63 protein-coding genes and 9 tRNA genes (2 of these 72 running past the window's edge) are annotated in these 54,115 nt (G+C 61.3%); 22 read left to right on the top strand and 50 right to left on the bottom strand.

Annotated elements, in window-relative coordinates; translation table 11 throughout:
* The 4 genes from AC3IR3_RS08125 to aceE form a co-directional block, all read right to left on the bottom strand.
* On the bottom strand, positions 1–396 hold the beginning of the coding sequence (locus AC3IR3_RS08125; protein ID WP_489196405.1) for a DUF2867 domain-containing protein. The gene continues 1,023 nt to the left of window position 1, outside the view; 396 of the gene's 1,419 nt are visible here — the first part of the coding sequence; its start codon is at positions 394–396; the stop codon falls past the left edge of the window.
* Between the two features lie 37 nt (positions 397–433).
* Positions 434–754, bottom strand: a complete 321-nt coding sequence (locus tag AC3IR3_RS08120; protein ID WP_489196404.1) for a metalloregulator ArsR/SmtB family transcription factor — start codon at positions 752–754, stop codon at positions 434–436.
* 531 nt (positions 755–1,285) lie between these two features.
* A complete protein-coding gene (gene aceF / locus AC3IR3_RS08115; protein ID WP_489196403.1) occupies positions 1,286–2,617 on the bottom strand; it encodes a dihydrolipoyllysine-residue acetyltransferase in 1,332 nt (443 codons plus the stop codon).
* 142 nt (positions 2,618–2,759) lie between these two features.
* Positions 2,760–5,429: a pyruvate dehydrogenase (acetyl-transferring), homodimeric type gene (gene aceE / locus AC3IR3_RS08110; protein WP_489196402.1), complete on the bottom strand. Its 2,670-nt coding sequence runs from the start codon at positions 5,427–5,429 to the stop codon at positions 2,760–2,762.
* A 164-nt stretch (positions 5,430–5,593) separates the two neighbouring features.
* On the opposite strand from aceE, the gene AC3IR3_RS08105 reads away from it, so the two are divergent.
* Complete coding sequence (locus tag AC3IR3_RS08105; RefSeq protein WP_489196401.1) at positions 5,594–6,046, top strand: MarR family winged helix-turn-helix transcriptional regulator; 453 nt, start codon at positions 5,594–5,596, stop codon at positions 6,044–6,046.
* Positions 6,047–6,164: 118 nt separating this feature from the next.
* On the top strand, positions 6,165–6,335 hold the full coding sequence (locus AC3IR3_RS08100; RefSeq protein ID WP_489196400.1) for a hypothetical protein: 171 nt from the start codon (positions 6,165–6,167) through the stop codon (positions 6,333–6,335).
* A 10-nt stretch (positions 6,336–6,345) separates the two neighbouring features.
* Here AC3IR3_RS08100 and AC3IR3_RS08095 read toward each other — a convergent pair whose 3' ends face one another.
* On the bottom strand, positions 6,346–6,840 hold the full coding sequence (locus tag AC3IR3_RS08095) for a hypothetical protein (protein ID WP_489196399.1): 495 nt from the start codon (positions 6,838–6,840) through the stop codon (positions 6,346–6,348).
* 144 nt (positions 6,841–6,984) lie between these two features.
* Positions 6,985–7,302 (bottom strand): hypothetical protein, encoded by a 318-nt coding sequence (locus AC3IR3_RS08090; RefSeq protein ID WP_489196398.1) that lies wholly within the window; start codon positions 7,300–7,302, stop codon positions 6,985–6,987.
* A gap of 464 nt (positions 7,303–7,766) precedes the next feature.
* On the opposite strand from AC3IR3_RS08090, the gene AC3IR3_RS08085 reads away from it, so the two are divergent.
* Positions 7,767–8,318, top strand: coding sequence for a hypothetical protein (locus AC3IR3_RS08085; protein ID WP_489196397.1), 552 nt, complete (start codon positions 7,767–7,769; stop codon positions 8,316–8,318).
* Positions 8,319–8,405: 87 nt separating this feature from the next.
* On the opposite strand, the gene AC3IR3_RS08080 is transcribed toward AC3IR3_RS08085, so the two are convergent.
* The gene (locus tag AC3IR3_RS08080) at positions 8,406–8,768 is read right to left on the bottom strand and encodes a hypothetical protein (protein ID WP_489196396.1); all 363 of its coding nucleotides are present in this window, start codon (positions 8,766–8,768) and stop codon (positions 8,406–8,408) included.
* Entirely contained in the window at positions 8,765–9,184 is a 420-nt protein-coding gene (locus tag AC3IR3_RS08075) for a hypothetical protein (RefSeq protein ID WP_489196395.1), read from the bottom strand. The genes AC3IR3_RS08080 and AC3IR3_RS08075 overlap by 4 nt, the downstream gene beginning before the upstream one ends.
* A 231-nt stretch (positions 9,185–9,415) precedes the next feature.
* On the opposite strand from AC3IR3_RS08075, the gene AC3IR3_RS08070 reads away from it, so the two are divergent.
* Both AC3IR3_RS08070 and AC3IR3_RS08065 read left to right on the top strand, forming a co-directional pair.
* On the top strand, positions 9,416–10,321 hold the full coding sequence (locus tag AC3IR3_RS08070; protein WP_489196394.1) for an RHS repeat domain-containing protein: 906 nt from the start codon (positions 9,416–9,418) through the stop codon (positions 10,319–10,321).
* Positions 10,322–10,331: 10 nt separating this feature from the next.
* The gene (locus tag AC3IR3_RS08065) at positions 10,332–11,033 is read left to right on the top strand and encodes a hypothetical protein (RefSeq protein WP_489196393.1); all 702 of its coding nucleotides are present in this window, start codon (positions 10,332–10,334) and stop codon (positions 11,031–11,033) included.
* Positions 11,034–11,134: 101 nt separating this feature from the next.
* Here the strand turns inward: AC3IR3_RS08065 and AC3IR3_RS08060 are convergent, their stop codons facing one another.
* Together AC3IR3_RS08060 and AC3IR3_RS08055 are read right to left on the bottom strand one after the other, a co-directional pair.
* On the bottom strand, positions 11,135–11,635 hold the full coding sequence (locus tag AC3IR3_RS08060) for a hypothetical protein (RefSeq protein WP_489196392.1): 501 nt from the start codon (positions 11,633–11,635) through the stop codon (positions 11,135–11,137).
* Positions 11,632–11,883: a hypothetical protein gene (locus AC3IR3_RS08055; RefSeq protein ID WP_489196391.1), complete on the bottom strand. Its 252-nt coding sequence runs from the start codon at positions 11,881–11,883 to the stop codon at positions 11,632–11,634. Before AC3IR3_RS08055 ends, AC3IR3_RS08060 begins: the two co-directional genes overlap by 4 nt.
* A 565-nt stretch (positions 11,884–12,448) precedes the next feature.
* On the opposite strand from AC3IR3_RS08055, the gene AC3IR3_RS08050 reads away from it, so the two are divergent.
* The gene (locus AC3IR3_RS08050) at positions 12,449–12,667 is read left to right on the top strand and encodes a hypothetical protein (RefSeq protein WP_489196390.1); all 219 of its coding nucleotides are present in this window, start codon (positions 12,449–12,451) and stop codon (positions 12,665–12,667) included.
* A 75-nt stretch (positions 12,668–12,742) separates the two neighbouring features.
* Here the strand turns inward: AC3IR3_RS08050 and AC3IR3_RS08045 are convergent, their stop codons facing one another.
* From AC3IR3_RS08045 to AC3IR3_RS08020, 6 genes are all read right to left on the bottom strand, one after another.
* Positions 12,743–12,970, bottom strand: a complete 228-nt coding sequence (locus tag AC3IR3_RS08045) for a hypothetical protein (protein ID WP_489196389.1) — start codon at positions 12,968–12,970, stop codon at positions 12,743–12,745.
* Between the two features lie 46 nt (positions 12,971–13,016).
* Positions 13,017–13,502, bottom strand: a complete 486-nt coding sequence (locus tag AC3IR3_RS08040) for a hypothetical protein (protein ID WP_489196388.1) — start codon at positions 13,500–13,502, stop codon at positions 13,017–13,019.
* Between the two features lie 252 nt (positions 13,503–13,754).
* Positions 13,755–14,111 (bottom strand): hypothetical protein, encoded by a 357-nt coding sequence (locus AC3IR3_RS08035; protein ID WP_489196387.1) that lies wholly within the window; start codon positions 14,109–14,111, stop codon positions 13,755–13,757.
* Positions 14,112–14,136: 25 nt separating this feature from the next.
* On the bottom strand, positions 14,137–14,778 hold the full coding sequence (locus AC3IR3_RS08030) for an SOS response-associated peptidase (RefSeq protein ID WP_489196386.1): 642 nt from the start codon (positions 14,776–14,778) through the stop codon (positions 14,137–14,139).
* A gap of 414 nt (positions 14,779–15,192) precedes the next feature.
* Complete coding sequence (locus tag AC3IR3_RS08025; RefSeq protein ID WP_489196385.1) at positions 15,193–15,471, bottom strand: hypothetical protein; 279 nt, start codon at positions 15,469–15,471, stop codon at positions 15,193–15,195.
* Entirely contained in the window at positions 15,471–15,704 is a 234-nt protein-coding gene (locus AC3IR3_RS08020; protein ID WP_489196384.1) for a hypothetical protein, read from the bottom strand. The genes AC3IR3_RS08025 and AC3IR3_RS08020 overlap by 1 nt, the downstream gene beginning before the upstream one ends.
* A 447-nt stretch (positions 15,705–16,151) precedes the next feature.
* On the opposite strand from AC3IR3_RS08020, the gene AC3IR3_RS08015 reads away from it, so the two are divergent.
* Genes AC3IR3_RS08015 through AC3IR3_RS07985 form a run of 7 tightly spaced genes read left to right on the top strand, consistent with a single transcriptional unit; the run spans position 16,152 to position 18,920 of the window.
* Positions 16,152–16,532: a hypothetical protein gene (locus AC3IR3_RS08015; protein ID WP_489196383.1), complete on the top strand. Its 381-nt coding sequence runs from the start codon at positions 16,152–16,154 to the stop codon at positions 16,530–16,532.
* Complete coding sequence (locus AC3IR3_RS08010; RefSeq protein WP_489196382.1) at positions 16,529–16,924, top strand: hypothetical protein; 396 nt, start codon at positions 16,529–16,531, stop codon at positions 16,922–16,924. Before AC3IR3_RS08015 ends, AC3IR3_RS08010 begins: the two co-directional genes overlap by 4 nt.
* Positions 16,917–17,078 carry a hypothetical protein gene (locus AC3IR3_RS08005; RefSeq protein ID WP_489196381.1) on the top strand — a complete coding sequence of 54 codons (162 nt, stop codon included), beginning with the start codon at positions 16,917–16,919 and terminating at the stop codon, positions 17,076–17,078. Before AC3IR3_RS08010 ends, AC3IR3_RS08005 begins: the two co-directional genes overlap by 8 nt.
* Entirely contained in the window at positions 17,053–17,307 is a 255-nt protein-coding gene (locus tag AC3IR3_RS08000; protein WP_489196380.1) for a helix-turn-helix domain-containing protein, read from the top strand. Before AC3IR3_RS08005 ends, AC3IR3_RS08000 begins: the two co-directional genes overlap by 26 nt.
* Positions 17,294–17,536 carry a DUF4224 domain-containing protein gene (locus AC3IR3_RS07995; RefSeq protein ID WP_489196379.1) on the top strand — a complete coding sequence of 81 codons (243 nt, stop codon included), beginning with the start codon at positions 17,294–17,296 and terminating at the stop codon, positions 17,534–17,536. Before AC3IR3_RS08000 ends, AC3IR3_RS07995 begins: the two co-directional genes overlap by 14 nt.
* The gene (locus AC3IR3_RS07990; RefSeq protein WP_489196378.1) at positions 17,536–18,648 is read left to right on the top strand and encodes a site-specific integrase; all 1,113 of its coding nucleotides are present in this window, start codon (positions 17,536–17,538) and stop codon (positions 18,646–18,648) included. Before AC3IR3_RS07995 ends, AC3IR3_RS07990 begins: the two co-directional genes overlap by 1 nt.
* Positions 18,648–18,920, top strand: a complete 273-nt coding sequence (locus AC3IR3_RS07985; protein WP_489196377.1) for a hypothetical protein — start codon at positions 18,648–18,650, stop codon at positions 18,918–18,920. Before AC3IR3_RS07990 ends, AC3IR3_RS07985 begins: the two co-directional genes overlap by 1 nt.
* A 64-nt stretch (positions 18,921–18,984) precedes the next feature.
* Here AC3IR3_RS07985 and AC3IR3_RS07980 read toward each other — a convergent pair.
* Positions 18,985–19,074, bottom strand: a tRNA-Ser gene (locus AC3IR3_RS07980).
* A 157-nt stretch (positions 19,075–19,231) separates the two neighbouring features.
* Between AC3IR3_RS07980 and AC3IR3_RS07975 the strand changes: the two genes are divergently transcribed.
* Positions 19,232–19,936 (top strand): PP2C family protein-serine/threonine phosphatase, encoded by a 705-nt coding sequence (locus AC3IR3_RS07975; RefSeq protein ID WP_489196897.1) that lies wholly within the window; start codon positions 19,232–19,234, stop codon positions 19,934–19,936.
* Here AC3IR3_RS07975 and dnaQ read toward each other — a convergent pair whose 3' ends face one another.
* From dnaQ to AC3IR3_RS07960, 3 genes are read right to left on the bottom strand one after another with little or no spacing between them, the layout of a single operon-like run.
* The gene (gene dnaQ / locus AC3IR3_RS07970; RefSeq protein WP_489196376.1) at positions 19,937–20,671 is read right to left on the bottom strand and encodes a DNA polymerase III subunit epsilon; all 735 of its coding nucleotides are present in this window, start codon (positions 20,669–20,671) and stop codon (positions 19,937–19,939) included. It lies immediately after the preceding gene.
* Positions 20,668–21,123 carry a ribonuclease HI gene (rnhA, locus tag AC3IR3_RS07965; RefSeq protein WP_132141438.1) on the bottom strand — a complete coding sequence of 152 codons (456 nt, stop codon included), beginning with the start codon at positions 21,121–21,123 and terminating at the stop codon, positions 20,668–20,670. The genes dnaQ and rnhA overlap by 4 nt, the downstream gene beginning before the upstream one ends.
* 21 nt (positions 21,124–21,144) lie before the next feature.
* The gene (locus tag AC3IR3_RS07960; RefSeq protein ID WP_489196375.1) at positions 21,145–21,825 is read right to left on the bottom strand and encodes a methyltransferase domain-containing protein; all 681 of its coding nucleotides are present in this window, start codon (positions 21,823–21,825) and stop codon (positions 21,145–21,147) included.
* 201 nt (positions 21,826–22,026) lie between these two features.
* Here AC3IR3_RS07960 and gloB point away from each other — a divergent pair, with 201 nt between their 5' ends.
* The 3 genes from gloB to AC3IR3_RS07945 all read left to right on the top strand — a co-directional run bounded on the left by gloB (position 22,027) and on the right by AC3IR3_RS07945 (position 24,885).
* Entirely contained in the window at positions 22,027–22,791 is a 765-nt protein-coding gene (gene gloB, locus AC3IR3_RS07955; RefSeq protein ID WP_489196374.1) for a hydroxyacylglutathione hydrolase, read from the top strand.
* Positions 22,788–23,996, top strand: coding sequence for a transglycosylase SLT domain-containing protein (locus AC3IR3_RS07950; protein WP_489196373.1), 1,209 nt, complete (start codon positions 22,788–22,790; stop codon positions 23,994–23,996). Before gloB ends, AC3IR3_RS07950 begins: the two co-directional genes overlap by 4 nt.
* A 103-nt stretch (positions 23,997–24,099) precedes the next feature.
* A complete protein-coding gene (locus tag AC3IR3_RS07945) occupies positions 24,100–24,885 on the top strand; it encodes an enoyl-ACP reductase FabI (RefSeq protein ID WP_489196372.1) in 786 nt (261 codons plus the stop codon).
* A 97-nt stretch (positions 24,886–24,982) separates the two neighbouring features.
* Here AC3IR3_RS07945 and AC3IR3_RS07940 read toward each other — a convergent pair whose 3' ends face one another.
* The 16 genes from AC3IR3_RS07940 to rlmE all read right to left on the bottom strand — a co-directional run bounded on the left by AC3IR3_RS07940 (position 24,983) and on the right by rlmE (position 37,671).
* Positions 24,983–26,890, bottom strand: a complete 1,908-nt coding sequence (locus AC3IR3_RS07940) for a SurA N-terminal domain-containing protein (protein WP_489196371.1) — start codon at positions 26,888–26,890, stop codon at positions 24,983–24,985.
* Positions 26,891–26,972: 82 nt separating this feature from the next.
* Positions 26,973–27,049 (bottom strand) — tRNA-Asp (locus AC3IR3_RS07935).
* Between the two features lie 9 nt (positions 27,050–27,058).
* A tRNA-Val gene (locus tag AC3IR3_RS07930) sits at positions 27,059–27,133 on the bottom strand.
* Between the two features lie 17 nt (positions 27,134–27,150).
* Positions 27,151–27,423, bottom strand: a complete 273-nt coding sequence (locus tag AC3IR3_RS07925) for an HU family DNA-binding protein (protein WP_489196370.1) — start codon at positions 27,421–27,423, stop codon at positions 27,151–27,153.
* Positions 27,424–27,751: 328 nt separating this feature from the next.
* A complete protein-coding gene (lon, locus tag AC3IR3_RS07920; protein WP_489196369.1) occupies positions 27,752–30,259 on the bottom strand; it encodes an endopeptidase La in 2,508 nt (835 codons plus the stop codon).
* Between the two features lie 189 nt (positions 30,260–30,448).
* A complete protein-coding gene (gene clpX / locus AC3IR3_RS07915) occupies positions 30,449–31,744 on the bottom strand; it encodes an ATP-dependent Clp protease ATP-binding subunit ClpX (protein WP_132141430.1) in 1,296 nt (431 codons plus the stop codon).
* 100 nt (positions 31,745–31,844) lie between these two features.
* A complete protein-coding gene (gene clpP / locus AC3IR3_RS07910) occupies positions 31,845–32,471 on the bottom strand; it encodes an ATP-dependent Clp endopeptidase proteolytic subunit ClpP (RefSeq protein ID WP_132141864.1) in 627 nt (208 codons plus the stop codon).
* Positions 32,472–32,526: 55 nt separating this feature from the next.
* The gene (tig, locus tag AC3IR3_RS07905; RefSeq protein WP_489196368.1) at positions 32,527–33,819 is read right to left on the bottom strand and encodes a trigger factor; all 1,293 of its coding nucleotides are present in this window, start codon (positions 33,817–33,819) and stop codon (positions 32,527–32,529) included.
* Positions 33,820–33,891: 72 nt separating this feature from the next.
* A tRNA-Leu gene (locus tag AC3IR3_RS07900) sits at positions 33,892–33,976 on the bottom strand.
* A 238-nt stretch (positions 33,977–34,214) separates the two neighbouring features.
* Positions 34,215–34,290 (bottom strand) — tRNA-Lys (locus AC3IR3_RS07895).
* A gap of 24 nt (positions 34,291–34,314) precedes the next feature.
* Positions 34,315–34,391: transfer RNA gene (locus AC3IR3_RS07890), tRNA-His, on the bottom strand.
* 14 nt (positions 34,392–34,405) lie between these two features.
* A tRNA-Arg gene (locus tag AC3IR3_RS07885) sits at positions 34,406–34,482 on the bottom strand.
* Positions 34,483–34,507: 25 nt separating this feature from the next.
* Positions 34,508–34,584, bottom strand: a tRNA-Pro gene (locus AC3IR3_RS07880).
* Positions 34,585–34,761: 177 nt separating this feature from the next.
* Positions 34,762–34,838 (bottom strand) — tRNA-Arg (locus AC3IR3_RS07875).
* A gap of 251 nt (positions 34,839–35,089) precedes the next feature.
* On the bottom strand, positions 35,090–37,021 hold the full coding sequence (ftsH, locus tag AC3IR3_RS07870; protein ID WP_489196367.1) for an ATP-dependent zinc metalloprotease FtsH: 1,932 nt from the start codon (positions 37,019–37,021) through the stop codon (positions 35,090–35,092).
* Entirely contained in the window at positions 37,018–37,671 is a 654-nt protein-coding gene (rlmE, locus tag AC3IR3_RS07865) for a 23S rRNA (uridine(2552)-2'-O)-methyltransferase RlmE (RefSeq protein ID WP_489196366.1), read from the bottom strand. Before rlmE ends, ftsH begins: the two co-directional genes overlap by 4 nt.
* 80 nt (positions 37,672–37,751) lie before the next feature.
* On the opposite strand from rlmE, the gene yhbY reads away from it, so the two are divergent.
* Genes yhbY through panE form a run of 3 tightly spaced genes read left to right on the top strand, consistent with a single transcriptional unit; the run spans position 37,752 to position 39,371 of the window.
* Positions 37,752–38,048 carry a ribosome assembly RNA-binding protein YhbY gene (gene yhbY, locus AC3IR3_RS07860; protein WP_489196365.1) on the top strand — a complete coding sequence of 99 codons (297 nt, stop codon included), beginning with the start codon at positions 37,752–37,754 and terminating at the stop codon, positions 38,046–38,048.
* A 7-nt stretch (positions 38,049–38,055) separates the two neighbouring features.
* A complete protein-coding gene (locus AC3IR3_RS07855; protein ID WP_489196364.1) occupies positions 38,056–38,430 on the top strand; it encodes an Mth938-like domain-containing protein in 375 nt (124 codons plus the stop codon).
* Between the two features lie 5 nt (positions 38,431–38,435).
* The gene (gene panE / locus AC3IR3_RS07850; protein ID WP_489196363.1) at positions 38,436–39,371 is read left to right on the top strand and encodes a 2-dehydropantoate 2-reductase; all 936 of its coding nucleotides are present in this window, start codon (positions 38,436–38,438) and stop codon (positions 39,369–39,371) included.
* 20 nt (positions 39,372–39,391) lie between these two features.
* Here the strand turns inward: panE and AC3IR3_RS07845 are convergent, their stop codons facing one another.
* Genes AC3IR3_RS07845 through surE form a run of 4 tightly spaced genes read right to left on the bottom strand, consistent with a single transcriptional unit; the run spans position 39,392 to position 42,548 of the window.
* A complete protein-coding gene (locus AC3IR3_RS07845) occupies positions 39,392–40,417 on the bottom strand; it encodes a peptidoglycan DD-metalloendopeptidase family protein (RefSeq protein WP_489196362.1) in 1,026 nt (341 codons plus the stop codon).
* A 23-nt stretch (positions 40,418–40,440) separates the two neighbouring features.
* Positions 40,441–41,049, bottom strand: coding sequence for a YqaA family protein (locus tag AC3IR3_RS07840; protein WP_489196361.1), 609 nt, complete (start codon positions 41,047–41,049; stop codon positions 40,441–40,443).
* Between the two features lie 28 nt (positions 41,050–41,077).
* On the bottom strand, positions 41,078–41,761 hold the full coding sequence (locus tag AC3IR3_RS07835; protein ID WP_489196360.1) for a protein-L-isoaspartate(D-aspartate) O-methyltransferase: 684 nt from the start codon (positions 41,759–41,761) through the stop codon (positions 41,078–41,080).
* A 1-nt stretch (position 41,762) separates the two neighbouring features.
* Complete coding sequence (gene surE / locus AC3IR3_RS07830) at positions 41,763–42,548, bottom strand: 5'/3'-nucleotidase SurE (protein WP_489196359.1); 786 nt, start codon at positions 42,546–42,548, stop codon at positions 41,763–41,765.
* A gap of 122 nt (positions 42,549–42,670) precedes the next feature.
* On the opposite strand from surE, the gene AC3IR3_RS07825 reads away from it, so the two are divergent.
* Positions 42,671–43,213, top strand: a complete 543-nt coding sequence (locus tag AC3IR3_RS07825; RefSeq protein WP_489196358.1) for a Smr/MutS family protein — start codon at positions 42,671–42,673, stop codon at positions 43,211–43,213.
* A 207-nt stretch (positions 43,214–43,420) separates the two neighbouring features.
* Here AC3IR3_RS07825 and truD read toward each other — a convergent pair whose 3' ends face one another.
* The 10 genes from truD to pyrG form a co-directional block, all read right to left on the bottom strand.
* Positions 43,421–44,437, bottom strand: coding sequence for a tRNA pseudouridine(13) synthase TruD (gene truD, locus AC3IR3_RS07820; protein ID WP_489196357.1), 1,017 nt, complete (start codon positions 44,435–44,437; stop codon positions 43,421–43,423).
* Between the two features lie 16 nt (positions 44,438–44,453).
* Complete coding sequence (gene mgtE, locus AC3IR3_RS07815; RefSeq protein WP_489196356.1) at positions 44,454–45,881, bottom strand: magnesium transporter; 1,428 nt, start codon at positions 45,879–45,881, stop codon at positions 44,454–44,456.
* Positions 45,878–46,351 carry a 2-C-methyl-D-erythritol 2,4-cyclodiphosphate synthase gene (ispF, locus tag AC3IR3_RS07810; RefSeq protein WP_132141417.1) on the bottom strand — a complete coding sequence of 158 codons (474 nt, stop codon included), beginning with the start codon at positions 46,349–46,351 and terminating at the stop codon, positions 45,878–45,880. Before ispF ends, mgtE begins: the two co-directional genes overlap by 4 nt.
* A complete protein-coding gene (gene ispD, locus AC3IR3_RS07805; RefSeq protein WP_489196355.1) occupies positions 46,351–47,040 on the bottom strand; it encodes a 2-C-methyl-D-erythritol 4-phosphate cytidylyltransferase in 690 nt (229 codons plus the stop codon). The genes ispF and ispD overlap by 1 nt, the downstream gene beginning before the upstream one ends.
* A gap of 1 nt (position 47,041) precedes the next feature.
* Positions 47,042–47,365, bottom strand: a complete 324-nt coding sequence (gene ftsB / locus AC3IR3_RS07800; RefSeq protein ID WP_132141862.1) for a cell division protein FtsB — start codon at positions 47,363–47,365, stop codon at positions 47,042–47,044.
* A 25-nt stretch (positions 47,366–47,390) separates the two neighbouring features.
* On the bottom strand, positions 47,391–48,686 hold the full coding sequence (eno, locus tag AC3IR3_RS07795) for a phosphopyruvate hydratase (RefSeq protein WP_489196354.1): 1,296 nt from the start codon (positions 48,684–48,686) through the stop codon (positions 47,391–47,393).
* Positions 48,687–48,709: 23 nt separating this feature from the next.
* The gene (locus AC3IR3_RS07790; protein WP_489196353.1) at positions 48,710–49,081 is read right to left on the bottom strand and encodes a hypothetical protein; all 372 of its coding nucleotides are present in this window, start codon (positions 49,079–49,081) and stop codon (positions 48,710–48,712) included.
* A gap of 120 nt (positions 49,082–49,201) precedes the next feature.
* The gene (locus AC3IR3_RS07785) at positions 49,202–49,693 is read right to left on the bottom strand and encodes a hypothetical protein (RefSeq protein ID WP_489196352.1); all 492 of its coding nucleotides are present in this window, start codon (positions 49,691–49,693) and stop codon (positions 49,202–49,204) included.
* Positions 49,690–50,520 (bottom strand): 3-deoxy-8-phosphooctulonate synthase, encoded by an 831-nt coding sequence (gene kdsA / locus AC3IR3_RS07780; protein ID WP_132141412.1) that lies wholly within the window; start codon positions 50,518–50,520, stop codon positions 49,690–49,692. The genes AC3IR3_RS07785 and kdsA overlap by 4 nt, the downstream gene beginning before the upstream one ends.
* Entirely contained in the window at positions 50,517–52,199 is a 1,683-nt protein-coding gene (pyrG, locus tag AC3IR3_RS07775; RefSeq protein WP_132141411.1) for a CTP synthase, read from the bottom strand. The genes kdsA and pyrG overlap by 4 nt, the downstream gene beginning before the upstream one ends.
* Positions 52,200–52,472: 273 nt before the next feature.
* Here pyrG and AC3IR3_RS07770 point away from each other — a divergent pair, with 273 nt between their 5' ends.
* Positions 52,473–54,115, top strand: partial view of an aminopeptidase P family protein gene (locus tag AC3IR3_RS07770; RefSeq protein WP_489196351.1) — the 5' portion only. 157 nt of this gene lie beyond the right edge of the window; the window shows 1,643 of its 1,800 coding nt (coding positions 1–1,643); its start codon is at positions 52,473–52,475; its stop codon lies off the right edge, out of view.

The following is a 54,115-nucleotide window of genomic DNA, read 5'->3' as shown; positions in this document are numbered from 1 at the left end:
CAGCGCGCGAAGGAAGTTCGCCGGATCCGCTGCCAGCTCGTCGGGCGTCGCCATGGAAAAGCGCAGCTGCGCACCGGCGCTACCGGACACGGCAGTGAAAATCCGATGCCCGGCATGGCGGTGGAACGGATGGCCTTTGGCGCCGACCGCGAAGGTATATAGCGATGTCGCATCGCCCTGTTCGAAGTGCGTACCCGCCAGCTTCGCGGATGGCTCGTCCAGTTCGTCGACGAAGTCGACATGCGCCTGCTGGCGCAGGAGCGCCGCGGCAATCAACTGACTGCCGGCACCGTGGCCGAGCTGGGCGATCAGCGAAACCTCGACCGGCAACCCGCCCGAGGAAGACGGAATGCGCGCGGAGGGAAACGATGCGGTGGCACGAGAACGATGCGACATGGAACTCCCCTTTCCGGTGACGGCCTGGCCGTCGTGCTTATGCGCCCTGCTTCTTCGCCGCCAGCTTGCGCGATTCGCGCTTCAACGGCCCGGCCTTCGGACATATCTCGAAAGCGAAACCGGTCAGCGTGTTGACGAGGCTGTCCCGGTTCAGCCGGTAAACGATGAACTGCCCCTGCCGTTCGCTGGATACGAGGCCCGCCGTCTCCAGCACGGACAGATGTCGCGATATCGACGGCGCGCTCATCGCGAAGCGGCTCGCGATCTCGCCCGCCGTGAGTTCCTGGGCCGAAAGGTAGGCAAGGATCTCGCGGCGGGGCCGGGAGGCAAGTGCTTCGAAGACTTTGTCGGCAGCCATGGCTCTTCGTTAATTAGCTTAGTAGCTAAATGATTAACTGTAACCCGGCGCGTGTCAATAGGCCGAATGAGGTTAGATCGAACATGTGGGGGATTTGATCTCCACTGGAAATCTGGCGATCGTGAAATGGAGAGGACGTGATCCGGGCCGCTACCAGATGACCTTATGAGAGTGTGCATTTTCTGATGGAACCCCGTCGCCTGGGGTGCCCACCGCTAACTTCGGCGTGGGGGTCCACTGCAACAATGAACGACGCGGCTTTGGACGGGGATTTCGACGAGGCGCGGTTCCGGGCCGAACGCGTAGCGTAAATGGCCGTCGCTTTGCAGCTAAACGACCTTACCCTGGCGCGCCGACAGGTGTGAATGCTTGCCGCGAACGCGTAGGGCGCAGTCGCCATAAGCAATCGATAAATCAGTTATTGATTTTTCGCAGCCTTTGACAGATTTAAACCATCGCGTAATGTGGGTAAGAGGAACGATAAGCATCCCGTGAACTGTTTGGACGCTTTTCATGCACCCTGAGCCGAAATCAGAGCAACACTCGCCGCATATCGGCCAGTAATTGGGCAAGATAGGCCGTGAAACGCGCCGCGGCAGCACCATCGATGACGCGATGGTCGTAACTCAACGATAACGGCAACAATAGGCGAGGAACAAAATTCCGGCCATCCCAGACCGGCTGCATGGACGCCTTAGAAACGCCAAGGATAGCAACGTCCGGTGCGTTGACGATGGGTGTAAATGAGAGGCCACCGATGCTTCCCAGCGACGAAACCGTGAAACATCCGCCGCTAATATCGTTCTGCTCGAGCTTACCTTGACCTGCTTTCGAAGCCAGCATCGATATCTCATGGGAAATATCAACGATACCCTTCCTATCGACATGCCGTATCACCGGCACCATAAGGCCATTCTGCGTGTCGGCGGCAAAACCAAGATGAATGTACTTCTTCAGAATCAGCGCTTCGCCACCAGGATCAAGCGATGCGTTAAAACTTGGGAAGCGTGCAAGTGCCGTAGCGCAAGCCTTAAGAATGAAGGTCAGTAACGTGATCTTGTTGCCCGAATCCCGACGTTCCAGGTTCAATGCCTGGCGAAACACTTCCAGCTCGGTGATATCGGCCTGATCATGCTGGGTGACATGAGGTATGCGCGCCCAGTTGCGCGAGAGATTAGCGCCTGAAATTTTCCTAACCCGCGAGAGCGGCACAGTTTCGATATCGCCAAATTTAGCGAAATCAACCGTTGGCCACGCAAGTTGAGTAGGCGCATTATCCCCTGCGACCGCAGCCAACACGGCATCTGGCGCCGGCGACGAACGATCCGCATGCCGAAGCATGTCGTCCTTAGTAATTCGACCCATGCGCCCCGTACCGACGAGATTCGTTAACTCGACCTCCCATTCGCGGGCCATTACCCGAACGACTGGGCTGGCATATGGTACTGAACCTCCTTGTGCGGCGACATTCAGGTGAATCGGTGCTTTTGCAGGCGGCAGTGAATACGGTGCCGACAGCTTTCGTATTGCAGACCCATTCGCGTCGGTCGGGCCTATCGCCGTTGGCTCAAGGTTTTTAGGTATACCTTCTCGCTCATCCGTCGAGCTGTTGTCGTCACTGGCTTCATTTTCTATCAGCGCAACGACGGCACCTTCCGATAGCAAGTCACCAAGTTTTATCGTCAATTCCCTTACGATGCCCTTGTAGGGCGAAGGCACCTCTAAGCTAGTCTTGTCCGACTCTAGTGTAATGAGTGTCTGATCCTGCTCGACGCTATCTCCCACCGCTATCAGAATTTCTATAACAGGAACTTCGTCAAAGTTGCCGATGTTCGGAACGACAACTTGGTTCAATCTCGACATACCAATCTCCAGAGGGCGACCTCTTGCAAAGGGGCAATCGTGCGGACGTAGTAGTCTGGACCACGCGCTTTGCGGCCTACCCATTTGCAGATAAATGGCGACGTCTAATGTCCACCACGTTAATCAGAACCATTCGCCCATGTCAGGTCGCTGGCGGATAGGCCTTCTCGGGGTCGATGCCATAGCGACGAATAGCATCACTGACTTGTTGGTACCCCATTAGTCCATCATCGGCCAGCGCTTTGAGCGAAGCCAACGCGATTGCGTGCCGATCTACCTCAAAGAACGTGCGAAGTGATTCACGCGTGTCGGATCGACCGAAGCCATCGGTGCCCAATGCGACGAAACGGCGATCAGTTACGAAGGGGCGAATCTGGTCGGCTACGATCTTCATGTAGTCGGTGGCCACCACCAAAGGACCTGTGTGGCCTTCCAAGCACTCCTCTACGTACGGTATCTTCGACACATCCTCCGGGTGCAACATATTCCAACGCTCAGCCTGCAATCCATCTCGACGCAACTCGGTCAGGCTAGTTGCGCTCCAGATATCACAAACAACGCCATAGTCACGTTCCAGAAGTTCCGCGGCTGCGATGACTTCACGCAGGATCGCGCCGCTTCCCATCAGTTGCACTCGACCCTGCGCAGGTCCTTCCGGCGCTTCGCGAAGCAAGTAGAGCCCTTTGACAATCCCTACTTCTGCCCCCTCGGGAAGTGCTGGCTGCAGGTAACTTTCGTTAAGAAGGGTAATGTAGTAATAGATATCCTCTTGCTCAACGTACATTCGGCGCATGCCATCCTGGATGATGACTGCAAGTTCGTAAGCGAACGTTGGATCGTAAGACACGCAGCAGGGAATGACTGAAGACAGCACATGGCTGTGCCCATCATCATGCTGCAGACCCTCGCCCATAAGCGTTGTGCGTCCCGACGTAGCGCCCAACAAAAAACCACGCGTACGTGCGTCGCCGGCGGCCCAAGCCAGATCACCAACGCGTTGCAGACCAAACATCGAGTAGAAAATGTAGAACGGAATGGTAGTCAGGCCATGAACACTGTAAGCCGTACCCGCAGCTATCCATGATGAAATGGCGCCGGACTCATTGATACCTTCCTGCAGAATCTGCCCGTCTTTAGCCTCTTTGTAATAGCTGAGCTGACCTGCATCCTGCGGTGTGTAGAGCTGACCGACATGCGAATGTATGCCAATCTGACGAAACAGGCCCTCCATACCGAAAGTGCGCGACTCATCGGGAACAATGGGCACCACGAGCTTTCCAATGGCCGGATCTTTAAGAAGCGTTCCCAGAATGCGAACGAAAGCCATGGTGGTCGAGTGGCCACGTTCGCCACTGTCCTTTAGTTGGGTGGCGAATGTTGAGAGAGGAGGAATCACCAGTGCCGGCGAGTTGCGGACGCGTGCGGGCACGTACCCACCCAGACTGGCGCGTCTCGCAGCGAAGTAACGCGCCTCTTCAGAGTCGGGCACAGGTTTCAGATAAGTCATTCGCTCCAATTGATCGTCCGAGAGGGGCAACTCGAATCGATCGCGGTAGGCACGCACGGCATCCGTGCTCATCTTTTTTAGCTGATGATTAATGTTCTGCCCTTCGCCTGCCTCACCCATACCAAAGCCTTTGACGGTCTTGGCCAGAATCACCGTCGGCTGCCCCGCGTGGCTCACCGCCTGGGCGTATGCTGCATGGACTTTTTCCGGATCGTGGCCGCCGCGCGACAGTTGCCAGATCTCATCATCGGACATATGGGCGACCAGTTCGAGCAGCTCGGGATACTTGCCAAAAAAATGTTCGCGGACGTAAGCACCGTTTTGTGACTTGAATGTCTGGTAATCACCATCGACGCACTCCATCATTCGCCGGTGCAACAGGCCCGTGTTATCGCGAGCCAATAGCGCGTCCCAACTACTTCCCCAGATCACCTTGATTACGTTCCAGCCGGCTGCGCGAAATGCGCCTTCGAGCTCCTGAATGATCTTTCCGTTGCCCCGCACCGGCCCATCGAGTCGCTGCAAATTGCAGTTAATCACGAAGATGAGGTTGTCCAGTTGCTCACGGCCGCCCAGGGAGATAGCTGCCAGCGACTCAGGCTGGTCCATCTCTCCATCGCCTAGAAAAGCCCACACCTTCCGCCCCTGGGGCTCTTTCAAGCCCCGGTTTTCCAGGTAGCGCATGAAACGGGCCTGATACGCTGCCGTTAGTGGCCCGAGCCCCATGGAAACCGTCGGAAACTGCCAGAAATCCGGCATCAATCGCGGATGCGGGTACGATGAGAGGCCATCGCGTCCCGCTTCACGTCGGAAGTTCTCCAGCTGATCGTCGCTGATTCGACCTTCTAGATACGCGCGTGCATAGATGCCTGGCGCCGAATGACCTTGGATGTAGACAATATCCCCATCAAAACTTTCAGTACGGCCCCGGAAGAAATGATCGAAGCCCACATCGTAGAGTACGGCGGCCGAGGCATAAGTCGCGATATGCCCCCCGACATTCGAAAGACGGCCGGCACGTAGAACCATCGCCATAGCATTCCATCGAATGTACGTACTAAGGCGTCGCTCGATGCTCAGGTCACCTGGATAGTCCGGCTGCCGATCGAGTGAAATGGTGTTGACATAGGGTGTCGTGACACGACCGTGCAGGTTGCCGTGTTGTGCCACGTCCAAGTCTAATAGCTGATCAATGAGATAGAGGGAGCGAGGTCGACCATCCATGGAGATGACCGCTTGCATCGCTTCAAGCCACTCGCGGGTTTCCTGCGGATCGATATCCAGACCCGTGGATGGGTGGTTCATGACAGATCTCCAGTGTAAGTTTACCGGCAGGTTTCGGCAGGTGTGGCGCGCCAAACCACGCTATGCAAGCACCGTGCGACTCGTAGGCAGTCAATGTCGTTGCAATTGCAATTATATGGAACGGTCAGAGAATTGCAATTGCAACTATAAAAGGAGATCGACTGATGTCTTCCAGCGAACCTGACTTGTGGTTCTCGTTCGTCCGGGCTCACAGGCTCATGATTCGCGAGATCGAACGTCGCCTGGCCGAAGCAGGATTACCTTCATACGCGTGGTACGACACCCTTTGGGGTCTGGAGAGCGGCCCCAACGGCATGCGTCGGATGCACGAACTGGCCGATGTGCTCGCTATTGAACGCTACAACCTGACCCGCCTTGTCGATCGACTGGAGAAAGAAGGTCTCGTTACGCGATCGCGGTCTGCCGAAGATGGTCGTGCCGCCTATGCTCAGATCACCAAGGACGGGCGCGTGCTGCGCAGGAAGATGTGGAAGATCTATGAATCGACAGTGGCTGAGTTGTTTCTTTCGCAGTTCAGTAACGTCCAGCGAGCCAGTTTCACGGACGCGCTGAACGAAGCCTCAGGGGCTGTGCGCAAATGCATCAACAATATATGACGAAGGGTTGCGTCGGTCGGGGCAGAGCCTCGAGTACGACCCTCGTCCGTTGCCCAGATGCCGCGATTCGCCTCGTGCATCGGCTGCTCAGAACGCGCTCCGCCTTGTCCTCACGACGATGTCCGCCAACGTAGTCGACGACGCATCGGTCGCGGTCGATCTTCTCTCAAAAGGCATGCATGCCGAGGCGATTGCCGACGATCCGGCGATGTCGTCGCTCATCGTCAACGCGCTGGACTCGCTCGTGGCTGCTATCGCGGAGAATCCAGCCCATCAAGGCATCCGTTGAGCCAGAACGCTTAAACGTTCTGACCGGTTTCCGGCGCGACCGGATCCTTGGGCACATGCCGACTGATCCATTCGAGCATGAAGGCCTCCAGACCCTTGCGGGGAGGCACATTGATGCCCGCTGCTCGCACGAACCCCACCTCTGCCTGAAGCAACGCCTGCTTGGCCCGACTGGAAGCCAATCGGGCGACCGCTTGTTTTTGCCGCAACTGGATAATGCTTGCCGAGGGTTGGCCGGGACGCGCGAACCGTTGGTAACGACGCAATTCGTCAGCCACAAGTTCGGTGTCGAACGCTGCCTGTAGCGTCGTGTCATACGCCTTGAGCACCTGCACCAGGGATGTTCCTGTTTCGGTGGGTTCCCACTGGTCAGCCCCATCCGTCGCAGAAACATGGCGAGCAAGCAACGGGGGCAGCGAGGGATCAACGAGCGTAGACACCACCTCGCAGAAGGCTTCAAGGCGACGCAGGAAACCTGCCTCGGGAAAAGGCGCTTTTGTTGCCATGCAGGTAGGTCCATACGCTGAGTTAAGTGCGGCTTGCGGAGTCTATACCGCTGCTCGACGAATCCAATCCTTTTATTGCCGGGCGACCTTCGGCAACCCTTGTGGGAGCGCGCAGGCGCGCCCCCACACAAAAGCGCCGCTCGATTACGACCCCGGCATTCCACACCTTTGACTGATATCCAGACTCAACACCCGATACATCTCGACCACCTCATCGATCAACCCTCGCAGGACATACGCCGCCTGCGCCACCGACCCTTGCTCGGCATCGATCAGGGGTACGTCGATAAGAAGATCGGCGACGCCACGCATACCCGACAAACGGTCGGTATTCGCTTCATGGATATCGCCCAGCTTCAGCGCGCGTGCGCCTTTGCATAGTGGGCAGGGAATGGACAAGTCGTGGCCCGATGTCAGGACATACGACGCGGACACGAACGGTCCGTCTTCCTTGCTGCTCATAGCGGCATCCTCTCCGTGGATGTCCGCCACCCGCAGGATGCGGGTGGCGGACGTGCCAGGATGGAAACCGGTGCAGTTGAATCCCGGCCGGACCGAAGTCCGCCCGGCACGCCCACCGTAAGAGGCAAGCACAACGTAGCGCAACGCATGAAGACGTCGTTTGAGACGGCGTCTTCAGCGCAACTGCGAAACACGGGTTTCCATGCCCGATCGCCGATGTGCGGCGACACGGTGAGGATCGCGGCGATGACGCGAAGCGTCAACCCGTTTGGATAAAAGAGACCGAATTTTCAGACTAGTCTGAGTGGCTATCGCGGGAGCGCATACGCTCTTTGGAAGCTGTCGCTTCGACAACACACGATCCAAAAAAAGAGACGACGTCACAATCCAAAGACTCTGCTATCTTTTTGACTCGCCAACACGTCCGAGCGCAGACTGCCAACTGAAAAATCAAGGGAAACCTTATGGATATTGGCCGTATATATTTCCCTGGAAACCCATGGCCTGAGGGGCACAAGGTTAAAGACTTTCGCTGGACTGCTGAGACCAAGAGCGACGATCTCTGGTTTCATTTCCATCTGGAGACTGATAACTACCAAGCCGAGCGATATATCGAGGACGATGAGAGCGTCGAGTACCCATCGGATTGGGAGGCGCCCATTGTTTGGGGGAACTACCACTCCTGCATCATCTCTTCAAATCTCTGGCATTTTGGCGGATTTAAAGTCTGTTCTGCGAAAGAGTATTCATTGGAGAAATTGGACGGCCTGCTGTTGCACGTAGATCCGCTACCGTGCGACCTGGAAGATCCCGCCGCCAGGGCATTTCATGCCTATTTGCTAGGTCATGACACCGTTGTCGACCATCACATCGAATTTTCTCGCATCAAAGATACGAACTCGTTCGCTATCACCTGGCGCGGAAAAATAGCATTGACGTATGCTGGCTATTACGATCCAACATATGAGTTCGCTGCAAAAATTCGCTCAGCGGAAGCTCCCCCACTGGCCCGGTGATCGTCGCAGACAGGCAGAAAAGGAAAAAAAGGGGCCGTATAATTTATCGATGATCGATAAATTATACGGCCCCTTTTTTGCAGTGCATCACTTGGACCTGAGAAAGCCCAGGTAGGCAAACATGCCGGACGAGATAGCACCGATGAACAAAAAACCGGCATCCAGCGGGACTTGAGGATGGCTCTGGAAAATGGACGGAAAAATCAACACCATGAAGGCGCTGACGAACAGAAGCCACTTCGCAGGAACAAAAATTATTTCCAGAAGATAAACCACAACAAACCCGGAAAAAACGTAAATTAGCCGCCACCCGTCATAGATCGATGTGTACCACATGTAGCGAAAATCATAGATAAGAAAATGAACAAAGAGAGCTACAACAGAGCCTACCAAGAGGACGACGACATCCTTGAATCGCCGCTTATTCAACGCCATCGACGATGCGCTCACAATTCGCTTCCATGTGACGCCTTGGCATCCTTTCCACCGCGTGGTTCCATCGCAGGCAACCCGTCCAAATCCATTTCAAATGCTGAAATGATTTCTCGACACGCACGCCGGATATCGTCGGATGCCGAATCAAGGTAATCAGTCGCTTCGGCATCCTTCTGCCGAAGAAATGTCTCGCCAAACCTTGATCGAATGTCACCCATGGGCACTTCATCCGTGTCCGACTCGACCACTCTCACCGTGAAAAATACAGGATTGTCCGGATTGTCGATCTGAAAACGCAGACCATTCAATCGGCGAACGCCATCAATCAATCCCAGCGTCCCATCGAGCATAGCCCGCGCCGTCGATACCAACTCGATCTTCCTCTCGCATACGTATGATTCGTGAATTGAATGCTCCCGACGTCGCTCCATCAGCCTTCCTCCATCAATGATTTTTTTGAGTTCTTCAGGCTATCCCACCCCGAGACTTTCAACACAAAGTGTCAGGGACATTATTGATGTCCACGGAACCGTGAGTAGCACTGGTTGCCCCCTTTATTGCACAGACCAATAGCAGATACCCTTCTCAATAGGCCCGGAGCATGTAATTCTCTGCGCTCTCGGCCTACGAATATTGGGGAACGTATGCGAAGAGCACAACGCATGGGTTGGCGAATCGCCAGTTTGTTGATCCTCGTGAGCGGCCTGGCGCAAGCGGCTCCACAGAAGGAGACGGTCACCTACTACCACACGGACCCGCAAGGGACGATCCTGGCTACCACCGACGCGCAGGGCAATATCCTGACGACGGCCGATCGTAAGCCGTATGGCGAACAAGTCATGGGTAGTCCGCAGCCGGGCCCGAGCTACACGGGGCACGTGGCCGATCCAGATACGGGCTTGGTCTACATGCAGGCGCGCTATTACGACCCGTCCGTCGGACGCTTTGTCAACGTAGACCCGAAACCGACCTCTCCGGGGGAGCCCGGGCAATTCGCTAGATTCAGCTATGCCAACAACAACCCGATTGCAAACATCGACCCGGATGGTCGCGCGTGCGTAACAACAGGAGGAGCGAATGGCAACGGAGGATGCTTCGTCACTGCCGAGGAAAAGAGGTTGGCCGATAGCGGCGACTGGAAAGGATATTATGACGCTGCAGGGGGCAAGGGAGGAGATCCCTATGCTAAGCGTGCCGGTGAGGTCGCCGGCCAATCCGGTTCAACAGCGTTCCTCAGTGTCTTAACGACCATCACAACACTTCGACTGGAGCGTTCGATCGAAATAAACACGGCCGATACACCAGTGAAGCCGATCATCGTCGACACAAAGATGGAGCTTATCAAGCAACAATTGGCGCAAGCGCACGTCCAAGCGCTCGTTAACGCAGGAGCAAGTCCCGATCATCCAGTACAACTTGATAGAAACACCGTATCTGAGTTCCATAAGCAAGTTTTCGAGGACAACGGCGCCGGCAACGTGTTTGGAGGGAAAACATGGGACAATTTACCTATTCCCGGATTACGTGCGCTTTACAACTGGTGTCCGCCTCCCAGTTGCCGCGACTGAGGCATATCGCATGAAACGACCGATTCAATGCGCCGTTTCACGATGTACCGCAAGCGCATGGCTGTTATCGGGCGTCATCACGCTGTCGGCGTGTTCAGACTCCAAACAGTTTACTTTCGATGGCTTTGAAGGCGCGCTCTGCGTACCGAAACCCTACATCGTCGATGCACCTTTCTGGCTGGATGACACCATGGCCGTGGACGATGGAGGCTTTGCCTTCCGAGGATGTGGCGATACCTCGACAACTAATTGCGCTATTCCCGATGGAGTCACCACCGGCACAGTCAGCCCGCTCGGCAGCTTTGCTAGACAGACATGGAAGAATTTCCCCTCCGGCACGCACTACAGTGATGTCGTCATTGCATCACTCGCTAACCATACCTACACGATATACAGCGACCCCTCACAACCTCTCGAACGAATTCTTGCGGTCCCGTCGACGGGATATAGAGCGGGAGTGATTTACTGGCGCATCGCAGTTGGGGGAGAGCCACACATGTCGCCAGATGACGAGCTTCTCGCGACATGCGCTGGTGTCAATCCAATGCAGCAAAATGAAACTCGCGAGGTAGCCTACATGTGCTCACGTTCAACGCGGCTAGCTAACCTGGCTATCAGCTATAACTTTCAGCACGGGGTGATCACTACCCAGTTCGTCAATGACCTGGACCATCGGGTTGAGGTGGGCGTCCAGAGCTGGCACTGTCATTGAGACCGAGGCCAACGAGGCAACCTGGAAAAAAAGGGGTCAACATAATTTATCGATGATCGATAAATTATGTTGACCCCTTTTGGTGCCGCTGGCTAAGTCCTTTAACGACCCCGACCCTTTGAGTCTTTCCACGGCAAAAGATACGAATCTTCTATGTGCATGTCGTCGACTGCAAAGCGAAGTACGCCCGTGGATCTAACCAGACGCCCACAGACCCTGACATCTTGCCGGTAGTATTTGATCTTACTCATATCCGGCTTGTATTTCGCCCCTTCTATGACGCGAAGTTTGTCGAACAGATCGTCGACCACATTCTCGCGCGTGTCGGCCGAAAGATTATGCCGCTTACTGTAAGCAGCGGACTGATCATCCGCCGTTGTCAAGATCGAAAAATCTGAATCTTCATCAAATGAGATTCGCGTGTATTCTTTCGCATCCGTACTCAAGATTGCATACGTTTGAATCTGTTTATTGAGAAATTCATTTGGGCTCGAGAGAACGTGATCCAAGGTGGCGAATTTTGAGCCATCACAAAAGTCAGCCCCAATTACTTGCGTCGAGAGAACACACAGAAACAACATGCAGATGAATCTGGTTTTCATGGGCATTTGCCGTTTCGGCAGTACATATTGGTTGAAGTCTCAGCTTCGTTATACACCGCCTTCATACTTAACCCGCCTCTAGCCGTCCAGGTCCCCCAAGGATCATTTTCACCCATTCCTTCCCAGATGGGTGTTTCGGCACGAACATCGCGGACTTCATGCCAGAATTCGTTCGTCACGTCGTGCGGTTTATCGCTCGCGACCATGTCATCCATTACATGCTCAAGCGCATGACGTCCCATTTTCATCGGATACCCCCTATAGCTTGCGCGTCATGCTCACCCGTCACGCTACGGGATCGCAAGTGGCGCTGCCCCCCTTGAACTTGGGCCACCGGAATGGGGACGCGTCATACGCATTGAGCACGTGTACTAGGAATGTTCCTGCTTCAGTGGGTTCCCAGTGGTTGGCACCGTCGGCGGCGGAAACGTAGCGAGCGAGTACAGACGACAGTAAGGGACCGGCAGGTGCAGGTGCCGTCTTGCAGAAGACTTCGAGCCGATGCAGAAAGCCACTTCGGGGAAAGGTTTCCTGGAAACTATAGGAAGAGGGATGCTTTGGCGCCAGGGTGGTATGGCTGCGGGAGTTTATATCTGCGCTCTCATTCGCGAGTTGTATGCATCGGGCACGTTCTCGCCGAAGCCCCCTACAAGAAAGCCCGGCGCGAGGCCGGGCTTTCTACAACGGATATCAGCTACAAACCGTTTCCGGATACGGCGTATAGATCATCGAGCACGTGGGCGGTTCCGGCGCTTCACCGCCACCGCCGCCATTCGGATTCGCCATCAGCTCGTTGCCGCAGGAGGCGAAACAATGTCGCGATATAACCGACCCCAATCCAGTGCGCAGATCCGCGCTTCGACCGACCGCAAGCTGCTCGAAGAATCCCGGTCCTGCCTGAAGCACAACCTCTACTACCAGACGCATCGGCGTATGGGCGGTCGCATCGTACCGACCATCGGCTGCCACAAATGCCGTGAGGAGCGCCTGGCCGAGTGGAGTGCACGCGACGCGGCAGAAGGAAATCTATGATCGGTCTTCACTCCCTTTCGGCTTCCGGGGCGGCAAGACGTCTCCTTCGTGCGGAAAGGGCTTTCGGCCGACCCACTAACTCGTGTCCGGAGCGTGGTGCTTGAGCCACCGCTCGACGAACTGCTTGGCCCGGGCCTCGTAGCCTGCGTAGCAGGTCTTATCGAACGTGGCCGGCCCCTTCGGAAGGACCTCGGCGAGCCAACTGCCCTCGGCGAACGCGGTCTGCGTGACGTATCCAATGATCGCCCCGTCGATGAGTGCAAACGAGGGGGCGCCTTCGAGGGCAGGGGCGGACCAGGTCACAGACAGCCTAAGCTTACCGAGTCCGGCCAGCGTCAGTCCGAACCGTTCAGCCGAGGACGTGTAGCGAGGCGGCCGTGATCTCGGGAGTCCCTGCCTTCTCGATATTGATCGAGCAGAACACGTGCGGCACGTTCAGTGCCCGGTTCGCGTACCAATCGATTCCCCGATTCGGCGTGGCTTCGAATACCTCGACTCCGTGCGGACCTTTGGTTCCCCCGTTCGCAAACCGGACGAGCAGCGAAACGACGTCGTGGCTCACCAGATTCATGAGCTTGTGGATGATCGCCTCATCGAGGGTAACGTCGATCGCCGCCTCTTTTGACCCGATGTCCTCGACGGATATGCCGGCTGCGTGCTGTACGGCGTCCCGACTTGGCGGGTGGATGGTCACGAGGAACTTCTCAAGCCCTGCCGCAGTGCGGATCTCGCCTTTCAGCAGGGTGCCATCGAAAATGACGTGGTACGTGGTCCGCCCATGGTCAAAAGTGCCTTCGACGACGGGGTTCGTAAGCTTGAACTCGAGCTCGTGCATTGTGTTCTCCCTGATCGGCACCCCCTTGGCACCGGCGCGGCGAGCATAGAACCGCCCGTGACGCCCGGCAATCTCTGCCGAACGAGTCGCTCGTCGACGGCTGCCCACCGCAAGAAGATGCAGGCGACGAGCTTCTGCGCCAAGCACGACCACTATTTCCCGACCTACCGAAAGATGGGTGTCCGGATCGTCCTAGACACGTGCCAGATATGCCGGCAGGAGCGCTATGAGGCGGAGAGCCGGAAGTAACGATCATTTTCGCGGGCGACGTGGGCGACGCTTCGGCGCCACGTAGGTCTCACTGAATTTGCGGTATCGCGCCTCCTCCGCATCGTGCCACGCCTTCAATTCCGGAGTGGTTTCGACGACTACGCGCGGGACCGCTCGCGGGGTCGATGCCGCACGAGCGAGCGCGTAGAGATGCTTGCGGCAGAATCGCTCCACCCAGGCAATACCTTTTTCGCGGGAAGGCGCCGGATAAATCCCCTTCGGTCCATCGTCGAACCTCACGACCCACTGCCCTTCGAGTTTGTAGACAGCCGCGAAATGATCGCCCTGTGCACCAGAGCGAGCACGCAGCTCCCCTCGTATTTCTTCCCAGATCACCATTAGCGGAAGGTACTCACACGTGGTCTCAGGCAATGGGATCGGCAATCGGCTCGATCAGCTTTGGACCCTGGTTGCGCACGTTCCCAACGGCTCTCGAGACGGGGTAATAGACAAGAGGTGCCACTGGCACGATTTCGAGTACTGCCTCGGCGTCGCTAGGGACCGCCTCAACCCAGACATCCCATAAGTCCCAAGGCAGGATGACTGGCTGGCGGTCGTGGATGTCGCCGCTTACCTTTCCGGGCTCTCCGGTCAGGATGGTGAACGTGCGTGTCCACTCATCTCCCTCTGCCGCGCGCCATGCCTCCCAGAGGCCGGCAAACATCAGCAGGTGGCCAGCAGGATCATGGATGAAGTAGGGCTGCTTGGCGCCAACCTCCCCTCTCCACTCAAAGTAGCCGGATGCGGGCACCAGGCATCTGCGCTTTTTGAACGCGTTCCGGAACGCCGGCTTGGTCGCAATGCCCTCTGCGCGGGCATTGATGGTTCGGGCGCCTAGCTTGTCGTCCTCCGACCATGAAGGAATGAGGCCCCAACGCAGCGGTTTGGCCTCGTAGCCTCGTTCCCCTCGGGCAACCACCAACGCCTTCTGGGTCGGCGCGATGTTGTACCGCGGATCGCGCTTGTTTATCTCGTCGAGAATGTCGATCTCAAGGCGCCGGATCATCTCCTTCGCCTCGCGAGGGATATGGACGGGTCCGAAGGTGGCGTAGCGACCGCACATGGCATTACGCTAACTGAGGGGACAGCAACTACAAGTGAAGGGGAACCGTATGCAGCTCGGACCAATCCCGACTTCGGCGCTGCTCTATGCGGCATATTTGTCGAAAAAATGATGGGATACAAGACAGCAGCGTTGATGGATGTGAGTACAGGGAAGCACGTCGACTCACCGGGAGGCCCGGAGTCTTGGCTGTGGTTTAGACACTGGACGATCTTCGCCGTGAACCAAAACGGTGATCGCTATCAGGTCGCGACCCGACAGTCCGACGTGGCCTAGTTTCCTTCCAAATACCGATCAATCGTCCATCGCGCCAGCAAGGCATTGAGCTGGCGCAGTTATTCGCTGGATGAAAATGGCCTAGTTTGCCGCCATTGGCCCGACCTCCTCCCGAACGCGGCTCGCCAGCTTCCGATTGAGCATGATCCCGTTCTCTGCCTGCGCCGATCGCTGCGCTCGCGTCCGTAGCGAAGCGTGCAGGTTGGCCATACCGACCGCGATCTCGGGAAACTTCCGATTGAATTCACGAATCTTGGTCAGGGCATCTGCCCGATCCTCACCGTCGCCGCTCTGCGTGGCCATCGCGAAGGCATTCACGAGCGACTGTCGACGCTCCTGGATCGACTGCTGGTAGTTCATTAGGGCGCTGTTGACTCGCTGCTGCTCCGCGATTCGCGTCGGCTGGCCTCGGCATGTGTCTGCTTCGCGGCGGCTACCGCCTCCTGCGCATACGGGAAGATGCCCGCGGGGAGTGGCACCTTGTCTCCGGCAGGATTTACCAGACGGTGCTGCAACTTGTCGCCGAAACGCTGGCTCTCGATCGCGTTGAACCCCGCGGCAACCTGCGCGTCGATGAATCGTTTGCCACTCATCTCGCCATCCGGCGTATTTACGCGCCGTCGGTCGGCAGATGCAGCCGCGGGCGTCGGCTCCGGGGTGATCGCACGTGTGCTCGACGACGTGATGGCTTCGGCCCGCTCGGTATTGGCTGGCCCCCTTCCCTTAGGACCCGCGCGCGAGACCGATGGGTTTGCATTCGGCGCTGCAGCGTCGCCGCTTAGGACCTTCGCACCCGGGACTGGATCCAAGGCTAACGTGCCGGGGCTCGAAGGCGGTACCGGCGCGTCGCCCGGAGCGATCGTAGCGCCCACGGCAGACGGTCTTGTTGGCATATCCGCGGCGGCTGGCGCTTCAACAGTTGGCGCGCCAACAGGAGCCGATGTAGGTTCGGCGGACGTGTCAATCGCACCGGGTTGTGCATCCTCCGCCGCAGTTTCCGGTGCAGTCGGTGCACTGTCCGCTGCGGCAGGCGCCGCTTCTTGGATACCTGGCGCATTCTCCGATGCCCGTGCCGTCTCGCCCGCTGGAGACCTCTGGTCCAGGCCTTGCTGGGCCGGCTCCGCACGTTCGTTCGAATCGGCTGCCACTTCGGCCAGCCGTGCCTGTGCCGCGTCGTACGTATCGGTGATATCTCGACCGATGTCGTCGAACGATCGCGCGGTGTCGGGCGCTTGGCTGCTCTCGCCGATCGCTGCCGGCGCGTTGGCATTGTCATCCGACATGGCCGCGCGCTCGGTCGCCGCGATCTGATCCGCGGCAAGCTTGGCGCCCTTATTCCTTGCGCGGTTGCGGCGACCATAGCAACCATGGCGCCAGCCTACCGGGCCATGATCGCTGCCGCGCCGGAGGTGCCGGCGTGAACACGGTCAACGGAACAGAAGTGTCGGCGGGAATCTGGAAGATCGCGAGGATGAAGCATCCGACCAATGGCGATCTGATGACTGGATACGCGCAGGGTTTCGCCGACGCGGCTCAAGCTTTCGAAGCTTCAATCGCTTCCAAAGTGGCCGCGTCCGAGATCATTGCCTGGCAGTCGATCGAGACGGCTCCGGAGTTCGGCGAGGAGTTTATGGCGTGGGTCGTCAGCGAACGGGAGCAGCCTGGATTCTGGCATCCAAGGGTCTTTCAGGACTGCAACGGGTGCTTCCAATACTTCGACCATGATGCAAGAGACCACTGGGCTGAGCAGCCACGCTGGACGCCCACGCACTGGATGCCGCAGCCGAATGCGCCGGAGGCACCCCATGGCTGATTCCTTCGTCAAGACCAAGGCTCTGGAAAATCCGGCCTATAACCCGTACTGCCTCCGCCACGCCGCGTGCGGTCGCATGGAGAAGGTCGAGCACCTCTTCTGGCGCTGCCCGCGCTGCGGGGCTGAACATGACGAGCGAGAAGATCATGCATGACGCCAACGTCGCTGACGCAACCGCCTTCGTTCGGCACTTCATGGTCGTCGAGTACGCACGTTCGTTCCGCCGGCAGGTGACGACCCACGACCTAATCGCCCGGTTTGGGTGCTCCCGCGCCTCGGCCTATCGCTACATCCACGCCCTGCGCGACCTGGGCGTGCTCGGCCAGGACAATTGGCCCGTCCGCCCCACCCCCGCCAGATCCCAGACCCTTGAGCATTGCTGAGCATTTCCTCCCAGTGATAAATGGCTGCCTCACAACCGAAGAACTGCAGTCCTGGAGCGGCTACGACCGCCCCGCGGACCTGCGCCACTGGCTTGAACAGCAGGGCATTCGGTACTTCCGTGGGAAAGGAGGCAAGCCGTGCACGACGATGGCGCTGGTAAACGCGGCCGCAGGCCTGGCACTGACCGTGGGCGAGCAGCCGACGATGCTCGGCGCGGACGACCTCTAGTGGGTCGGGGACGGCCGCGCCAGCGGGATCTGACGATCCCTGCCCATATCGACCAGCTCAGCATCCCCCGCGGGGTGTACTGGAAGGCCAAGGACCGGGTTTGGTACACGCTCGTTAGCCAGGGCGAGGGCAAGCAGTCCTGGAAGCGGCTCGGCGGCCCGGAGGCGACCCTCGCGGATCTGCAGGCGAGCCTCGAGGCTACGCGGGGCGTCGATCGCGCTAGCCTCGGCTGGTTGTGCGACGAGTTCCACGGCAGTGACCAGTTTAAGCGCCTGGCCGAGAAGACGCGCGAGGATTACGACGCCCAGCGGAAGATCATCGCTACGTACCAGACGAAGCGGGGCATGCTTCAGGACCTCGCTTATGCGTCGCTCACCCCAGTCTTCGTTCAAAAGCTGATCGACACCATCGGCTCGAAATACCCGTCGAAAGCGAACCATGTCCTGCGATACGTGCGCCGGGTCTACTCCTGGGGCCGGACGCGACGTGGATGCAAGACGAACCCGGCTAAGGGCGTCGAGCAGGCGGTCGAGCGTAAGCAACAGCGGCTGCCAAAGGAGCACGCCTACATGGCGCTGCTCAACCATGCGAAGGCGAATTACCCGGCGTACCTGTGGATTGCGACGGAGCTCGCCTTCCTAATGCGACTGCGCGGTATCGAGACGGTCACGCTCGACGACACGTACGTCCTCGAGGAGGGCATGCTCACTAACCGCAGGAAGGGATCGGCAGACAGCGTGATCGAGTGGTCGCCCCGGCTTCGCGAGGCGGTGCGCGCCGCCGGCGCCGAGCGCTCGCGGATATGGTCTAAGAAGAAGATGCCGACACCGCTGGATCCGCGCCAGCGCCCGATCCTCGTCAACATCCATGGAAAGCCGGTGAGCCGGCACACGCTCAGCACTCTGTGGCAGACGTGCATCAAGGACGCGATCGAGAAAGGGCTGATCTCCCCGGACGACCGTTTCGCGATCCACGACGCGAAGCGCAAGGGCGTGACGGAAACCGTCGGCGACAAAGCGGCCAAGAAGGCAGGCAGCGGCCACAAGTCCGATTCGATGCTGGGCGTCTACGACAAGAGCATCCCCCGCGTCAGTACCCCAGGGAGCGTCTGATGGAACAGTTCCAGGTGCAGCTACTCGCTCGCGAAGCCGGGTTCGTCGTTGAGCGATCGCCGGCATTACCCCAGCCGTGGATCACCGGTCTGGGCACGACCGATACGAACATTGCCACCATGCTCGTGCGCTTCGCCGAGCTTGTAGCGGAGGCCGAACGCCAGGCGTGCGTACGCGCCTGCAGGAGCGTCATGGCGTACGACGAAGACGATCCCGCGCATGCGTTTATTGCCGCGCTGAGCGACCGAAATGCGCCGGGAATTTTAGGGTGAATTTTAGGGAAGCCCCAAAAACGAAGGCCCCGCATCGCTGCGGGGCCTCGTAACTTACTGTTTTTGGCGGAGAGGGTGGGATTCGAACCCACGGTTGGCTTTCACCAACGCCTGATTTCGAGTCAGGTACATTCGACCACTCTGCCACCTCTCCGTGAACGGTCGTCGGCAGGGCTTGCACCCTGCCGGGCCCGCAATGATACGGGGTGAAATGCTCCGTGACAACAGGTGGCACATGGGGCATTCTCGTGGCCGCGGAGCGGGGGCTTCGCGACAACATTCCTTATATTCCCGGGCATTGCCAGACATTCATGATCGAGTTCGGACACGGCACGCATGCAGGGCTTCGGCGCACGCGCAACGAAGATACGTACTATGCCGACGCCTCGCTCGGGCTGTTCCTCGTCGTGGACGGCATGGGTGGCCATCGGCACGGTGAAGTCGCCTCCGCGACGGCCCGGGATGGCGTGGTCGAACAGGTAAGCGGCGGCCAGTCGCTGGCTGACGCGATCCGGCTGGTGAACGAGCAGTTGATCGAGCGCTCGCAGGGCCTGACCGAGATGCGCCCCATGGGCACGACGATCGCCGCTATCCGCATCGGGCCGACGTCGTTCGAGGCCGCGTGGGTTGGCGACAGTCGCATTTACCGCTGGAATGGTGCGCTGGAGCAGCTTTCGCACGATCACTCATTGGTCGAGGCGCTGGTCGAAGCCGGCGAACTGACTGAGGCGCAGGCACGCACCCATCCCCAGCGCAATGTGCTGACCCAGGCGCTGGGTATCACGGCGCCGGGGCAGTTGCATATCGGACTTGCGCGCGGCGAATTGCAGCCGGGTATGCGGCTTCTGCTGTGCACGGATGGGCTGACCGAGGAAGTGAGCGACGCGCGGCTCGGCGAAATCGTCGCCCGCACGGACCTCGCCGCGCAGGAGTGCGTGGATCACCTGCTGCTGGAGGCCCTGGGTGGCCAGGCGCGGGACAACATCACCGCTATCCTGCTGCGCGCGGCCGACTGATCAGGCCTGCACGGCTTCCTGATTTTCCGATTCCATACGACGCCAGACGCTGGTGCCGCCCGCTGCCTTGTCCAGCGCGTCGAGTCGCGCCTGGTGCGCGGCTTGCTCCTCGTCGCTGGCACGAAGCACGCGCGGACGCGCCCTGATCTCGATATCCGCCAGCGCGGAGACACCGCTGTCGTTTGCGTCCGCGTCGAAAGCCAGGTCGAGGGCGACCTGGCCGGTCGTCATCGCGATGTAGACATCCGCCAGCAGCTGGGCGTCGAGCAGGCCGCCGTGCAGATCGCGATGCGTGTTGTCCACGCCCAGTCGTTTACATAGCGCGTCGAGGCTGTTGCGCTGCCCCGGGAAACGCTCGCGCGCCATCTTCAGGGTATCGAGCACGCTGGCGTGGTCGCGGACGCGGCCATAAGACTCGCCAACGCGCTTCAGTTCGGCATCGAGGAAACCGACGTCGAAGCTGGCGTTGTGAATGATGAGTTCCGCGCCGTCGATGAAGGCGATGAAGTCATCAACGACATCCTTGAAGAACGGCTTGTCGAGGAGGAATTCGTCCTCGATACCCGTGACGGCGCGCGCGCCTTCGTCGATAGCGCGCTCGGGATTGAGATAGGTATGAAACGTGCGGCCGCTCGGCCGGCGTCCGACCATCTCGACCGCGCCGATTTCGATGATGCGATGGCCCAGGTGGGCTTCGAGGCCGGTGGTTTCCGTATCGAGAACGATCTGCCTCATGCCGCCCTGCCCGTCGTCTTGTAAGCGATGGCCTGGTCGCGCGCGGCGACGTCGACGCGCTCGTTTTCCACGTGACCGTTATGGCCCTTGACCCATTCCCACGTGACCGTATGCGCGGCCGCGGCGGCGTCCAGGCGAATCCACAGGTCCTGATTCTTCACCGGCTTTTTGTCGGCGGTTTTCCAGCCGTTCTTGCGCCACTTCGGTACCCATTCCTCCACGCCCTGAATGACGTAGCGCGAATCGGTAAGCAGGTGCACGGCGCAGTGACGGGTAAGCGCTTCGAGCGCCGAAATGGCCGCCATCATTTCCATGCGGTTATTGGTGGTATCGGCTTCGCCACCGGACAGCAGCTTTTCGACGCCCCCCTTGCGCAACAGCGCCGCCCATCCACCGGGACCGGGATTGCCCAGGCATGCGCCATCGGTAAAAGCTTCTACTGCGTCGGTCATGGATCGTGTCTTTCCTGTGGATCAACGCGCGTTGCGACGCGCGCCTGAGGCGAGAGTACCCGGCATGGGCGAAGGCACCGCTGCCGGACGGGGGCGTAAGGGTACCGTCGACGGACGTTTCTTGCGCGCTATGACGACGTATCCGCCACCGAAAGGCGATTCGCCCACGCGCGAAGCGTGGTCGCGCGGCAGGGCGTGGCCGATGCGCCGCTGCGGCGACAGCTCCATGTCTTCGCCCGCCAGCCGCTGACGCCACCACCAGGGCCAGGTCAGATGCGGGCGAGCCGCGCGGGTTTGCCAGACCAGCCAGGGCGACCAGGCGCCCAAGGGATGGATACCGGTGATGGCAAGGGTGCCTCCCGGCTCCAGCACCCGGATGGCCTCGTCGAGCAAGGCCTCCGGCCGGGCGCTGACCTCCAGCGCGTGACGCAGCATGACGACGCCGAATGCGTCGTCCAGGAACGGCAGGGGCTCGAGGCCGCTGCCGGTGACATCGCCGTCCAGACGCCTGCCCTGCACGCGCAACGACGCCCAGTGCCCCAGCAAGGGCAGCGCCGGCGGCTCGGCGGACGTGCCGGGGCTCAGATGCAGGCCGTGCTCGCCCGTACAGCGTGCGAGCACGGGGGCAAGCGCCACCGCTTCGTCGGCCAGCAGGCCCCTCAGGGGCGCGCTGGCGTAGATGTCCTGTTCGAATTGCGGCATGGATGGGTCGGACCGGGCATGCATTGGACCCAGTGTAGTGGCCCCAAGGGCTGCCGTGCACCGTTAACAACTCACTAACGATAGGGATATACCCGGCTGATATAGTCCGGCCACCTCGACGGCCGGCGCCCCGGTCCATGGGCTTCACAGGCTGGCGATAAGCGGATGCTCCTCGCCCACCCGATGCACCGGAGTGCAAGATTGCAACTGCTACCCGTACCGGCCCTGGCCGACAACTACATCTGGCTGGCCGCGGACGACGCAGGTAATGCGCTCGTCGTGGATCCCGGCGAGTCGGCACCCGTGGAAGCGGTGCTCGCGGAACGGGGCTGGACGCTTCGCCATATCCTGCTGACGCACCACCATGACGACCATATCGGCGGCGTCTTCGATCTCGTGCGCGATCACGATGTCGACGTCTTCGCGCCGTTCGACACCCGCATCCCGTACGCATCGAACCGGGTCGAAGACGGCGAGGAGGTCGTGCTGAGCGAACCGTCGGCGCGCTTCCGGGTGATCGCCGTTCCTGGCCATACCTCCAGCCATATCGCTTACGCCGGAGAAGGTTTCCTGTTCTGCGGCGACACGCTTTTCAGTCTGGGCTGCGGCCGCCTGTTCGAAGGGACGCCGGAACAGATGGCGTATTCGTTGGGCTTGCTGTCCGCCCTGCCCGCCGAAACCCTGGTCTGCTGCGCCCACGAATACACGGCCGCGAACGCACGCTTCGCGCTTACGGTCGATCCGGACAACGAAGCGCTGCGCCGCCGCAGCGCGGAAGTCGACGAACTTCGGGCAAAAGGTCGCCCCAGCGTGCCCGGCACGCTGGCAAGCGAACTGGCCGCCAATCCGTTTCTGAGAGTGGATAGCGACGCACTGGCCCGATGGGCCGACGCGCAAGGCATCGCCGCCACGTGTATCGACCGATTCGCGGCATTGCGCGCCGCCAAGGACCACTTCCGATCATGATCCCGACGCCGCGCTACCGCCTTCTTGGCCTGCTTGCTCCCTGTGTACTCACTGCCTGTGCCGGCGTTCCGCATCGCCCCGCACCCGCACTCCAGGTCAAAGCACCGGAACCGGTGGTCGCGGATGTCGATGTCACGCCGAAGATGCTGCGTCCGGCACAGCCCGCCGATTTCTGGTCGGGGATGCGCGACAGCTTCGCACTGCCCGGCTGCAGTGCCGATCCCGCCGTGATGGAATGGGCGCATACCTATACACGCTCGCCCGCCCGCTTCGAACAACAGATCAACGAAGTGCTGCCGCTGATCGTGTACGCACACAAGTCTGCGATGCAACACAGCGTGGCCGGTGAATTTGCCCTGCTTCCGTGGGTGGAAAGTCAATATCGCCACGTACCCGGCGGAAAGAACATGCCGGCCGGCATGTGGCAGATCATGCCGCAGACGGCACGCACGCTCGGCCTGCGCGTGGAAAAGAATTACGACCAGCGTCTGGATATCACCGCGTCGACCGAAGCGGTCATGACGATGATGCGGCGTTACTACGACGACCTGGGCGACTGGCGTCTCGTCGACATTGCCTATAACGCCGGCGAGTTCGGGCTGAAGAACAAGCTCGACGCGCATGGCACGCCACCGGACGATCCGGCGATTCCACGCATGCCCATGAAGAAGGTCACCAGGGAGCATCTGGTGAAACTGATGGCAATCGCGTGCGTTGTGCGCGATCCGGCGAAGTTCAACGTCAGCCTGCCCGCGCAGAGTTCCGACGATGCGCTGCAAGTGGTGCAGGTAAACAATCCGCAGTCGCTTGCGACAGCGGCCCGTCGCTCGGGCCTGTCGATGAACGACCTGCGCGGATTCAATCCGGCATATCGCACCACCAGCGGGACCATTGCTTCGTCGATGTTGCTGCCCCACTCCGCTGCCGAGCAGTATCGACAGGCGGACACCAATGGCGATGACACGCCCGACGAGGTGATCGCGGACAAACCGGCACCTGAAACCAAGGCCACGAAGACGGTCGTAGCGAGCAAGTCCGGCAACAAGGACAACACGGCCGCGACGCATCGCGTTGGCTCGGGCGAGTCCCTCTGGACGATCGCTCGTCGCCATTCGGTCAGCGTGAAGCAGCTGATGCAGTGGAACGATCTGCATTCGCAGAACGTGAAGCCGGGTCAGGTCCTGCGACTGGCCGCGGCGAGATAAGCCACGAAAACCAAACGATTGTTTGCGTGAAAGGCACAAGGTAACGCTCTACACTTTGCGCCGTCGCGCACCTGAGGCGCGCACTCATTACCTTGGAGGACGCATGGGATTTCTGCACGGCAAGCGTGCCCTTATTGTCGGCATCGCCAGCAAGCGATCGATTGCCTGGGGCATCGCCGAGGCGATGCATCGCGAAGGCGCGCAACTTGCCTTCACGTATCAGAACGATCGCCTGAAAGATCGCGTCGATGAAGCCGCCAATGAATTCGGCTCGAATATCGTGCTGCCCTGCGACGTCTCCGACGATGTGCAGATCGCCGACGTCTTTACACAGTTGGGAAAGCACTGGGATGGCTTCGACATTCTGATCCATTCCGTCGGGTTTTCACCGCGCGAAGCATTGCAGGGCGAGTTCCTGGACAATCTCACGCGCGAGAATTTCTCCATCGCGCACGACGTCTCCAGTTACAGCCTCGCCGCACTGGCGAAGGCATCCCGTCCCATGATGGCCAATCGCAATGGCGCCATTCTGACGCTCAGCTACCTCGGTGCCGAGCGCGCACTGTCCGGCTATAACGTGATGGGCCTGGCCAAGGCCAGTCTCGAGGCGAATGTTCGCTATCTTGCGTACAACCTCGGTCGCGAGACGACACGCGTCAATGCGATCTCCGCCGGTCCGATCAAGACGCTGGCTGCTTCGGGTGTCGGCGGTTTCGGCAAGATTCTGAAGACGGTCGAAGAAGTCGCGCCGCTGCGCCGTAACGTCACGCAGGAAGAAGTAGGCAATGTTGCCGCGTTCCTTTGCTCCGATCTGGCGTCGGGCGTCACGGGCGAGATTACTTACGTGGATTGCGGGTTCAACATCATGGGTATGGCGGTAACGGCCTGATCGACGAATCGCTCTCGTAGGAGCCCGCAAGCGAGCTCCTACAAAAGAGCAAAAAAAAACCGCCCGGATGGGCGGTTTTTTTGTCTTGCCGGATCGCTTACATGCGGTCTTCGGCAATCTTCACTTCAGCCTTGGCCTTCAACGCTTCGATGTAATCGAGCGTAGCGGCATAAGCGAACAGATCCATCATCTGACCACGCACGGCGTCACGCTGGGTCTTCTCGACCTGCGCGGGATCGCCATCGACCACTTTGTCGACGGCCAGCAGCGCATACGCACCGTTACCCGTGGCAACCACCGTCCAGCTCGGCTTACCGTCGGCCGGACGCGGCGCGAGGAAGACCTGGGCAACGACCGCGGGCGGAAGTTCGGCAGCGCTGGTGCGATTACGACGATCGATGCCGGCGATGGTCTTGACCGGTGCCTTGGCCAGCGCCGTGATGTCGCCGCCCTTCTGCAGCGCGGCAAGAAGTTCGTCGGCGTGCTTCTTCGCCTGTGCGTCGACGCGCTCGTCGAGGATGCGCTGACGCACCGCATCGCGCACGTCCGCGAGCGCCTTCGGCGTAGCGGGAACATGCTGCGCCAGATGCAGGACGATCGCATCGTCCGACGACACCTGGATCAGCGAGGAGTTGTTGCCCTGCGCGAGTACGTCGTCGGCGAAAGCCGCGGCGGCGAACTTCGGGTCGGCGGCAATGCCTTCTCCCCCCGTCCGCCCGAACATCGGCGAGGTCTGAATGGTCAGACCAAGTTCCTTGGCGGTCGGCTCGAGCGAACCCGGATTGCGTTCGGCCGAATCGGCCAGCTGACCGGCACGTTCGTTGTAAAGACGCGCACGTTCGCTCTTCGCCCAGTCGCCGGCAAGCTGACCGCGCACTTCCTCGAACGGCTTAGCGTTACCGCTGCGCGAATCGCGAAGCCAGATGATGTGGTAACCCTCATCCGGGGACAGCACGGGCTTGGAGATTTCGTTCTTCTGCATCGAGAACAGCGCGGTATCGAACGCGGCATTGGCCACGCCCTTTTCCAGCCAGCCCAGGTCGCCGCCCAAACGCTTCGAACCCAGATCCTCGGAGTTCTCCTGCGCGAGCTTCGCGAAGTTTTCCGGCGTGGCTTCCGCTGCGATTTTCTGCGCCTTCTCGAGCGCGACCTTTTGCTGTTCCGGCGTGGCGTTCTTTGGCACATTGATCAGGATGTGCGACACCTCGCGCTGCTCGGGCTGCGCGTAACGCTGCTTTTGTTTCTCGAAGAACTCGTGGAGCTGGGTATCGCTGGGCTCACCGATCTTGAGGTCGGCACCCTTCACTTCGAGATACTGCACCGACACCTGTTCCGGCGTGGTGTAGTCGGCGATATGGGATTTGTAAAACGCGTCGAGGTCGGCGTCGGCGACCGTGGCATCGGTCAGCGCGGGACGCGGCAGTTCGACGTAACGCAGGTCGCGCTTCTGACCGGCGATACGGAAATAGGCATCCAGGTCGGCATCGGTGACGATGGTCGTCGAGGAGATGACGCCCGGCAGCAGGTTCACTTCGAGGGAGTTGCGGATCTTCGTCTCGTAACCCGTCGGCGTCAGGCCCTGGTTGGCGAGCACCGCGCGGTAGATTTCAGGCTTGAACGCACCGTCCACCTGGAAGCCGGGATCGCCGGCGATGGTGTCGCGTACGCGCTGATCGGTCACGACCAGGCCGAGATCGGTGCCCGCCTGGCGGAGAACCGCCTGGTTGATCAGGCTATCGAGTACCTGACGCTTCACTTCCGGCTTCTCGAAATCGGCCGGCGAATAAGGCGAGTTAGGCGTCTGCGCGGCGCGCTGACGCGCGTCGTTCAACGCGTTCTGCAAGTCCTGCTGAGAAATCTCGTGCTTTCCGACCTTCGCGACAAAGGTGTCGACCCGGTTCATGAAATAGGACTCGATGCCGAAGAAGGCGACGGCGAATACGCAGACGCCGAGCACCAGGATCGAGGGCCATCCGGACAGCTTGTTACGCAGTGCTTGCAGCATGATGCGACTCGCAGTTCATGCCATCGCGGATAACGACGGCGTAGACAAAACAAAGGCGCCACGCGGGCGCCTTTGCAGACTATGGCGGAGTGGACGGGACTCGAACCCGCGACCTCCGGCGTGACAGGCCAGCATTCTAACCGACTGAACTACCACTCCGCGATCCGTTGGTGGGTGCTGAGGGGATCGAACCCCCGACCAGCGCCGTGTAAAGGCGACGCTCTACCGCTGAGCTAAGCACCCGCTAACGGGAAAGCGGATTAGTTTAGGTGATCCTTGAGCGCCTTACCAGCCTTGAATGCCGGAACCTTGGACGCCTTGATCTTGATCTCTTCGTTCGTGCGCGGGTTACGGCCCGTACGCTCGGCGCGCTTGCGGACGGTGAACGTACCGAAGCCGACGAGCGCAACGTCCTCGCCCTTGTGCAGGGTGGTCTTCACTGCTTCGATGAAGGCTTCGAGAGCCTTGGCGGCATCGGCCTTGGTCAGCTTGGAGCCTTCGGCGATGGCAGTGACGAGATCGTTTTTATTCATTATGTGAGACTCCCTTAAACAGTGATTCGGCCCGCATGATTCGGTCTGGGGCAAGAAGACATCAGGTCGGGCAAACGTTCTAGCCACATGCCCGACCCCGCTATCCGATATGTACCGTTGCGATACGGTGCGATTGCGGTGCCGTCTTTATACCAGTGCCCTCCGACCATCGCAATACGAGCAATACCAAGGCTTTCAGCCCGCATGCATAGAACAATGGCCCTTGCGGGCAACGGAAAAAACGGTTAATGGCGCAATGCACCACGCATGGAAAAAATAATCGGGGCGCAGGTCACCGCGCCCCGATGGCGAACGTCGTACGAATCGATCAGTGCCTGACCGACGGTGAGCCTTTCCCTTCGCCCGCCTTCTCTTCGTGTGCCACCTCGACCTTCTCGCCGCCCTCACCGGGGGCGTTCGGGCTCAGGGCGCGCTCCAGGGCCAGATCGAGCACCTCGTCGATCCAGCGCACGGGATGAATGCTCAGCGATCCGGTGATGTTTTCCGGAATATCGACAAGATCTTTCCTGTTCTCGTCCGGGATGATGACCGTGGTGATGCCGCCACGATGTGCCGCGAGCAGCTTCTCCTTCAGACCACCGATCGGCAGCACGCGACCACGCAACGTGATCTCGCCCGTCATCGCGACTTCGGAGCGCACCGGCACCTTGGTCAGCGCCGACACCAGAGCGGTGCACATGGCGATACCCGCACTCGGGCCGTCCTTCGGTGTGGCGCCTTCGGGCACGTGGATATGGATATCGAACTTCTGATGGAACTCCGGATCGATACCCAGCGCGTCGGCGCGGGCACGCACCACGCTGAGCGCGGCCTGGATCGATTCCTTCATCACATCGCCGAGCTGACCGGTGTGCACGAGACGACCCTTGCCCGGCACGATGGAGGCTTCGATGCTGAGCAGATCGCCACCCACCTGGGTCCATGCAAGTCCCGTCACCAGACCGACCTCGTTCTGCAGTTCCGCACGACCGAAGTCGAAACGACGCACGCCGAGGTAGTGATCGAGATTCGACGAATCGACCTTGACGCTGGCGGGAGCGACCGCCTTGCCTTTCGCGGCGACGGTCTTCTTCGCCTTGGTCTTCGCTTTCGCGTGCGCCGGCACCGTGCCCAGCGCGATTTCCTTCACCACCTTACGGCAGATCTTCGAGATCTCGCGCTCGAGATTACGCACGCCCGATTCGCGCGTGTAATAACGCACGATATCGCGAACGGCATCCGCCGCGATGGACAGCTCGTCCGGGTTGAGACCGTTCGCTTTCAGCTGCTTGGCGAGCAGATATTTCTGCGCGATGGCGAGCTTCTCGTCCTCGGTGTAACCGGGGATGCGGATGACCTCCATGCGATCGAGCAGCGGCCCCGGGATATTCAGGGAATTCGCGGTCGCGATCCACATCACTTCGGAAAGGTCGAGATCAACTTCGAGATAGTGGTCGTTGAATGCGTTGTTCTGTTCCGGATCGAGCACCTCGAGCAGCGCCGACGACGGATCGCCACGGAAATCCATGGACATCTTGTCGATTTCGTCGAGGACGAACAGCGGGTTCTTGGTGCCTACCTTGGTGAGGTTCTGCACGATGCGACCGGGCATCGAACCGATATACGTACGGCGATGTCCACGGATCTCGGCTTCATCGCGTACGCCACCCAGGCTCATGCGAACGAACTTGCGGTTCGTCGCTTTCGCGATGGACTGGCCGAGCGACGTCTTACCCACGCCGGGCGGCCCGACGAGGCAGAGGATCGGGCCCTTCATCGTGTTCACACGCTGCTGGACCGCAAGGTATTCGAGAATGCGATCCTTGACCTTTTCCAGACCGAAGTGATCGGCGTCGAGCACTTCCTGGGCAAGTGCGAGGTCCTTGCGAACCTTGCTGCGCTTTTTCCACGGCACGCCCACTACCCAATCGAGGTAGTTGCGTACGACCGTGGCTTCCGCCGACATCGGCGACATCTGCTTGAGCTTGTTGAATTCCTGACGAGCCTTCGCGAGCACCGCCTTGGGCATACCTGCGGCTTCGATCTTCTTCTGCAGCTCTTCGACTTCGTTCGTGCCGTCCTCGCCCTCTCCGAGCTCCTTCTGGATGGCCTTCATCTGTTCGTTGAGGTAGTACTCGCGCTGACTCTTCTCCATCTGCGACTTTACGCGGCCGCGGATGCGCTTCTCGACCTGCTGCAAGTCCATCTCGCCGTCGACCAGCCCGATGAGAAGCTCAAGGCGCTGACCGACGTCCGCGGTTTCCAGCACTTTCTGCTTATCGGCCATGCGCACGGAAAGATGCGCGGCAATGGAATCGGCCAGACGCGACGGATCGTCGATGCCCGAAAGCGTCGCAAGGATTTCCGGAGGCAGCTTGCGGCTCTGCTTTACCAGCTGCTCGAACAACGAAACAAGCGAACGCGAAACGACGTCGAGCTCGCGCTCGTTGCTGGAATACTCGGGCTCGACGACATGCGCCTTGCCACTGAGCATACCGCCCTCGTCGACATAGGAATCGATCGCAACGCGCGCTTGTCCTTCGACAAGCACCTTGACGGTGCCATCGGGCAGCTTCAGCAACTGGAGCACACCGGCAAGCGTGCCGACCTGGTGCAGGTCGGCCACGGCGGGATCGTCGATATCCGGGCTCTTCTGTGCCACCAGAAGAATCTGACGCTCGCCTTCCATCGCCTGCTCGAGCGCACGCATGGACTTGTCGCGCCCGACGAAGAGAGGAATAACCATGTGCGGATAAACCACCACGTCGCGCAGCGGCAGCACGGGCAGCAGATCCAGTTCGTTGGCGCTCGACGTAACAGGCCGGTTCTTCGCCATGTGTATTTAATTCCTGGGGAATGATGGGGCTCGCCCCGACACTGCGCCGGGGCCGCATAGACGTCAAGTGGTGGCTGGCGAGAAGCGCATCAAGTGCGTAGCCCTCAACGGAGGGTCGCGCTTAAAACAAAAGGCCCCGGAGCCGTGAAGCGCCGGGGCCGTTCATTCACGCGACAGCCAGAGGATCGATCAGGCTGCGTCCCCGCCCTCGCCCGCGACACGCTGCTGCTGCAGGTTTCCGCGGTAGATGAGGTAGGGCTCGGCCTGACCGTCGATGACGGCGTCGTCGACGACCACCTTGCTGACATGCTCCAGCGACGGCAGTTCGAACATCGTATCGAGCAGCACCTGTTCGAGAATGGTACGCAGTCCACGAGCGCCGGTCTTACGTTTGAGCGCGCGCTTTGCGATGGCCGCCAGGGCTTCCGGACGGAATTCCAGTTCGGCGCCTTCCATGTCGAACAGTTTCTTGAACTGCTTCGTCACCGCGTTCTTCGGCTCGGTCAGTATCTGCACCAGCGCGGCTTCATCCAGCTCGTCGAGCGTCGCCACCACCGGCAGACGACCCACGAACTCGGGGATGAGACCGAAACGCACCAGATCGGCCGGCTCGACTTCAGAAAGAAGCTTGCCGACGTTTTCCGTACGTTCCTTGCTGCGCACTTCCGCACCGAAACCGATACCGGTGGTCTCGGAACGCTGCTGGATGACTTTTTCCAGACCCGCGAATGCGCCGCCGCAGATAAACAGGATGTTGCGCGTGTCCACCTGCAGGAATTCCTGCTGCGGATGCTTGCGACCGCCCTGCGGAGGCACCGATGCGAGCGTACCTTCGATGAGCTTCAACAGCGCCTGCTGCACGCCTTCGCCGGACACATCGCGGGTGATCGACGGGTTCTCGCTCTTACGCGAGATCTTGTCGATTTCGTCGATATAGACGATACCGTTCTGCGCCTTTTCGACGTCGTAATCGCACTTCTGCAGAAGCTTCTGGATGATGTTCTCGACATCTTCGCCAACGTAACCGGCTTCGGTCAGCGTCGTGGCATCCGCGATGGTGAACGGTACATTGAGCAGGCGTGCCAGCGTTTCCGCGAGCAGCGTCTTGCCCGAACCGGTCGGACCGATCAGGAGGATGTTCGACTTGCCGAGTTCGACGTCGTCGCTCTTCTGTCGCGATTCGATGCGCTTGTAGTGGTTGTACACCGCCACCGACAAGGCTTTCTTCGCACGGGTCTGCCCCACGACGTACTGGTCGAGGGCTTCCATGATCTCGCGCGGCTTCGGAAGCTGGGTACGGCCGGAAGCCGCCTTTTCCTCGAGCTCTTCACGGATGATGTCGTTGCACAGTTCAACGCATTCATCGCAGATGAATACGCTGGGACCCGCAATCAGCTTGCGCACTTCGTGCTGGCTCTTTCCGCAGAAAGAGCAGTAAAGAATTTTGCCGCTGTCGTTGGAACGGCCCTGCCGCTCGTCGCTCATGCTGTAGGCCCTACTGTCAATCTAGACGCGCTTTGAGAATAGCACAGCACTTCGCCCCTGGTATTCAGGGGCGAAGTACCGGATTGCAAAGCGAAAAGTGTCAAGCGGAACGGACGGTGTCGACCGGACGCTTGTCGAGTACGGAGTCGATAATTCCGTATGCCTGGGCCTCGGCGCCGCTCATGAAGCGGTCGCGCTCGGTGTCCCGGGCGATATCTTCGACCGGCTTGCCGGTGTGGTTGGCAAGAATGGCGTTCAGTCGCTCACGCATCGTGAGAATTTCACGAGCGTGAATTTCGATGTCCGTCGCCTGTCCCGAAATACCGCCAGCCCAGGGCTGGTGGATCATGATGCGGGAGTGCGGAAGCGAATAACGCTTGCCCGCCGCGCCCGCCGAAAGCAGAAGCGCACCCATGCTGGCCGCCTGGCCAATGCACATGGTGCTGACGTCCGGCTTCAGGAACTGCATCGTGTCGTAGATCGCCAGACCCGCCGTCACCGAACCGCCGGGGCTGTTGATGTACAGATTGATGTCCTTGTCCGGATTTTCGGACTCGAGGAACAGCAACTGGGCGACGACCACATTGGCCATGTAATCGTCGACCGGGCCGACCAGGAAGATCACGCGCTCCTTGAGAAGGCGTGAGTAAATGTCGTACGAACGCTCGCCGCGCGAGGTCTGCTCGACAACGATGGGCACCAAGTTGAGGTTCTGGATCGGAGCCATGGACATGTCACTCTCTCCTGGGGATGGGGCCCTGTGATGGGAAGAACCGACGGAATCAACCGCCGATCGGACGCATCACCTCGTCAAAACTCAGGTTCTGGTCGGTGGACTTTGCATGATCCGCCACCCATTCCGCTACCTGATCTTCCATGACGCGATTCTGCAGTCCCGACATCAGTTGGGGATCGCCGTTATAGAGTTCAATGACCTTTTCCGGTTCTTCATAGGTCGAGGCAATCGCGGTGAGCATTTCAGCCATACGCTTGCGATCGACGCGGATCTCGTTCTTACGGGCGATTTCACCCATCAGAAGAGCGGCGGCGACGCGCTTGCGAGCGACCGGCTCGGCCTGGGCCACAAACTCGGCCGGAGGCTGCTGGCCGCGCGGCATATTGCTGGCGGCAAGGCTCTGGGCTTCAGCCTGAACCATCAATTCGGGTACGTCCAGCGCCGCGTGCGCATCAGCCAGCTTTTCGGCGACTTCGGCCTTCAGGCGAGCCATGAGCGTCGCCTTGAGCTCGCGCTCGAGGTTGGCGCGGACTTCCTTGCGGAAGGTCTCCAGATCGCCGTCGGCAACGCCGAAGGTCTTCACGAAGTCGGCATCGATGGCCGGCAGGTTGGGCTCCTGCACCTTGACGATCTTGAACGTGACCTTGGCCGTCTTGCCGGCGAGATCCGCATTACGGAAGTCTTCCGGGAACGCGACGTCCTGAACCAGGTCTTCGTCCGCGCTACGGCCGGTCAGGGCCTCGTCCAGCGCCTTGAACAACGTGCCTGAGCCGAGGACGCTGCCTGCGCGCTCCAGGCCTTCGGCCGGAAAGCGGTAGCCGTCGGTTTCGGCGGCATATTCGAACATCACGAAATCACCGTCTTTCGACTTGCGATCGACGACGTCGAAGCTGCGGCGCTGCATGCGCAGGGTCTCGATCATCTTGTCGATGTCGGCGTCTTCGACCGTCGCCTTCGGGCGGGCGATCTCGAGAGCGGCGACGTCGATCTCCGGGAACTCCGGCATGATCTCGAAGCTGGCCGTATAGGCGATTTCGCCGTTTTCCGCCTGGCCCGTGGTTTCCACCGACGGGTTGGCGATCGGACGAAGGTTTTCCTTCTCGACGGCTTCGCGCAGCGTGCTGCCGATGAGGTCCGAAAGGGCCTCGCCGTGGACCTGCTGACCGAAGCGCTGCTTCAGGACGTTGAGCGGCACCTTACCCGGACGGAACCCCTTCAGGCGCACTGTGCGGCTCATTTCCGCAAACCGCTCGCCGACCTGCGCATCGAGGCGCTCGGCGGGGATTTTCACCGTGAGCTTGCGTCCGAGCTTGCCGACATTCTCAACCGAAACCTGCATGACCTCTCCTGAACCGCCAGTTTGTGGCGCGAAGGCGGCTATCGCCGCCAATACCCGAAATGTGAAGATTTATGGTGCGAAAGGGGGGACTCGAACCCCCACGGGTTACCCCGCCAGAACCTAAATCTGGTGCGTCTACCAATTCCGCCACTCTCGCAACGCTCGAGAGGCGTCTTTCGCATCCCCTCGATCCTCGTCCAAGTGAATGATTCCCTTGGACGAAAGCGCTCCATTTTAGGCGTCGCGCGCGCCCTGTACAAGCGGCGCGAACGCACCATAAGCCTCAAAGGGGCTGGAAAATCGACGATTTCTTCGACTTAGCCGCGGTCGGTGCCGATGACCTGGCATCGGCTCAAAGAAAAAGGGACCCAGGGGTTACCTGGGTCCCTTCTAATTGGTGGGCCGTGAAAGATTCGAACTTTCGACCAATTGATTAAGAGTCAACTGCTCTACCAACTGAGCTAACGGCCCTTGAAACGTGAAGCACATTGTAAGTGGGGTGGACGATGGGACTCGAACCCACGACATCCGGAATCACAATCCGGTACTCTAACCAGCTGAGCTACGCCCACCATAAAACGACATCTGGCGCGCCCGACAGGAATCGAACCTGCAACCGTCGGCTTAGAAGGCCGATGCTCTATCCGATTGAGCTACAGGCGCAAAGCACTGTACGCAGAACGCCGACTGGTCGGGGCAGAGGGATTCGAACCCCCGACATCCAGCTCCCAAAGCTGGCGCTCTACCAGACTGAGCTATACCCCGTTACCTTAAAATCCCGATCGGCGCTAGCACTGACCGAAGCTTTCAAATGTTACGGGTCAAGCTCAAGCCCGTCAATCCGTAATGAACACACCACACTTTCAACTACCGCTTGTTTCCGGAAAGACTCTCGTCTTTCGAAAACCGATCCGATCAACCGCATCGAACCGTGCTTGTAAATGGTGCGCCCGGAGAGATTCGAACTCCCGACCACCAAGTTCGTAGCCTGGTACTCTATCCAACTGAGCTACGGGCGCACACTAAACTGTCTGATCCGCTGCCGCTGCACCTTCGTGCGTTGGCGTTGAATCGAGAAGCGGAATTATTCAGATATAGAGGGTGGGCGTCAACACTTTTCTGCAAAAATATTTCACATTCGTGTACCGGATGGTCCAGAGGACGTCGAATAGACGTCCGAATAAGCAACCAAAGACCACCTGTTCCATCCATGGTCTGCCGGAAAAGAAAAAGGCGGCCAGTGGCCGCCTCTTCCCTCCTAACGCGATGCTTACAGCTGCGTCGCGGGATTTCCCACCTTGTCCGGTGCCGAGCCCGCATCGCCACGCGGAGACGGTGGCGGCGTCGAGCCAGGCTTCTGCCAGTCGGCCGGCGGACCCGGCTCGCGGTTGTTCATGATGTCGTCGATCTGGCGCGCATCGATGGTTTCGTACAGCAGCAGCGCGTCGGCCATCTTGTGCAGCTTGTCGATATTCGACGTCAGTAGCTCCTTGCTGCGCGCGTACGCGCGATCGAGGATCGTGCGCACCACCTCGTCGATCTTGCGCGCGGTCTCGTTGGACACGCTCTTGTGCTGCGTCACGGAGCGGCCGATGAAGACCTCGTCTTCCTCTTCGCCGTAGGTCACCGGACCGAGTTCGTCCGAAAGACCCCATTTCGTCGCCATGTTGCGTGCCATCTTCGTAGCACGCTCGATATCGTTCGATGCGCCCGTGGTGACCTTGTCGTGACCGAAGATGATTTCCTCGGCGACACGGCCGCCATACAGCGAGCACAGCTGCGATTCGATCGCGACCTTGTTGATGCTGTAGCGATCGCCTTCCGGCAGGTACATGGTGACGCCCAGCGCGCGACCGCGGGGAATGATCGTGACCTTGTAGACGGGATCGTGCTCGGGCACGAGGCGGCCGATGATCGCGTGACCGGCTTCGTGATAGGCGGTGAGACGCTTCTCTTCTTCGCTCATCGCCATCGAGCGGCGCTCGGAACCCATGAGGATCTTGTCGCGTGCGCGGTCCAGATGGCTCATGCGCACTTCGCGTGCGTTCTCGCGTGCGGCGAACAGCGCGGCCTCGTTGACGAGGTTGGCCAGATCGGCGCCGGAGAAACCGGGCGTACCGCGCGCGATGACCATCGCCTCGACGTCGGTCGCGGTCGGCACCTTGCGCATGTGCACCTTGAGGATCTGCTCGCGCCCCTTGACGTCCGGGAGGCCGACGACGACCTGACGATCGAAACGACCCGGACGCAGCAGCGCCGGATCGAGTACGTCGGGACGGTTGGTCGCCGCGATGACGATCACGCCCTCGGTACCCTCGAAGCCGTCCATCTCGACCAGCAACTGGTTCAGCGTCTGCTCGCGCTCGTCGTGACCGCCGCCCATGCCGGCGCCGCGATGGCGACCGACGGCGTCGATTTCGTCGATGAAGATGATGCAGGGCGCGTGCTTCTTCGCCTGTTCGAACATGTCGCGTACGCGGCTGGCGCCAACGCCCACGAACATTTCGACGAAGTCGGAACCGGAGATCGAGAAGAACGGCACCTTCGCCTCGCCGGCGATCGCCTTGGCGAGCAGCGTCTTACCGGTACCCGGCGGACCGACCATCAGGACGCCGCGCGGAATCTTGCCGCCCAACTTCTGGAACTTGCCTGGATCGCGCAGGAATTCGACCAGCTCGCCGACCTCTTCCTTTGCCTCGTCGCAACCCGCGACGTCGGTAAAGTTGACCTTGACCTGGTCTTCGCCCTGCAACTTGGCACGGGAACGACCGAAGCTCATGGCGCCACGGCCACCGGAGCCCGCCTGCATCTGGCGCATGAACCAGATCAGGACGGCGACGAAGATGATGATCGGCAGCCAGTTAATCAGAAGACCAAGCAGCGAGAAGCCGTTATCGGCCGGCTCCTGACGCACATCGGCGCCCTTGTCGCGCAGTTGCTTCACGAGCTCGCTGCTGGAAAGACCCACCATCGGCACCACGGTGCGATAGGTCGATCCGTCCTTCAGCTTGCCCGTGATGGTCGGCGGCGCGGTGGAGGTGATTGTGCTGGTGGCAACGTTGCCGTTGTCCACCTGCTGCGTGAAGTTCGTGTAGGACATGTCCTGCGCCGAACTGCCATGCGGATTGAAGGTCTGGAACACAGTCAGTAGCACGACCGCGATAATCAGCCAGAGCAACAGATTTTTTGCCATCTCGTTCATGCGCGGTTCTCGCCTTGTTGCCGGCTCCCGGGTTTCAGACCCGTAGCCAGCGCATAGACCTCAGGTGAACGGGCACGTGAGGCCTTCGGTTTACGCATCGTCACGCGCGAGAAGTCCGCGCGCAAGGTTTTCAGATAGTCGTCGAAACCCACGCCCTGGAACAGCTTGACCAGGAACGACCCACCGGGCTTCAGCCATTGACGACTGAAGTCGAGAGCCAGGTCGCAAAGGTCCATGGCGCGGATCTGATCGGCCAGAGCCACACCGCTCATATTGGGGGCCATATCGGACAGCACAAGATCGACCTTCTCGCCGCCGAGCATGGCCTCAAGTTCCCGCAGGACCGATTCTTCACGAAAATCGCCCTGCATGAAGTCAACGCCCGAAAGGCCGACCATGGGAAGGATATCCAACGCGATGACCTTGCCGGAGGACTCGCCCATACGCTGGCGGGCCAGCTGCGACCAGCCGCCGGGGGCCGCGCCAAGGTCGACGACGGTCATGCCGGGCCTGATCAGCTTGTCGCGTTCGATCAGTTCCTCGAGCTTGAAAATGGCGCGCGAACGCAGCCCTTCCGCCTGGGCGCGTTTGACGTAAGGGTCGTCGAAGTGTTCCTTGAGCCAGCGGGAACTACTTTTGCTGCGCGCCATTCAATGAGCCACAGATAGGGAGACAGAGTCTCGCATGATACCCTTTGCCGCATCGAAGCCGCGAATCGAACCTGAACGCAATGTCGCTCTCCCCTACCCAGCGCCGCTACCTGCGCAGCCTTGCCCACGACCTCAGCCCCGTCATCCTTTTGGGTAACAAGGGCGCCACGGAGGCTGTCGCGAAAGAACTGGCGCTGGCGCTCGACCACCACGAACTGGTGAAAGTTAAGCTCTCCGGCGGCGATCGCGAAGAACGCGATGCCCAGATCGGGTTCCTTATCGACGGCACGGGCGCGGAAGCCGTCCAGCAGATCGGCCATGTCGTCGTTCTGTTCCGCCGGAACGAACAGGACCCGAAGCTGGCCCTGCCGCGCTGATCCGCCCATGGAACTGTCGTTCGAACACCCTGGCGACTACCTTTTCGTACGCCGTGTCGGTGTCGATACGGTCACCATCGTCGACCGCGATTTCCACGCCAGCGTCCTGCTGACGCCCGAACGCGTGGTCGAAAACTGGGGCGTCACCGACGCCACAGCCATGACCCTGGCCCAGGTGGATGCCATCGCCGAGCTCAAGCCGGAAGTGGTGCTCCTGGGTACCGGCGAACGGCAGGTCTTTCCGTCCGCCGAAATCATGGCGGGCTTCCTGCGCCGCGGTATCGGCATCGAAGTGATGACCAACGGCTCTGCCGCCCGTACTTATAGCCTGCTCGCCGGCGAAGGCCGTCGCGTGCTTGCCGCCTTCATCCTTCCGGAGTGAACCCGATGCGTATCCTTGTTCTTGGCGCTGGCGGTACCGGCGGGTATTTCGGTGGGCGACTGGCCCAGGCGGGTGCGGATGTCACGTTCCTGGTCCGGCCGGCGCGAGCCGCCGAGCTGGATGCCGACGGCCTGGTCATTCGCAGCCCCCTGGGAGATGCAGCCTTCCCCGTGCGTCACGTACTCGCGGAAAACGTCGCCGGGGAAGCCCCGTTCGACGTGATCCTGCTCGCGTGCAAGGCCTACGATCTGGACACCGCCATCGACGCCGTCGCGCCCGCCATGGGGTCGGCGACGATGCTGCTGCCGATCCTCAACGGACTGGCCCACTACCCGCTGCTGGACCAGCGCTTCGGCGCGGAACGGATCATCGGCGGGATGTGCATCATCAGCGCCATGAAAGGACTGAAAGGCGAAGTACTGCACCTGGGCACACCCGCCTCCGTCACCTTTGGCGAACGACGGGCGGGCGAGCAGCGCGCGCGCTGCGAGAGCATCGCCGCCGCCTTCGCGAAGGCTGGCGTGGAGCACACGCATACGCCCGATATCGACGGCGCGCTCTGGACCAAGTTCAGTTTCCTGACCACGCTCGCGGCAGCTACGTGCCTGTTCCGCGCCAGCGTCGGCACGATCGTCGGCACCGACGACGGTCGTCAGTTCATGCTCGACCTGTATGCCGAATGCTCCGGCGTGGCGACGGCGTCGGGTCACCCCGTGCCGCCGCAGGCGCGGGAGATGGCGATCGGAGCCACGACCCAACCCGGCTCGCCGCTTACGGCGTCGATGTTGCGGGATCTGGAATCCGGCCAGCGCATCGAAGGCTCGCATATCGTCGGCGATATGCTGCGTCGCGCCCGCGCCGCCGGTGTGCCGGCGCCCTTGCTCGCTATCGTCTGGACTCATCTCCAGGCCTACGAGGCGCGACGATTGGCCGCGGGCTGACGCCCGGCGGCCCATATCTCTCAGCGCTGCGGCGGCAGGTATTGCAGCGGATCGACCGGATTGCCGTCGCGCCGGATCTGGAACTGGAGTTCGTCGCGACTCGCGCCGCTGGAACCCATTTCCGCCACGCTCTGGCCGGCTTTTACCTTCTCGCCTTCCTTCACCAGGCGCTTCCGGTTGTGCCCATAAGCGGACAGGAAACTGTCGCTGTGCTTGATAATGACCAGCTCGCCATATCCCACCAGACCATTGCCGCTATAGACCACCACGCCGTCCGCGGCGGAACGGACCGGATCGCCCGACTTGCCCGCGATCTCGATGCCGGGAATGGCGTCGCCCGATGAGAATTTCTTGATCAGCGTGCCGTCGGCCGGCCAGCGCCAGGCGATACCGCCGGCCGAACGGCTCGCACCGCTGGCGACGATCGGTGTCTCGGCCGGCGGGTTGACCACGGGCGGCGGCGGGGCCGACGCCGGTGCGTTCGGCGCCGCCGGAGGCGGTACGACGGATTCGGCGGGCTTGCCGGCCACCACGACAGGCGTATTCGTCGTCGTCGCGGGCGCCGGTACGGATGACACCGGCGGCGGCGCCTGGGTGACGTTCTGGACTGGCGGAGGTGTCGGTGCCGTATGGGCAGGCGGCGGCGCGGGCGTCGAAGGTTGCGAGGGCGAACGCGTCGCCGCGGCGATCGCAATCGCATTGCCCGCGGCGGGCTTCGCATGATCCCCGCCCGGCGGCGACAACCGTAGCGTCTGTCCGGGCCAGATGGTGTACGAGGAGTCGATGCCGTTCCAGCTGGCCAGCTCGCGGAAATCGACACGATTGCGGAACGCGATGCTGTAGAGCGTGTCGCCCTTCACGACCTGGTAGCTACCGCCCGGTGGCGGCGCGGTGTGAGGCGCACCGGCCGGCGTATAGCTGCCGCCGGTCCGGGTAACGACGACCGAACTGCGCGTCGCGGCGCAACCGGCGGCAACGACGGCCGCGGTCAGCACGGCGAAAAGAGCCAGCGTGCGCGGCACACCGGTAAGGGCATTCGTGAGCATCGCTGACTTCCTTTCGCAAGCACTCATCTGGACAGGAACCACCAGGCGATCAGTACGACGAGGACTACGATAACAGCCCAGCCTATTCGTTCGATGTGTTTGTGCAATATGCGTTCGGCGCGTTCGCCATAAATGCGGATCAGCAGCGCCAGCAACCATACCCGCTTGCCCCGGCCGATCAGCATGCAGATAAGGAACGGGATGACCGGCACGCCGACGATACCGCTGGCCCAGGTGACGAACTTCATCGGGACCACGGGTACCAGAGCCGCGAGCGCCAGCGCGATATACAGGCCGAACTGGTGCGACGCCATGCGGTCCTGCAGCGACAGTACGCCCTTGTGGATCGAATCGGCGGCGTGCACCGACTCAAGCAACGGAATCAGCGCCTGATAGGCGTAATGACCCAGCGCATACCCCACCAGCGAACCCAGCATCGAAAACAGCAGGCTGACGTTGGCGAAACGAAATGCCTTGCGCGGCTCGGCCAGCATCATCGGTGCCAGCATGACTTCGGGCATCACGGGAAAAATAAACGCCTCGACGAAGCTGAGCCCCGCCAGATAGCGCAACGCATGCCGATGACGTGCCCATACGATGGCGCGTTCGTAGAGAGAACCGAACAACTTCACTGCTTACTTCCCCTGGATTTGTGCGCCATCAACCGATGCCACCAAGCAACGGCACGAAGCTGACCGGGCCGAGTTCCTCGCGAATCGCGTCGCCGCTCTCGTCCTTCGTCAGGCGCACCAGCACCTGTTGGCTGGGCGAACCAACCGGCGCCACGAGTACGCCGCCCGGCTTCAGCTGCTCGAGCAGTTTCGTCGGAATGCGATCGCCGGCAGCCGTAAGAATGATGGCGTCGAACGGCGCCTCGGCGGGCCAGCCGAGTTTGCCGTCGTCATGCCGCGAACGCAGGTTTTCGATGCCCAGCTGACGGAAGCGGCGACGCGCCTGGCGCAGTAGTTCCTCGATGCGTTCCACGGTATAGACCTGCGGCACGATGGCGGCGAGCACGGCCGCCTGATAACCCGACCCCGTACCGATCTCCAGTACGCGTTCGGGCACGCCTTTCTCGATCAGCGCTTCGGTCATGCGCGCGACGATCCACGGCTGCGAAATCGTCTGGCCGTGACCGATGGGCAGCGCCGTGTTCTCGTAAGCGCGCGAATGCAGCGCCTGATCGATGAAATGGTGACGCGCCAGATTGCGTATGACTTCGAGCACGCGATCGTCGCGAATGCCCTCTTCCTGCAGCTTCGCAACCAGGCGGTCGCGCGCTCGCTGGGACGTCATGCCTTCGCCGCGCAAGGCCGAAGGTGGAAGCGAATGAAGGTTCACCATGTCAGGCCGCCTCCTCGCCGTGGTCTATCGCATCGGAAAGCGACTGCATCCAGCTGCTGACTTTTTCCAGCGCCTGGAAGCGGGTGAGATCCACGTGAATAGGCGTCACGGAAATGTATCCGCGACTGACCGCATTGAAGTCGGTACCGGGGCCCGCATCGTCCACTTCGCCGGCCGGACCGATCCACCAGATTTCCCGGCCACGCGGATCGTTGTCGCGAATGCACGGCGCCGCACGATGACGCTTGCCGAGACGGGTAACTTCGAAACCCTTGATGCTCTCCCACGGCAGGTCCGGCACGTTCACATTGAGGATCGTGTCGGCCGGCAGCGGATCGACCAGCAGGCGCTGCATCAGCAGCAACACGGCATTGGCCGCCGACGCATAGTGTTCGCCGATGTGGTCGCGCGTGACCAGCGAAACGGCAATCGCGGGCAAGCCGAGAAAACGCCCTTCCATCGCCGCTGACACCGTACCCGAATAGATGACGTCGTCACCAAGATTGGGCGCGTTGTTGATGCCGGAGACCACGATGTCCGGCTCCGACTCGAGCAGACCGGCCAGCGCCAGGTGCACGCAGTCCGTCGGCGTGCCGGCGACACGGTAATAACCGTTGTCCATGCGCAGCGCGCGAATGGGTTGATCCAGCGTGAGCGAATTGCTCGCGCCTGAGCGGTCGCGATCGGGGGCGACAACCGTCACCTTCCCTACTTCGGCCAGACGCTCGGCGAGTACCCGGATTCCCGGGGCGTCCACGCCGTCGTCGTTGCTTACCAGAACTTGCATGGTGATCCAGATCGTGATGCAGGGCGCCGGGTACCCGGCTGCCGCGAGTGATTCCTGTCGTCGAGTCTACCGGACCGGGGCCTCGGATTCATGGACGGCGACCCCATTGTAGGATGGAAGCCATGAAGCGCCGCCCGCCGACCATCGACGACAACGACAGCCGCCTTTTCCGCGAGGCGATCGGCGACGTGCGCCCGATGAGCGAGGTGGAGGCGCCTCCCGAGCGACCGCGCCCCGCGCCCTATCCGCATATGCGCGATGCCGACGAAGCGGCCGTACCGGCCGACTCCATGTTGATGGATTTCGATCCCGCGGACCTGGAGGTCGGCGAGGAACTGTCCTATCTGCGCGACGGGTATCCGCCGAAAATCCTGAAGCAGCTGAAGCGCGGCCAGTTCAGCATCCAGGCCGACGTCGACCTGCACCAGATGAACGCCGCCGCCGCACAGATGACCATTGCCGACTTCCTGGCCGAATGCCGGCACGAAGGCATTCGCTGCGTGCGGATCATCCACGGCAAGGGCCTGCGCTCGAAGGCGCAGGGGCCGGTGCTGAAAGGCCTGACCGACCGGTTGTTACGTCGTCGCGACGATGTTGTCGCATTTGCGTCGGCGCGGCCGATGCAGGGCGGGACTGGGGCGGTGGTGGTGTTACTGAAGGCCTGACGGAACAGCTCTCGTTCTCTGTGGGACCGCGCTTGCGCGCTTGTGCCAAGCAAAGATCAATGACGGTACGAAAGCCAACAGGGCAAGGAAGCCTGATGCTCACATTCGCGAGCCCGGTCTTCTGGCTGCGGATGCCACCCACCGCATCGCCGCTCCGTTGGCTTTCGCGCGCAAGCGCGCTCCCACAGAGAGCAAGCAATGAGCGGCTCAGCTCGTTCGTGCCACCTCGCGGATCACCGTCGTCGCATACGCACCCGACGGCAATCCGAACGACATTTCCAGCGCACCGTCTTCCAGCCAGCGCCACGCAAGATCGCGCGGAAACAACCGCAGCGGCCGGCGCTCCTGATCCATACGCGCACCGGCGAGGCCGTCGGCAAGATCCCGATCGCGCGCAGCGACGCTACGTTCCAGGTCGCCAGCTGCCGCCGTGGCCGGTGTCTCGCCACTGCCCCACAACGGGCCCGAGGGATGGATATCGCCGCTGGCCAGACGTCCGGCAAGTGTCTCGTCGAAGTCTTCGGGGCCGAACCACGAACGCGATCCGTCCAGCGCCCAGATCTCGCCATCCAGCGGCTGATCCCAACGCCCCTGCGTCACCCGCTCGGCCAGCACGCTGTTGAAGATATGCGAACGCGCCGCGGACAGGAGAATCGAACGCTTGTCCCGATCCACCCGGCGGCCGCCGAACATCTGCCGTGCCTGATCGACGTTGCTGCCGCCCAGACCGAAACGCTGCTCGCCGAAATAATTAGGCACGCCGCGCGCGGCAATATCCTTCAGGCGCGCTTCCGCCACGTCGCGTTCGCCCTGCACGTCGCGCAGCACAATCACGAAACGATTGCCGCGCAACGCGCCGCGTTTGATCTTGCGCTTGTGCCGGGCGCTGGAAAGTACCTTCACGTCCTCGTGCGGAAACGTCGACCAGTCGGGATCGGCCTTGCCAGGCAACTGCACCGTGAAAGCCTGCCGGGTGACGGCGTGGCGATCCTTCATGCCGGCATAGCTGACATTCATCGGCGACGTGCCGGCAAAGCGCGCCAGCTCCTTCGCCACCCAGTCGGTGTTCGCGCCGCGCTTCTCCACGATCAGCAGGGCATGCTCGCCCTCCCCGTCCGCTTCGTAGCCGAGGATCTCCTCGACGAAGAAATCGTCGGATGTTGCACGCAGGCGCGCTTCGAGCGGGGGATTGCCGAAGGCAAAAGGAAGTTCGTTGTCAGCCATGTCGGCTCCGTAAGGGTCAGAGCAGGAAGATCGTTGCCAGACCTAAGAAAATGAAAAAGCCGCCGCTATCGGTCATCGCGGTGATGAGCACGCTGGAGCCCAGCGCGGGATCGCGACCGGCCTTGATCATCAGCATCGGAATGCCGACGCCCATGAAAGCGGCAAGCAGGAGATTCAGCGTCATCGCCGACATCATGACCAGGCCGAGCGCGACGTTGCCGTAAAGCAGCCACGCGACCACGCCGATCACGCTGCCCCAGACGATCCCGTTGATCAGCGCGACACCCAGCTCCTTGCGCCAGAGGCGCCGGATACTGGCCACGCTTACCTGATCCAGCGCCATGGCGCGCACGATCATGGTGATGGTCTGGTTGCCGGAGTTGCCGCCGATACCGGCGACGATCGGCATCAGCGCGGCCAGCGCCACCAGCTTTTCGATCGAATGCTCGAACAGACCGATGACGCGCGAGGCGACGAAGGCGGTAACGAGATTGACGGCAAGCCAGGCCCAGCGATTGCGGATCGATTTCCAGACCGAGGCGAAAATATCTTCTTCTTCGCGCAGACCGCCGCGCGACAACGCCTCGGCCTCGCCTTCCTCGCGAATGAGATCGACCATCGCATCGACGGCGATGCGGCCGATCAACCGGCCGCTATCGTCCACCACGGGCGCGGTGACAAGATCGTAACGTTCGAATGCCTGAGCGACGTCGTATGCGTCGTCCTCGGGCCGGAACGTGTTCACGTCGGGCGCCATCACATCGTGAACCATGCGGTCGGGCGAATTGACCAGCAGCCAGTGCAGCGGCAGCACGCCGGTCAGGACATTCTCCGCGTTGACCACGAAAAGTTTGTCGGTCTGCGCGGGCAGTTCATCGAAACGGCGCAGATAACGCAGCACGACTTCGAGACTGATGTCTTCGCGGATGGTAACCATCTCGAAGTCCATCAACGCGCCGACCCGATCCTCGTCGTACGACATGGCCGACTGCACGCGCTGACGCTGTTCCGCATCGAGGCTGGCCATCAGCTCCGGCAGCATTTCGGTCGGTAGATCGTCGACCAGATCGGCCAGCTCGTCCGCATCCAGCGGCTCGACGGCGGCGAGAATCTCGCGGTCGTCCATGTCCGCGATCAGCGATTCGCGTACCGAGTCGGATACTTCGAGCAGGATCTCGCCGTCGCGATCCGCTTTTACCAGCTGCCAGACCGCAATACGGTCATGCAGCGGCAACGATTCGAGCACATCGGCCATATCGGCCGGATGCAGTTCGTCGAGTCGAGCCTGCAGCGCCGCATTCGTCGCGTCGAGCGCCGCCGTGTCGCCGTCGGGGGACCCAGGAGCGTGCAGCACGAGATCGTCGCGCCGGCGCAGCAGGTCGGTGATCGTTTCGATACGATCGTGCAGCCTGGGCGTGGCGACGCGGGATTCGGCTTCGGTCATGCACGCACCAGCAGGACGACGGCAAGCGCTGCGATGCCCTCGCGACGACCCGCGAAACCCAGTGTTTCGGTCGTCGTCGCCTTGATGCTGATCCGGTTGATGCCGACACCGAGATCGTCGGCGATGATCGCGCGCATCGCTTGCGCATGCGGCCCGACTTTCGGCGCTTCGCAGACGACGGTGACGTCCGCGTTGCCGAGTTCGTAACCATGTTCCAGCAACATGCCCGCGATGGCGCGCACGAAGGTCCGGCTATTGGCGCCTCGCCATTGCTCGTCCGACGGCGGAAAATGCTTGCCGATATCGCCCAGCGCCAACGCACCCAGCAAGGCGTCGCACAAGGCGTGGAGCACCACGTCACCATCCGAATGCGCGAGTACGCCCTGCGTGTGCGGCACGCGTATGCCGCCCAGCATCACATGATCGCCTTCGCCGAACGCGTGGACATCGAAACCCTGGCCGATACGCATCAGTTCGTTCTCCCGAGCAGGAATTCCGCCAGCGCGAAGTCGGCTGGTGTCGTCACCTTGATATTGTCCTCCGCCCCTTCGACGAGAAGAGGCGTCATGCCGCGACGTTCCATCGCCATCGCCTCGTCGCTCACCGCGATACCGTCTTCGCGCGCCAGCATCAGCGCGTCGACCAGTGCGCCGCGCCGGAACATCTGCGGCGTAAACGCACGCCAGCGGCGATCGCGCGGTTCGGTGCCAAGACTATGACCGGCCTCGTCCGCATGCTTGAGAGTGTCGCGCAACGGCGCACCGAGCAATCCACCCTCGCCACGTCCGGCCAGATCGATCAGTCGCTGGATATCGTCCAGCCGTACGCAAGGCCGAGCGGCATCGTGAACGAGTACGAAGTCCGAATGCGTCACGTCGGCTGGCAACCCTTCCAGCCCCGCCAGCACCGAATCGCTACGCTCGCCGCCGCCCGTGGTGGTAAGCACCGGCTTTCCACCCAGCGACGAAACGGGTTGCCAGAACGGATCGCCCGCACCGAGCACCACCATCAAGCCAGCGATGGCCGGATGGGCCGCCAGGCGGTCGAGCGTATGCGCGATCAATGGCCTGCCCGCCAGAAGCTGGTACTGCTTGGGACGATCGCCACCCGCACGCACACCGCGACCGGCGGCCGGCACGACACACCACAACGCGGCCATGTCAGTTACCGCCGTCGATGGGTGGCGGTGTGGGCGGAGTCGATGCGCGGGCCGGCTCGACGATCTGATAGAACGTCTCGCCCGGCTTGATGAGGCCAAGCTCCGAACGCGCGCGCGCTTCCGTTGCCTGCTCGCCGTGTTTCAGATCCTCGACATCCGCCGCCAGCGCCTGATTGCGTTTCTGCAGATCGAGGTTTTCCTCGGCCTGCGTTTTCACCCTGTCGCGGAGGGTTTCGACCTCGTGCATGCTGCCGCCACCGACCCACAGCTTCAGCTGCAGGGCGATGATCAGGATGACCAGAACCAGGCCGATCCAGCGCAATATGGCGGCGTTGCTCAAGGAACGAAGCTCAGCCGGGCAGCTTGGCGAGGTTCGGGAACGCGTTGCGGCCCGCATAGCGAGCCTTCGCGCCCAGTGCTTCCTCGATGCGCAGCAACTGGTTGTACTTGGCAACGCGATCGGTGCGGCACAGCGAACCGGTCTTGATCTGGGTAGCGGTGGTGGCCACGGCGATATCCGAGATCGTCGTATCTTCGGTTTCGCCCGAACGATGCGAGATGATCGCGGCGTACTTCGCCTTGTCGGCCATCGCGATGGCTTCCAGCGTCTCGGACAGCGTGCCGATCTGGTTGACCTTGATCAGGATCGCGTTGGCGATGTGCTTGTCGATGCCTTCCTTGAAGATCGCGGGATTGGTCACGAACAGATCGTCGCCGACCAGCTGCACGCTCTGGCCGGTCTTTTCGGTCAGCAGCTTCCAGCCGTCCCAGTCGCCTTCGGACATGCCGTCTTCGATGGTGACGATCGGATACTGCTTCGCCCACGAGGCCAGCAGGTCGACGAACTCGTGCGGGGTGTATTTCTTGCCTTCGCCTTCGAGGTCGTACTTACCGTCCTTGAAGAACTCCGTGCTGGCGACGTCGAGGCCGAGCAGGATATCGCTACCGACCTTGTAGCCGGCGTGGTTCACCGCTTCGAGGATCGTATCCAGCGCTTCGACGTTCGAGCGCAGGTCAGGCGCGAAGCCGCCTTCGTCGCCCACGGCGGTATTCAGGCCGCGGCCCTTCAGCACCGACTTCAGCGCGTGGAAGATTTCAGCGCCGTAACGCAACGCTTCGGCGAAGCTGGGCGCGCCGACCGGCAGCACCATGAATTCCTGCACGTCGACGTTGTTGTCGGCGTGCGCACCGCCGTTGATGATGTTCATCATCGGCACCGGCAGCGCGTTATCGCCGACCGACAGGTACTGCCACAGCGCCTGCTTGCGCGATGCGGCCACGGCATGCGCGGCGGCCATGGAAACGCCGAGCAGCGCGTTCGCGCCCAGCTTGCCCTTGTTCGGCGTGCCGTCCAGCGCGATCAGCTTGCTGTCCAGCCCCTTCTGGTCGGCCGCATCGAAGCCCTTGAGGGCCGTGGCGATCGTTCCGTTGACGTTGTTCACCGCGTTACGCACGCCCTTGCCGCCGTAGCGGGCCTTGTCGCCATCGCGCAGTTCGACCGCTTCGCGCGAGCCGGTCGATGCGCCGCTCGGCACCGCTGCCCGGCCGAACGAACCGTCGGCCAGCGTGATCTCGGCTTCGAGCGTGGGATTGCCGCGGGAATCGAGGATTTCGCGAGCGTGAATGCGGGTGATGTCAGTGGTCATGCGTATTCCGTAGAAGTTGGAAACTAATTAACCAGCGACCCGAGCGCAACAAGCGCCGCGGTGCCGACGAGAATGAGGATATTGAGCGAGAGGCCGATGGCCGCGAACGTGCGACGGCGATCCTGGCGGCGCAGGCCGACGATGCCAAGCACGACGCCGGCGACGGCGAGAAGAAGGAAAACGAACATGGTCAGGCCGATGACGCCGAAAGCCAGCGTGTCTTCGTCCGTGTGGCCAGTGGCGACCATCAGGCCCGAAACGGCGACGCACAACATGATGGCGACGCTGGCAACCAGCGATATGACGAACGAGGCGATGCCGTGACCGGACTGCGGAACGCGCGCGACGCCTGCCCGTGCGGGGGCCGGCGGCGTGTAGCCGGTCTCTTCGCTCATGTCGCGCCTCCTCCCGAAGCCGTGCGTAAGGTCTGGATACCGGCGGGAGAACGCGCCGGACCCCGTCATCATACTAAGGATGCCCACCATAAGTTCAGGACATCCTCATCCGGCCTGCCCTCAATGCGCGCCTTTTTCGAGCAGTTCGAGGTATCGCGGCGTGGTCGTGCAGGCACCCTGCGTGGCCATCGCCGTGAAATACCGCGCGTAGCCAACGCGAACCGCGGTTTCGGTACGTGTGCGGCCGTCCTGATTGGCGTCCATCATCAGCGCCATCAGAGCCTGGGTGGTTTCGTTGGCCGCAGCGGTTCCGTTTCCGCCGAGCGACTTGCGCCACGGCGATTCCGGATCGAGCAGCGCGAGCGCTTTCGTCTTCACCTCGGCGCCCTTGCCATCCTTGACGAGACGACGGCCAAGTTCGCCGCCGTTGATGTTCTGCTTGCTCATGTAGCCGTCTTCGCAGGCGGCCACCTGGCGATATTCGGCCATCAGCAGCTTCCATTCCTCGGACGTGAGAGGCGCATAGGGGTCGCGCGCCGGCGGTGCGGCGAATGCCTGCGCCGACAACAGCGCGGCGACGCCCAGCACCAGGAGGCGGATGCCCCGCCTCATGCGTGATCCCTGAATCCGCGACGCTTCACGGCCTGGTCGAGCTCCATCAGCGTTTCGAGGAGTTCTTCCATCTGATCGAGCGGCCACGCATTCGGGCCGTCGCTGAGCGCCTTGGACGGGTCCGGATGCGTTTCGGCGAACAAACCCGACACACCCACCGCGACCGCGGCACGCGCGAGCACCGGCACGAATTCGCGCTGACCGCCCGAACTGGTGCCCTGCCCGCCCGGCAACTGCACCGAGTGGGTGGCATCGAACACGACCGGGCAGTTCGTCTCGCGCATGACCGCGAGCGAACGCATGTCGGAGACGAGGTTGTTGTAACCGAAGCTGGCGCCACGCTCGCAAACGAGGATGTCGTTATTGCCGACGTCGAACGCCTTCTGCACGACGTTCTTCATGTCCCACGGCGCGAGGAACTGACCCTTCTTGATATTCACCGGCTTGCCGGCACGCGCGACGTTCTGGATGAAATCGGTCTGGCGGCAGAGAAACGCCGGCGTCTGCAGCACGTCGACGACGGCGGCGACCTCGTTCATCGGCGTGTATTCGTGCACATCGGTGATGACCGGCACGCCGATCTGTTCCTTCACCGCCGCCAGCACCTTCAGGCCTTCTTCCAGACCCGGGCCACGGAAGCTCGCGCCGGAGGAACGATTGGCCTTGTCGAAGCTCGACTTGAAGATGAAGTTCATGCCGAGGCGATCGGTGATTTCCTTCAGCTTGCCGGCAACGTCCAGTTGCAGTTGCATGGACTCGATGACGCAGGGACCGGCGATCAGGAACAGCGGCTGGTCCAGACCGACTTCGAAACCGCAAAGCTTCATGCAACCGACTCCTTCGAAAGGGTGGCGAGCTTGTCGCCGTCGCGAACCGCCTTGAACTCGCGCGCCGCGCGCACGAAGCCGATGAACAGCGGATGGCCGTCACGCGGCGTGGAGGTGAACTCCGGATGCGCCTGGCAACCCAGGAACCACGGATGGACCTGCTGCGGCAGTTCGACGATTTCCACCAGCAGATCGTCCATCGACTTGCCCGAGATGACGAGACCCAGGTCTTCGAACGTCTGGCGATAACGGTTATTGAATTCGTAACGATGACGATGACGCTCGCGCACCACGTCCTCGCCATAAAGCTCGCGGGCAAGCGTGCCGGCCTTCAGGCGGCATTCCTGCGCGCCAAGGCGCATGGTGCCGCCGAGGTCCGAACGCTCGGTGCGCTGCTCGACATCGCCACCGGACGTCGTCCACTCGGTGATGAGCGCGATAACCGGATCGGGGGTGTTGCGATCGTTCTCGCTGGAATCGGCGGCGGGGAGGCCCGCCAGATTGCGCGCGAACTCGACCACGGCGGCATGCATGCCGTAGCAGATGCCGAAATACGGCACGCGGTTCTCGCGGGCGTACTGCGCGGCGAGCACCTTGCCTTCGAAACCGCGCTTGCCGAAACCGCCCGGAACGAGGATGGCGTCGACATCGCCCAGCACCGCCGCGGCGCCACGCGCCTCGACGTCTTCGGAATCGACCCAGGTCAGGTTCACGCGCGCCGACTGCTTGATGCCGCCATGACGCAACGCTTCGCCGAGCGACTTATATGCATCCTTGTGTTCGACGTACTTGCCGACGATGGCGATAGTGACTTCGTCGTTCGGATGCTCGACGGCTTCGACCGTGCGCTCCCAGCCGGACAGGTCCGGCGCGGGCGCAGCGTCGAGGCCAAGGCGACGAACGACCAGTTCGTCCAGGCCCTGCTCGTGCAGCCACATCGGCAGCTTGTAGATGACGTCGACGTCGATGGTGCTGATGACAGCCTGCTTCGGCACGTTGGTGAACAGGGCGATCTTGTGGCGTTCGCCTTCCGGCAACGGCTGTTCGCAGCGGCACAGCAGCACATCGGGCTGGATACCGATGGAACGCAGTTCCTTCACCGAATGCTGGGTCGGCTTGGTTTTGATCTCGCCGGCTGCCTTGATGTACGGCACCAGGGTGAGATGGATGAACATGCACTTCTCGGGGCCATGCTCGATACGCAGCTGACGGATCGCCTCGAGGAAGGGCAGCGATTCGATATCGCCGACCGTGCCGCCGATTTCCACCAGCGCGACGTCGTAGCCGCGCGTGGCCTCATGGATCGAGTGCTTGATCTCGTCGGTGATGTGCGGGATGACCTGCACGGTGGCACCGAGATAATCGCCACGGCGTTCCTTGCGAATCACCGATTCGTAGATCTTGCCGGCCGTGATCGAATTCTTGCCGGTCAGGCGCGTGCGCACGAAGCGCTCGTAGTGGCCCAGGTCGAGATCGGTTTCGGCGCCGTCGTCGGTAACGTAGACCTCGCCGTGCTGGAAAGGACTCATGGTGCCCGGATCCACATTGATATACGGATCGAGCTTCATCATGGTCACGGAAAGTCCGCGCGCCTCGAGAATGGACGCAAGCGACGCCGCTGCGATGCCTTTCCCGAGGGAAGACACCACACCGCCGGTGACGAAAATCAGGGGAGTCATGCGAGCAGCCAATGCTGGAAATCGGCATTTTAGCGGAGCGCGACCTCGCGGGCGAGTGCCCTGACTGAATGAGGGGGTTTTGGAGCGGGGATTGGGGGTGGGTAGTGGGGGTGCAAATCCGGCAAATGCCCGAGGGTACGGGTAGCGCCAGGCAGACGTAGGATCGACGTAACGCTTGTCGTACCCTCAGGCTTTCGCCGGATTTGCGCCCCCACTACCCACCCCCAATCCCCGCTCTTCTACCTCCAGCTTCGTAGCCTTACCATGGAGGGCATGACCGTCCCCAATGTCCCCGCCCGTCTCGCCGCACTGCGCGAGGCCATGTCGCAGCACGGCGTCGCCGCCTGCATCGTTCCCACCGCCGACCCGCATCTTTCCGAGTATCTACCGCCGCGCTGGCAGGCGCGGGAGTGGCTCTCCGGCTTCACCGGATCGGCTGGCACACTGGTCGTCACCGCCGACGCCGCCGGGCTGTGGACCGATTCGCGCTATTTCGACCAGGCGGCACGCGAACTGGACGGGTCCGGCATTCCGCTGATGAAAATGCGCGTCCCGCACACGCCGGAGTACCTCGACTGGGTGCTGGAGCGCGTTGGAACGGGCGCCAGAGTGGCCATTGCGGGCGACAGTGTATCCATCGCCTCGTCGGTGGCGATGGGGCGTCGGCTGGCGGAAGCGGGGGCCGAACTGCTGACGGATAGGGATCTGCCAGGCCGGATATGGACGGATCGCCCCGCCATGCCGTCCGCTCCGGTTTTCGAGCACTCGGCGCCCTACGCTGCCGTGTCGCGCACGGAAAAACTGCGCCGTGTCCGCAAGGGCATGAAGCACGCCGGAGCCAACCGCCATTTTCTTTCCAGCCTGGACGACATCGCCTGGTTGACTAACCTGCGCGGCGCGGATGTCGACTACAACCCGGTCTTCCTCGCTCACCTGTTGCTGGACAACGAACGCGGCACCCTGTTCACCGACCGCGCCAGACTGGCCCGCGGCGTCGAGCAAGCACTAGCCGCCGACGGCATCTCGGTCGCCGATTACGCCACGGCCGCAGCCGCCCTGGCCGCGCTTCCCGACGACGCGACGCTGCTTATCGACACGCAGCGCGTCGTGCTGGCCATTTCGAGCGGCCTTCCGTCCTCCGTGAAGATCGTCCTGGGCGCCAACCCTTCCACGGCCCTGAAAGCACGCAAGACGCCCGACGAGCTGGACCACATCCGCGATGCGATGCGCCGCGACGGCGCCGCGCTGGTGCGCGCCTTCCGCCGTATCGAGACCGGCCTGGCCGCGGGCGAAGCGCTGACCGAACTCGATGTCGACACCTTCGTTCGCGAAGCCCGTTCCGTGCAAACCGGCTTCGTCGGCGAGAGTTTTTCGACCATCGCCGGTTACGAAGCCAACGGCGCACTGCCGCACTACCGTGCGACGCCGGAACATCACACGGCGCTGGCTGCGAAAGGTCTGCTGCTGATCGATTCGGGCGGCCAGTATCTGGGTGGCACCACCGATATCACCCGTGTGCTGGCCCTGGGGCCGACCACCGACGATCAGCGCCGCGACTCGACGCTGGTGCTCAAAGGCATGATTCACCTCAGCCGCACACGCTTCCCCAAGGGAGCCAGCGGCCCGCAGCTCGATGCGCTGGCCCGCGCACCGCTCTGGGCGGCCGGCATGGACTTCGGTCACGGCACCGGCCACGGTGTCGGCTACTTCCTCAATGTGCACGAAGGTCCACATGGCATCCGTCCGCCCGTGGCAGGCGGTGCGCTGGTTCCGCTGGAGCCGGGCATGATCACCTCGATCGAACCGGGCCTGTACAAGCCCGGGCGTTACGGCATCCGCCACGAGAATCTCGCGGTGGTCACCGAAGCCGACAGCACCGAGTTCGGCGATTTCATGGCGTTCGAAACGCTGACCCT

This window comes from Luteibacter sp. GL_149, assembly GCF_057834065.1.
The sequence above is the reverse complement of the archived record's forward strand: the minus strand, read 5'-3'. Positions and strand labels throughout refer to the sequence as shown.

Coding starts and splice junctions, on each gene's coding strand:
- AC3IR3_RS08120 (WP_489196404.1), bottom strand. CDS start 754: ATGGCTGCCGACAAAGTCTTCGAAGCACTTGCCTCCCGGCCCCGCCGC.
- aceF (WP_489196403.1), bottom strand. CDS start 2,617: ATGTCGAGATTGAACCAAGTTGTCGTTCCGAACATCGGCAACTTTGAC.
- aceE (WP_489196402.1), bottom strand. CDS start 5,429: ATGAACCACCCATCCACGGGTCTGGATATCGATCCGCAGGAAACCCGC.
- AC3IR3_RS08105 (WP_489196401.1), top strand. CDS start 5,594: ATGTCTTCCAGCGAACCTGACTTGTGGTTCTCGTTCGTCCGGGCTCAC.
- AC3IR3_RS08100 (WP_489196400.1), top strand. CDS start 6,165: ATGTCCGCCAACGTAGTCGACGACGCATCGGTCGCGGTCGATCTTCTC.
- AC3IR3_RS08095 (WP_489196399.1), bottom strand. CDS start 6,840: ATGGCAACAAAAGCGCCTTTTCCCGAGGCAGGTTTCCTGCGTCGCCTT.
- AC3IR3_RS08090 (WP_489196398.1), bottom strand. CDS start 7,302: ATGAGCAGCAAGGAAGACGGACCGTTCGTGTCCGCGTCGTATGTCCTG.
- AC3IR3_RS08085 (WP_489196397.1), top strand. CDS start 7,767: ATGGATATTGGCCGTATATATTTCCCTGGAAACCCATGGCCTGAGGGG.
- AC3IR3_RS08075 (WP_489196395.1), bottom strand. CDS start 9,184: ATGGAGCGACGTCGGGAGCATTCAATTCACGAATCATACGTATGCGAG.
- AC3IR3_RS08070 (WP_489196394.1), top strand. CDS start 9,416: ATGGGTTGGCGAATCGCCAGTTTGTTGATCCTCGTGAGCGGCCTGGCG.
- AC3IR3_RS08065 (WP_489196393.1), top strand. CDS start 10,332: ATGAAACGACCGATTCAATGCGCCGTTTCACGATGTACCGCAAGCGCA.
- AC3IR3_RS08060 (WP_489196392.1), bottom strand. CDS start 11,635: ATGAAAACCAGATTCATCTGCATGTTGTTTCTGTGTGTTCTCTCGACG.
- AC3IR3_RS08055 (WP_489196391.1), bottom strand. CDS start 11,883: ATGAAAATGGGACGTCATGCGCTTGAGCATGTAATGGATGACATGGTC.
- AC3IR3_RS08050 (WP_489196390.1), top strand. CDS start 12,449: ATGTCGCGATATAACCGACCCCAATCCAGTGCGCAGATCCGCGCTTCG.
- AC3IR3_RS08040 (WP_489196388.1), bottom strand. CDS start 13,502: ATGCACGAGCTCGAGTTCAAGCTTACGAACCCCGTCGTCGAAGGCACT.
- AC3IR3_RS08035 (WP_489196387.1), bottom strand. CDS start 14,111: ATGGTGATCTGGGAAGAAATACGAGGGGAGCTGCGTGCTCGCTCTGGT.
- AC3IR3_RS08030 (WP_489196386.1), bottom strand. CDS start 14,778: ATGATCCGGCGCCTTGAGATCGACATTCTCGACGAGATAAACAAGCGC.
- AC3IR3_RS08025 (WP_489196385.1), bottom strand. CDS start 15,471: ATGAACTACCAGCAGTCGATCCAGGAGCGTCGACAGTCGCTCGTGAAT.
- AC3IR3_RS08020 (WP_489196384.1), bottom strand. CDS start 15,704: ATGAGTGGCAAACGATTCATCGACGCGCAGGTTGCCGCGGGGTTCAAC.
- AC3IR3_RS08005 (WP_489196381.1), top strand. CDS start 16,917: ATGGCTGATTCCTTCGTCAAGACCAAGGCTCTGGAAAATCCGGCCTAT.
- AC3IR3_RS08000 (WP_489196380.1), top strand. CDS start 17,053: ATGACGAGCGAGAAGATCATGCATGACGCCAACGTCGCTGACGCAACC.
- AC3IR3_RS07985 (WP_489196377.1), top strand. CDS start 18,648: ATGGAACAGTTCCAGGTGCAGCTACTCGCTCGCGAAGCCGGGTTCGTC.
- AC3IR3_RS07975 (WP_489196897.1), top strand. CDS start 19,232: ATGATCGAGTTCGGACACGGCACGCATGCAGGGCTTCGGCGCACGCGC.
- dnaQ (WP_489196376.1), bottom strand. CDS start 20,671: ATGAGGCAGATCGTTCTCGATACGGAAACCACCGGCCTCGAAGCCCAC.
- rnhA (WP_132141438.1), bottom strand. CDS start 21,123: ATGACCGACGCAGTAGAAGCTTTTACCGATGGCGCATGCCTGGGCAAT.
- AC3IR3_RS07960 (WP_489196375.1), bottom strand. CDS start 21,825: ATGCCGCAATTCGAACAGGACATCTACGCCAGCGCGCCCCTGAGGGGC.
- AC3IR3_RS07950 (WP_489196373.1), top strand. CDS start 22,788: ATGATCCCGACGCCGCGCTACCGCCTTCTTGGCCTGCTTGCTCCCTGT.
- AC3IR3_RS07945 (WP_489196372.1), top strand. CDS start 24,100: ATGGGATTTCTGCACGGCAAGCGTGCCCTTATTGTCGGCATCGCCAGC.
- AC3IR3_RS07940 (WP_489196371.1), bottom strand. CDS start 26,890: ATGCTGCAAGCACTGCGTAACAAGCTGTCCGGATGGCCCTCGATCCTG.
- AC3IR3_RS07925 (WP_489196370.1), bottom strand. CDS start 27,423: ATGAATAAAAACGATCTCGTCACTGCCATCGCCGAAGGCTCCAAGCTG.
- lon (WP_489196369.1), bottom strand. CDS start 30,259: ATGGCGAAGAACCGGCCTGTTACGTCGAGCGCCAACGAACTGGATCTG.
- clpX (WP_132141430.1), bottom strand. CDS start 31,744: ATGAGCGACGAGCGGCAGGGCCGTTCCAACGACAGCGGCAAAATTCTT.
- clpP (WP_132141864.1), bottom strand. CDS start 32,471: ATGGCTCCGATCCAGAACCTCAACTTGGTGCCCATCGTTGTCGAGCAG.
- tig (WP_489196368.1), bottom strand. CDS start 33,819: ATGCAGGTTTCGGTTGAGAATGTCGGCAAGCTCGGACGCAAGCTCACG.
- ftsH (WP_489196367.1), bottom strand. CDS start 37,021: ATGAACGAGATGGCAAAAAATCTGTTGCTCTGGCTGATTATCGCGGTC.
- rlmE (WP_489196366.1), bottom strand. CDS start 37,671: ATGGCGCGCAGCAAAAGTAGTTCCCGCTGGCTCAAGGAACACTTCGAC.
- yhbY (WP_489196365.1), top strand. CDS start 37,752: ATGTCGCTCTCCCCTACCCAGCGCCGCTACCTGCGCAGCCTTGCCCAC.
- AC3IR3_RS07855 (WP_489196364.1), top strand. CDS start 38,056: ATGGAACTGTCGTTCGAACACCCTGGCGACTACCTTTTCGTACGCCGT.
- panE (WP_489196363.1), top strand. CDS start 38,436: ATGCGTATCCTTGTTCTTGGCGCTGGCGGTACCGGCGGGTATTTCGGT.
- AC3IR3_RS07845 (WP_489196362.1), bottom strand. CDS start 40,417: ATGCTCACGAATGCCCTTACCGGTGTGCCGCGCACGCTGGCTCTTTTC.
- AC3IR3_RS07835 (WP_489196360.1), bottom strand. CDS start 41,761: ATGGTGAACCTTCATTCGCTTCCACCTTCGGCCTTGCGCGGCGAAGGC.
- surE (WP_489196359.1), bottom strand. CDS start 42,548: ATGCAAGTTCTGGTAAGCAACGACGACGGCGTGGACGCCCCGGGAATC.
- AC3IR3_RS07825 (WP_489196358.1), top strand. CDS start 42,671: ATGAAGCGCCGCCCGCCGACCATCGACGACAACGACAGCCGCCTTTTC.
- truD (WP_489196357.1), bottom strand. CDS start 44,437: ATGGCTGACAACGAACTTCCTTTTGCCTTCGGCAATCCCCCGCTCGAA.
- mgtE (WP_489196356.1), bottom strand. CDS start 45,881: ATGACCGAAGCCGAATCCCGCGTCGCCACGCCCAGGCTGCACGATCGT.
- ispF (WP_132141417.1), bottom strand. CDS start 46,351: ATGCGTATCGGCCAGGGTTTCGATGTCCACGCGTTCGGCGAAGGCGAT.
- ispD (WP_489196355.1), bottom strand. CDS start 47,040: ATGGCCGCGTTGTGGTGTGTCGTGCCGGCCGCCGGTCGCGGTGTGCGT.
- eno (WP_489196354.1), bottom strand. CDS start 48,686: ATGACCACTGACATCACCCGCATTCACGCTCGCGAAATCCTCGATTCC.
- AC3IR3_RS07790 (WP_489196353.1), bottom strand. CDS start 49,081: ATGAGCGAAGAGACCGGCTACACGCCGCCGGCCCCCGCACGGGCAGGC.
- AC3IR3_RS07785 (WP_489196352.1), bottom strand. CDS start 49,693: ATGAGGCGGGGCATCCGCCTCCTGGTGCTGGGCGTCGCCGCGCTGTTG.
- kdsA (WP_132141412.1), bottom strand. CDS start 50,520: ATGAAGCTTTGCGGTTTCGAAGTCGGTCTGGACCAGCCGCTGTTCCTG.
- pyrG (WP_132141411.1), bottom strand. CDS start 52,199: ATGACTCCCCTGATTTTCGTCACCGGCGGTGTGGTGTCTTCCCTCGGG.